Genomic DNA, 56,660 nt, shown 5'->3' with positions numbered 1-56,660 from the left:
AATATTTTTTTTCTTCCATTTCACTCATCTCACCAATCTCATTCTTAAACCTGGCAGTAAGTTTTGTACGTTGCCAACATAAACCGCCGCGTGTTGATTTTGCCCTGTGCGTAACGCGCGAAGCGCGTGTGTGAGCTGTTTTGCCGCTTGTTCTAATTGCTCGTCTAAGCGCATTTTTTCTTGCTCAGTCATCTTGCATATCTCCATTCACCTTTCGGCATTTTGTCTGTAATGTCAGCCTCTGCCCATTTTAAAAACTTGGTTATGCTGATTTTTGGATAGCGGCGTCCTCTTCTCACTGATGGGCTGTCATATTGCACACCATCAACAAACCCCTCTTTATTGTCATAAATAAGCCCAATCCACATTATTTGTCTATCCCCTAATAATGGTGGGAAACCGTGTTCTTTAGGACTTTTCGCGGAGTAAATATGCCCAACCCGTAAATCATCTTTTGTTAGCTCAGTCATACTTCCTCCACTTCAACCACATCGTCAATTTCTGTAATGGTGTGCGGCAGTTTATTTACATCGCATACATTTAGGTCGCACATATCTAAAACTTGTTCGTTGCTTTCTGCTTCAACAACGGCTTCTACTAAACAGTAAAAACGTGCTATATATTTCGCCATAATTTCCTCCTAGAAAGGTTTTCTAATTACTCGGTCACAAAATGCGCCACGCCATTTGCACCATTCTTTATTTTTTTGGCCGCTCGCATTTAGCTCTGCGATTGCCCATTGTTCCTTGGCGTCTTGTAAGTCGCCTTGGCGTTCACTTTTTGCCGCTTTTTCACTGTAATATTTGAAGCGGTTAAACTTGTGGATGTTTCCCATTTTTTGTTTCCTTTTATGGTTGGTTAAAACTTATTATGAACGCCCCTTAAATTAGGGTTTAAAGAGCGTTTAAATAGGCTTTATTCCTGGTCTAATAAGCCCACGATTAGGCTTAGAATTACCCCGGCAATCAAATATGACACCGGGTTCAATGCCCAGGCTGGCATTATTTCGCCTCCTGTTCAAAAGGGGTGATCACAAAATCTTCCACACCGGTTTTAATCGTTACACCAGCCACCGTTGCGGCTAAGTCAGGCTCATTTAACATGGCCTCTTTGTTGATTTCTTCCTTGGTGCGAATAAAACGAACCAGGCCTAACGTGTGCAAACTTTCAATCACGCTCTCTGTGCCGCGAATACCGACTGACGGTGGGCGTTGTCGCCATTGCACTTCACCGGTGTTGAAAGTGCCTGTTTTGGTTTTGCCGTTTAATGTCAATTCATCGCGGCGGCTTTCACACCAGGCTTGCACCGCATCTTGTTTTGGCGCGAGCTTTTCTTTGATTGCGTTCATTAAAGGCGCGTATTCTTCGGTGATTGCGGCCAAACGGTCGTTTTGTTCAATCGCTAGGCGTTCTAATTCGCGGTTTAAATCGCCGATCTCTTTAATTGCCACTTCCACTTCATCGCGCGTTTGATAACGCACTGCAAAGGTGTCGGTTTTAATTCGGGTTGGTTTTTTTGCCATTTTTTCCTCCTGGTTTTTAGTGTAAATAACTGCGCCAAATTACCTTGATGCCTTCGACCATCATTTGATATTCGGCAAAATGCACGCCATCGTTGCCTTGGATATAAGCAAGCGCCTGGCCTGTTTTCTCTAATTTCTTCGTTAATGCGTTCGGCTCAATGCGCACGCGAGGTTTGATTTTGTCAAACTCAATGCTTAATACATGCAAGCCCATTTTGTTTAACTCAAACACGCATTTTTGGGTTTGTGATAAGTAACCTAGGGCGATTTTGTTGCAGCCACCAAACACAGGGTGAGGTTTGGCTTGTTCGCTTAAAGTGCGGTTGATTTTTGCTGAATTTTCCATTAGTTCGCTCCTTTCATTTGTGCTTGGGCGGTTAAAATGAGGTCGAGTGTGATTACAGTGCCTTGTCCTTTCGCTGTCATGCCGGCTAGGCGTAAATATTGCGTTAAAGCGCGTAAGCCGCCCGCCTTGCCGCCGATGTCATAAAGGACGGTCATTAAATCCTTGTCGGCTATATCAAGCCCCCAGGCTTGCGCGATGGCTTTAATATCGCCTTTTGTGCTAGCTTTAACGCCGCAGTTGTTACCAATTCGTGACCAAAGACGCGCGTATTCATGCGCCTGGTTCACGCCGCCTTGGATGCGGGTGTAAACTTTATCGTTACCAATTAATGCAAAGCCTACTTCGGCTTCTTCTTGGATAATTCGGATCTCTTCTAACGCGTCATAAGGAAGGTGGTCGCTTTCATCAATGATGACCAAACCCTGTGTGCCTTTGAGTTTTTTAGTAATTAGGCGTGATAGGCGGTCTTTACGGCGTGGCGCATCGTTAATACCTAACTCAAGAGCTAACTCATACAAAATACTACTTAATGTTGCGCGCGCTGGGCTTGCCGTAATCATCCACACGTTTTGGTTGGCTTTTTTGTATTCTTGGCATGCTTTTGTTTTACCTACACCGCTCGCGCCGTAAACGGTCACCATGGTTGGCAAAATCTTGGCCATATCTAACGCTGAAAAAACTTTCTTGGCGGTCGGAATTTCGATAAAGTGCGGTGCTTCCACAAACACTTTTTCTTTTTTCTCGCGGGTTGAAAGCCAGTTTTTTAATGCGACTTCTACGTTTTCAACGTTCCCGGTGTAAGTGCCTTTTAAATATGCACTCAACGCCCCAGCTGAAATCCCAGCTTGCGCGGCAATTTCGCGCTGCGTGTGGACTTGGTTGTCTAAAAGTTGTTTGATTTGTTCAATTAAAGTCATGTTTAACGCTCCTTAAATGCGGCTTAAAGCCCTTTTTCTTCTTTCAGCATGGCTAATCCTTTACGCCAGCCTTGTTCAAAATCGTTGGTATCTTCATCGTCATCTAATACCGCTTCGTGTTTACGCACTGCGTTACCTTCTTGTCGGAATAGCTCGATGATTTTCGGTTCTAGCGGTTCTTCTTCCTCGAATTGAGGCTGATAACGCGCTGCTTCTTGTGCATTCATAGTGAGTGTGGCTTTCGCTTGGGCTTTCACCGCTTTCACCATTTGTTTGCGTGCTTTATCGTGTTCGCGGCCTTTCGTTTTATCACCAAACGCCACCGCATCTGTACATTTCGCTTCGGCTAAGAACACGCCATCCAAACCGTAAACCCACACTTTGTTGTGCAAGTCTTGCGGGTCGAATTTCACCACCACCTTGCGGTGCGCTGTGGCAATAAGCTCGCTCGCTAAATAGCGGTTTTTGCGATTATTGACCTTGCCACCAGCTTCTAACTCAAATGTGCCGTCTTTTCTCAATGTAACGGCTTCGCTCATTAACATTAAAAACCGCATTTGTTCTGCGCTTGCCTTGCGAATTTGCGCCTTGGCGTAATCGCGCTCAAACACTTGGCTGAAACTGTAAATGCCTTGGCATATTTCGGTTTGTCTGCCTTCGCGTTCGTTGAAAGTGCGGATGCCATCTTCTATGGCTAAAATAAATGTGTCGTAATCTACGCCGTCTTTCCCGCCGTTATAGTTATCAGGCTTGCTGTAAACATTTTCCCCGGCGTAAAAGCCCGCCAGGCTTGGGTGTTTATCAACTAACTCGCCTAAACCACCGTGTGAAAACGCACGTTCGATTGGTTTTGCTTGCCCGTGACCTTTGCCAAATTGCACCGATGTCCACAACAATTCGATGCCAAGCATCGGAATAATCCCGGTCACATCATCTTCTTTTACTTTGAAGCGGTAGCGGTTCTTAACGCCCCCGGTCATCCATTTATTTGCCGCTGCGCGGGTGTTATCAATGGTGCATTTTTTCGGGATGCCGTATTTCCAAATAAGATCCATCAAACTTAATCGGATGGTGTCGCTGTTTTCGCTTAAATCTACGCGGTAGGCGAGTATTTTGCGGGTGCGAATGTCTTGCCAAATCCAGGTTTTAGGGCGGACAATTTCGCCGTTATGCCAACGCACAAATACGTTGTGTTGATAACCGTCGCCGTTAATCCACTCAAGGGCTTCAATTTCAGCCACTGTGCGGCGCATTGATGGGTAATATTGCATGACTGCATGGTCACCTTCGCGTAATTGCACTTGCACTAATTTCGGCACTTCTCGCGCGATTTTGCGCTTAATGCTGCTCGCTGATGGAATTGACCAGCCGTTTTCTCGTGCGGCGCGTTTTAAACGCTCGTAACAACTGCCAAATTGCGGGCATTCAGGTCTAAAATAGTCGGCCTTAAATGTCTCCCAGGCTTCTTCTGTGAAGTCTGCTTCTTTGCCAGCTTTTTTGTTGCTGTGTTTATCCAACAATAAAGGTAACCAATCCGGGCGTTCAAAAGACCGCACTTTGTAATACCAACGTTTGAGTGATCCTTTCGCAATTTCATACTCGGTAGAAACCGCATCAAGTGCCATCATTAATGCCACGTTGTTTTTCACTAAATCGTCTAGCTTGTGCAGTGGGGCGAGTTTCGCTTTTGCTTCTTCCTTTTGTTTATCGGTCGCTTTTTCATAAGGCTTCCAAATAACTTCCGGTAGGTAGTTGAGTTCTTTTTTAGCTTTCGGCGCTTCTGCCATAACTGGAGTCGCGTTTTGCTTTAATAAGATCTCAGCTTGGGTTTCTTGCGGTAGTGAAGTAAAGGCATATTCATAGCCAACCCCACGAATACCTTGAACCTGTCTTTTTTCCCAATTTCCAGTACGCGCTTTTTTATTAACTCCTTGCGGAGAGCTTGGCATTGTTTCTAAAGTTGCTAGTTGTTGGGCTGAAATCCACATGCTCATAAATCCTCCTACTCGTAGCGAGTTGGCCATATTTCCTCGGGAGTTTTACCAATAAAATCAGCGATGATTTTCTCGCCCTTTGGATATTTTCGGTCGAGCGCGTTTCCTAATGTTCTAGGATGTAAACCAGCTTCAACTGATAACTGAGACAGAGTTTTTCCTTTCTCTTGTATCATTGCTATGATGTATGCTCGGTGCATATTTTTTTTGTTCTTTCTCATAATGTGTTATCCTTACTCTTTAGATTAATTCCCAGGTGTTATTCTTTGGAAACTATGGAAACTATACACCTGAGTTTTCAGAAACTCAAGTGGTTTCTGAAAAATAATCAAACATTTTTAAAGCGGCTTTTAAAGTCCTTTAATAATCAAATGTTTATGTTTTAGAAACTAAGCAGAAACCAAAGTTTCTGAAAGGTGCCATTATGAGAAACTCTAAAGAATGGTTTTCAGCAAATGAATTGAAAGACATTGCCGGATTGCCAAATTCACCACAGGGTATAAACAAAAGGGCAAGGACGCAGAATTGGAAAAGACGAGAAAGGGACGGGGTGCAAGGTGGTGCGCTAGAATACCATGTGTCATCGCTTCCACCCGCGGTACAAAGGGAGTTGGGCTTTTACCCAACTGAAATACAAGTCCCGAATATTGAAGAAACGGCGGGGCGTTACATTAAAGAAGCCTTAAATAAAGCCACTGAGCTTGTTAGCGTGCCTTTTTATAAGACGTTCGCTTCTGCCGGCTTTGGGGCGTTTAATGATGACGTGTATGAACCGGATGATTTTGTGGGGCTAAGCGCGCGCTGGTTGCAGCAACGCGGCCTTCAAAAGAATAAGCTGGCATTTATTCTAACCTCCGGCGATAGCATGACCCCGACAATACATCATGGTGATATGTTGCTAATCAACCGGGCTATGACTATGCCACGTGATGGGCAGATTTATGTAATTCGTTCAGGCGATCAGCTTTGGGTTAAACGCGTGCAGGGGATTCCTGGCGGCATTCGTTTGATTAGTGACAATAAGGAAATTTACGCCCCGATAGAGCTGATGTTTGAAGATAATTTAAACTTTGAAGTGTTGGGCCAGGTTGTTTTCATCGGCCACGACTTAATTTAAAGATTTAAACCTAAATTTAAAGCCATTTAAACCGCGTTTAACGTTTCCCATTTTTAGCGGTTAAACTGCCAATATTTAGAAAAATTTTCTCATTTCATTATTTCTATTTTTTAACTAATAAAAAAGGGGCTAGCACGCCGCCAAGCCCCGTTTTATCTATATCCATCCCACTTATTCCCGAAAATTCCCGCCCAATCCCTATTTGTTTTTATGTTTCTCATATTTAGTGGTTGGATACAAAACGCGTGATTTTTTAATGAGTTAGTATTATCATTAAGTGTATTTTTAGTTAGAAAAGATAATCAGGGGAAACTATGCAACATCTGAAAGATCTTGTTGAGAAAGCAAAATCAGCGATTGAACAAATCGAAAATAAAAGTTTAGCTACATTAGATGAAATTCGTGTGGAATATTTTGGTAAAAAAGGGCATTTCACCCAACTTATGCAAGAATTGCGTAATGTTGCTGCAGAAGAGCGTCCAGCAATGGGAGCTAAAATCAATGAAGCAAAACAAGCGGCATTAGATTTTTTAAATGCTAAAAAAGCAGAATGGGAGCAAGCAGAACTCAATGCGAAATTGGAAAAAGAGCGTATTGATGTGAGTCTTCCAGGTCGTAAAACAGAAACAGGTGGTTTACACCCAGTGACTATTACCATTAATCGCGTAACAAAATTCTTTTCAGAGTTAGGTTTTTCTGTGGAAACCGGTCCCGAAATTGAAAGTGATTATTATAATTTCGATGCATTAAATATCCCTAAACATCACCCAGCACGTGCTGATCATGATACTTTTTGGTTTAATCCTGAATTATTACTCCGTACACAAACCTCAGGTGTGCAAATTCGTACCATGGAAAAAATGCAGCCGCCTATTCGTATTATAGCGCCAGGTCGTGTATATCGTAACGACTACGATCAAACACACACACCAATGTTCCATCAAATTGAATTGCTTTATGTAGATAAAAAAGCAAACTTCACTGAGTTAAAAGGCTTATTACACGATTTCTTACGTGCATTTTTTGAAGAAGATTTACAAGTTCGTTTCCGTCCATCCTATTTCCCATTTACTGAGCCTTCTGCTGAAGTGGATGTAATGGGCAAAAACGGTAAATGGTTAGAAGTTTTAGGTTGTGGTATGGTGCATCCTAATGTGTTACGTAACGTAGGTATTGATCCAAATGAATATTCTGGCTTCGCAGTAGGCATGGGGGTTGAGCGTTTAACTATGTTACGCTACAACGTCACAGATTTGCGTTCATTCTTTGAAAACGACTTACGTTTTTTAAAACAATTTAAGTAATTAACCGTTTGGTTAAATTGACGATAATGATTAATTTAGAACGTAACACGTTCATCAATAAAGGATACAGAGATAATGAAATTTAGTGAAAATTGGGTGAGAGAATGGGTTAATCCATCAATTTCAACAGAGCAGTTATGTGATCAAATCACGATGCTTGGTTTAGAAGTTGATGGTGTTGAAAAAGTAGCTGGCGACTTTACAGGTGTTGTTGTAGGTGAAGTTGTTGAATGTGCGCAACACCCAGATGCAGATAAATTACGTGTCACTAAAGTAAATGTTGGTGGCAAGCGCTTATTAGATATCGTTTGTGGTGCACCAAATTGCCGTCAAGGTTTAAAAGTAGCATGTGCAACTGAAGGTGCGGTATTACCTGGTGATTTTAAAATTAAGAAGACTAAATTACGTGGCCAACCTTCAGAAGGGATGCTTTGCTCATTCTCTGAATTAGGCATTGATGTAGATGCAGATGGTATTATTGAATTACCGTTAGATGCACCAGTAGGCACAAATCTACGTGAATATTTAGATTTAGATGATAAAGCTATTGAAATTAGTTTAACGCCAAACCGTGCAGATTGTTTAAGCATTGCAGGTGTTGCACGTGAAGTTGGCGTGGTTAATAAACAAGTTGTTAATCAACCGCACTTTGATGCTGTACCGGCAACAATTTCAGATAAAGTTCAAATTGAATTAAATGCGCCAGAAGCATGTCCGCGTTATTTATTGCGCGTGGTGAAAAATGTGAATGTTAAAGCACAATCACCAATTTGGTTACAAGAAAAATTACGTCGTTGCGGTATTCGTTCTATCGACCCAATTGTAGATATTACTAACTATGTTTTACTTGAATTAGGTCAACCAATGCATGCTTTTGATGCATCAAAAGTAGCTCAACCTGTTCAAGTGCGTTTAGCCAATAACGGCGAAGAGCTTGTTTTATTAGATGGTACAACCGCAAAATTACAACCGAATACTTTAGTGATTGCAGATCAAACTGGTCCATTAGCAATGGCGGGTATCTTTGGTGGTCAAGCTAGCGGTGTTGATGCTGAAACAACAAAAGATGTGATTTTAGAAGCGGCATTCTTCGCACCATTAGCGATTGCGGGACGTGCAAGACAATATGGTTTACACACAGATTCCTCACACCGCTTTGAACGTGGTGTTGATTTTACGCTACAACGTCACGCAATGGAAAGAGCAACAGCATTGTTACTTGAAATTTGTGGCGGTGAAGCTGGCGAAATTTGTGAAGTCGTGAGCGAGCAATATTTACCAAAAGTCAATGAAGTGACTTTACATCGTGAAAAATTAGATAGCTTATTAGGTCATCATATCGAAACTGAAACCGTGACCGAGATTTTTGAGCGTTTAGGTTTTGCCGTGAAATATGCTAATGATGTTTGGACTGTGACTTCTGCAAGCTGGCGTTTTGATATTGAAATCGAAGAAGATTTAATTGAAGAAGTAGCGCGTATTTATGGTTATAACAGCATTCCAAATAATGCGCCATTAGCACATCTTCGTATGCGTGAGCATAAAGAAGCCGATTTAGAATTAAGCCGAATTAAGACCGCACTTGTTGATGCAGATTATCAAGAAGCGATTACGTATAGCTTCGTTGATCCAAAAGTACAGACTTTACTTCATCCAGAAATTGAAGCGCTTGTATTGCCAAACCCAATTTCAGTTGAAATGTCAGCAATGCGTGTTTCATTATTAAGTGGATTACTTGGTGCAGTACTATACAACCAAAACCGTCAACAAAACCGTGTACGTTTATTTGAAACAGGATTACGTTTTATTCCGGATGAAAATGCGGAATTTGGCATTCGCCAAGAGTTTGTTCTTGCTGGTGTAATTACAGGTACAGCTAAATCTGAATCTTGGACGGGTAAAGCAGAAAATGTAGATTTCTTTGATCTTAAAGGTGATTTAGAAAGCATTCTTTCTCTTACCGAAGTGGGTAATCGAGTTAAATTTGTGGCAAAAGCATACAGTGCCTTACACCCAGGGCAATCTGCTTCAATTGAATTAGATGGAAAAGAAATTGGTTTTATTGGAACTATTCATCCACTTATCGCTCAAAAATTAGGATTAAATGGCAAAGCAGTTGTTTTTGAAATTTTATGGGATGCCATTGCAAATCGTCGAGTGGTTCAAGCTAAAGAGATTTCAAAATTCCCAGCAAACCGTCGTGACTTAGCTTTAGTCGTTGCAGATAATGTACCAGCAGGCGATATTATCGATGCATGTAAGCAAGCCGGCGGAGAAAAATTAACACAAGTCAATTTATTCGACGTATATCAAGGCATTGGCGTTGCTAGCGGACATAAGAGCTTAGCAATCAGTTTAACTATTCAAGATAATGAAAAAACGCTTGAAGATGATGAGATTAATGCGGTAATCTCTGCTGTATTAAACGAAGTTAAACAACGCTTTAATGCGGAGCTTAGAGACTAAACAGGAGACTAACATGGCAACGATTACAAAAATTGATATTACTGAATACTTATTAGATAAGTATCAATTACAAAAAGCTGAAGCTAAAGCATTAGTGGAAGACTTTTTTGAGGAAATTCGTTTATCGTTAGAATCTGGTGGTGAAGTAAAATTATCAGGTTTTGGTAATTTTGAACTTCGTAATAAAGCTTCCCGTCCGGGGCGTAATCCAAAAACAGGTGAAAGCATTCCTGTTTCTGCTCGCCGAGTAGTGGCATTCAAGCCAGGGCAAAAATTACGTGCTCGTGTGGAAAACACCAAGCCAAAACAATAGTAAGAAAAGTGCGGTCGTTTTTGACCGCACTTTTGTCAGGATTGAACATGAATAAGATTAAATGTGCTTTTTTAGTCGCGGGAAGTTTTTTACTTTTTGCTTGTTCAAGTGGTATTCGTGAAGATTATGCAATGAACTATAAAGGTCAGATTGGTGATCCTATTATGGCCATTGCTATGTTAAGTGAACAACAATATGAATGGGCGGGTACACCATATGTTTTAGGCGGGCAATCTCGTGGTGGTATCGATTGTTCGGGTTTTGTGCAAAAGACCTTTATTGACCGTTTTAACATTCGCCTTCCTCGTACAACGAAAGATCAAGCGGGTTATGGAAAACTTGTTCGCAAAGAAGATATCCAAACGGGCGATTTAATTTTCTTTAAGACAGGGCGAGGACCAAATGGCTACCATGTTGGGATTTATGTAAAAGAAGATAAGTTTTTACATGCTTCAACCAAAGGTGGGGTGATTTATTCTTCGATGAATAGCCCTTATTGGAAAAAAGCTTTTTGGCAAGTTAGACGAGTATAGTGAAAGTAAAAAAGTGCGGTTAATTTTAACCGCACTTTTTCTTTTATGGATTTACTGTAGGTCGAATGCCTAATGTATGACAAATTGCATAAGTGAGTTCGCTACGATTTAACGTATAGAAATGGAAGTCATTCACGCCTTCACTAGAAAGAATTTTTACCATATCCATTGCGACGCTCGCGGCTACAAGATTACGAGTCGTTGGATCGTCATCTAATCCTTCATAAGCCTTAGCCAACCATGCTGGAATTTTTACATTCGTAAATGATGCCATTTTTTGAAGTTGTTTAAAGTTGGTGACAGGGAGAATACCTGGAACAATTTCAGCATCAATGCCAATGGAAGCACAGCGATCACGGAAGCGAAGGTAATTGTCAATATCAAAGAAGAATTGAGTAATGACATGATTAGCCCCCGCATCAATTTTACGTTTCAAATTGATTAAATCTGCTTGTGCCGATTTTGCTTCAGGGTGAACTTCAGGGTATGCCGCAACTGAAATATCAAAATCAGCCACGGAGCGGAGTAGTTCAACTAAGTCAGCTGCATAGAATGGTTTCTTCGCATAACCTTTTGGTTCATCACCACGCAATGCGACGATGTGACGAATTCCGCTATCCCAATAATCTTTTGCAATTTCTTTTAATTCTTCAGGTGTCGCATCAATACCCGTTAAATGTGGTGCGGCTTCTAAGCCTGTTTCTGCTTTAATGGCTTTTACGATGCTATGTGTACGATCACGTTCACCAGAATTTGCGCCGTAAGTCACGGAAACAAATTTAGGGTTTAACACTTTTAAGCGATGAATGGAATCCCAAAGCATACTTTCCATTTTTTCATTTTTAGGCGGAAAGAACTCAAAGGAGACATTAATTTTTTTGTTAATGTCGGCAAGATGTTGATTTAATGTGTTAATTTCTTTTGCGTAGCTCATAGCATACCTTTTTACGTTTTCATTAGAATGCACTTATCATAAGACAAGAACTAATATGCGTCAATTTCAATGATTTCATCAAAATGATGAATGAAATTAATGATTATTTATTACGCGTTGTATTTTAAAAGAAAATCAATTTATTTGCACAAAAAGTTAGCATTTTGGCTAAAAATAGGTATAATACGCCGACCCTGTAAATGCACGGATTCCCACCGTGCATTATTTTATCGAGATCACACTCGAAGGGGTGGAGATTAAGATTAATGGTTGTGTTTCAAATAATATGGAACACTGGGTATCAAACTTATATTTTGGTAATTAATTAATGAAAACTTTTGTAGCAAAACCGGAAACAGTAAAACGTGACTGGTATGTGGTAGATGCGACAGGTAAAACTTTAGGTCGTTTAGCTACTGAATTAGCACGCCGTCTTCGTGGTAAACACAAGGCTGAGTACACTCCACACGTAGATACTGGTGATTACATCATCGTTATCAACGCAGACAAAGTGGCAGTAACTGGTCGTAAAGAAACAGATAAACTTTACTACTGGCACACTGGCTATGTAGGTGGTATCAAACAAGCGACTTTCAAAGAAATGATCGCTCGCCGTCCTGAAGCGGTGATTGAAATTGCGGTTAAAGGTATGTTGCCAAAAGGTCCATTAGGCCGTGCAATGTTCCGTAAATTAAAAGTGTATGCGGGTGCAGAACACCAACATGCAGCACAACAACCACAAGTATTAGACATTTAATCACGAGGTTTAGGAAATGGCAGAGAATCAAAACTACGGCACTGGTCGCCGCAAAAGCTCTTCAGCTCGTGTATTTATCAAACCGGGCAGTGGTAAAATCACTATCAACCAACGTGAATTAGACGTATATTTCGGTCGCGAAACAGCTCGTATGATCGTACGTCAACCGTTAGAATTAGTGGAATTAACTGATAAATTAGACCTATATATCACTGTTAAAGGTGGTGGTATTTCTGGTCAAGCGGGTGCAATCCGTCACGGTATCACTCGTGCATTAATGGAATATGATGAGACTTTACGTCCTGCTCTTCGTGCAGCTGGCTTCGTTACTCGTGACGCACGTCGCGTTGAACGCAAAAAAGTTGGTTTACACAAAGCACGTCGTCGTCCACAATACTCCAAACGTTAATTTTTTATTATCGTTTCAAGAAAGCAGAGAGCAATCTCTGCTTTTTTTATATCTGTAAAAACAAATTAATTTAAAATTACCGCTCTTTGATTTCTTGTTTCTTATTTGTAATTGATTGATTTTAAAAAGAAAATAAGAAAATATTGGCAATTTAGCTCTCGGTTATGTTAAAATAATCGCCCACTTTTAGTAGAAGTATATAAATTATTTTGGATCTTCGGAGGAATAAATGTCCAATGCATCAAGTAAACGTTCAGTAATGACTCTTTTTTCAAATAAAAATGACATTTACTGCCATCAGGTAAAAATTGTCTTAGCTGAAAAAGGTGTTGCTTACGAAAACGAAGAAGTTGATTTGCAAGCATTATCAGAAGATTTAATGGAATTAAATCCTTACGGCACATTACCAACATTGGTGGATCGTGATTTAGTATTATTCAGCTCACGCATTATTATGGAATATCTTGATGAGCGTTTTCCACATCCTCCACTTATGCCAGTTTATCCCGTTTCTCGTGCGAAAAGCCGTCTTTTAATGTTACGTATCGAACAAGATTGGTATCCGACATTAGAAATTGCTGAAAAAGGCACGGAAGTTGAACGTGAAGAGGCGTTAAAACAGTTAAAAGAAGAATTGCTAGCGGTATCTGTTATCTTCCAACAAACCCCTTATTTTATGAGCGAAGAGTTTGGCTTGGTTGATTGCTATGTTGCACCGTTATTATGGAAACTACGTAATATGGGCGTTGAATTCAGCGGTACAGGAAGCAAAGCAATCAAAGGCTATATGGATCGTGTATTTAGCCGTGATTCATTCTTACAATCTGTAGGTGAAGCTGCACCTAAAAATTTAATGGATGATAAATAATGGCCCACACACCTTCTCCAAAACGCCCTTATTTACTAAGAGCCTATTATGATTGGCTAGTGGATAACGATTTCACCCCATATTTAGTGGTGGATGCTAATTATTATGGTACCAATGTGCCTGTGGAATATGTGAAAGATGGACAAATAGTTTTAAATCTTTCTGCTGGGGCGACTGGGAATTTACAATTAACGAATGACTTTATTCAGTTTAATGCACGTTTCCAAGGTGTGGCTCGTGAGTTATATATTCCAATGGGCGCCGCTTTAGCTATTTATGCGCGTGAAAATGGTGATGGCGTAATGTTTGAGCCAGAAGAAATTTACGATGAATTAAATCGTGAGCCAACATCAGAACAGCCATTAAGTTTTGCAGAAGCGGTAGATAAGCCTAAGGCTGAAAAGAAACCACAGAAATCAGCATCTCATTTACGAATTGTGGATTAATGAAAGAAAAATAAAAGTGCGGTTAATTTTAACCGCACTTTTTTTATTTATTATTTGGTTGCTGCTTTCATATTGCGAACAAACTCGGCGAGTTCAGACAAGCATTGAGCTTGATTGTCTAAGTTTCGCTCAATAATTTTTACGGTCGCGGATCCTGAAATTGCACCTGCTGCCCCTAGTTGAAGGGCTTCTTTCACTTGAGATGATTGAGCAATACCAAAACCTTGTAGAATTGGTGGCGCCTTATGGGCTTTAAGTTGTTCTACAAGTGTATCTAAGTTTGCAGCATGAGCTTGATTATCTGCACTTGTCACACCTGCACGAGAAACTAAATAGGTATAGCCTTCGCTGTTTTCAGCAACACCTTGTACGGTTTTTGCATCAGCATTTGGTGGGCAAATAAAGACAGGTTGAATGTCATGCTTTTTAGCAGCTTGAACATAGTCTTCTTTTGCCAATAGTGGAATATCTGCCACTAAAACCGCATCTACGCCGACTTCTGCACAGCGTTGATAGAAATTATCTAAGCCTTTCGCAAAAATTAAATTCGCACAAAGAAGTAAACTAATCGGAATCTCAGGATATTTTGACCGCACTTTAGCGAGTAATTTAAAGCTGTCTTCAGTGCTATGACCCGCATTGAGCGCACGGTTATTAGCCGCTTGAATAACAGGGCCGTCTAATAATGGATCAGAAAATGGAAAGCCTAATTCCAAAGCATCTGCGCCATTTTCGACTAACGTGCAAATAATCTCAAAAGAGCGATCAAATGTTGGATCGCATAATGTCACGAAAGGTACAAAAGCCCCTTCTTTTTTCGCTGCAAGTTCTGCAAATTTAGTTTCAAAACGGCTCATTATTGCATTCCTTTTTCTTTTAAAACTTTATCAACGGTGAAAATATCTTTATCACCACGACCAGAGAGATTCACCACTAAAATTTGTTCTTTATTCGGTTCTTGATGAATCATTTTTAGCGCATGTGCTAATGCATGAGAACTTTCCAATGCAGGAATAATTCCTTCATGTTTTGCTAATTCTTGGAAAGCGTTTAATGCTTCATCATCTGTAATACTTGGGTATTCTGCACGACCAATACTTTGCAAGTAAGCATGTTGAGGCCCAACAGAAGGGAAGTCTAATCCAGCAGAAATAGAGTAGGATTCTTCCACTTGACCATCTTCAGTTTGCATTAAAGGTGATTTCATACCGAAATAAATACCCACTTTTGCATGGCCTAATGGTGCACCATGTTCACCACTTTCGATACCATGACCAGCAGGTTCCACACCAATTAAGCGTACGCCTTTTTCATCAATAAAATCAGTAAACATACCAATCGCATTGGAACCACCACCAACTGCCGCGATGACAGCATCCGGTAAACGGCCTTCTTTTTCTAAAATTTGACGTTTAGTTTCTTCACCAATCATTTTTTGGAATTCACGTACAATGGTTGGGAATGGATGAGGGCCTGCAGCTGTACCCAATAAATAATGGGTGTTTTCATAGTTGGCTGACCAATCACGCATTGCTTCACAGCATGCATCTTTCAATGAGCAAGAACCTTTTTGTACAGGAATCACTTCTGCACCCATCAAACGCATACGGAATACGTTTGGTGATTGACGTTCTACGTCTTTTGCACCCATATAAACACGACAAGGCATATCTAACATTGCACAAGCAAGAGCTGTAGCTACGCCATGTTGGCCTGCACCGGTTTCGGCGATAATACGTGTTTTACCCATGCGTTTTGCTAATAAAATTTGACCTAACACTTGGTTGGTTTTATGGGCACCACCGTGAAGTAAATCTTCACGTTTTAAATAAATTTTTGCTTTTGTCCCTTTGGTTAAATTACGGCAAAGGGTAAGGGCGGTTGGTCTGCCTGCATAATTTTTAAGTAAATCTTGAAATTCACGTTGGAATTCAGGATCGTCTTTTGCTTCAACAAAGGCTTTTTCTAGCTGTTGTAGTACCGGTACGAGAATTTCCGGTACATACATTCCGCCAAATTCACCGAAATAAGGATTTAAAAGGGTTTCTGACATAATATTTCCTTGTTATTTTTGAATTCTTGCGACATTAAGTGGTGCAAAGGTTTGTGCGGTAGGCATCACTTCAATGCGATTAATATTGACATGTTCTGGTTGTTGATTGAGCCATAACACAATATTAGCAATATCTTGTGGACTGACATATTCCACATTTTCATAGAGTTTTTTTGCTCGGGCATCATCACCTTTAAAGCGGATATTAGAAAATTCAGTTCCACCACAAAGACCGGGTTCAATATTGGACACGCGAATTTGTGTACCAGCAAGATCGGCTCGAAGATTTAAACTAAATTGTTTTATAAAAGCTTTAGTGCCACCGTATACATTGCCACCTGGATAAGGATAAGTACCTGCAATTGAGCCTAAATTAATAATATGACCTGAATTGCGTTCAACCATTTGCGGTAACACAAGACGAGTGATGGTGACGAGACCTTTAATATTGGTATCAATCATTTGCATCCAATCGTCTAAACTCGCTTCATCTGCATTTTCTAAACCTAATCCTAAACCGGCATTATTCACCAATAAATCAATGGATTGCCAAGTAGCGGGAAGGGAATGGAAAGCATCTTCTGTTGCTTGGCGATCTGAAATATCAAAGGCAAGAAAGTGGAAGTTTTTACCTAATTCTTGTTGTAATTGTTCTAAACGAGCTACGCGGCGACCTGTGCCAATTACACGATAACCATTTTCAATGAGGGTGCGACAAATTGCCGCACCAAATCCGGCAGTTGCGCCGGTTACTAAAGCTGTTCTTTGCATAATGCTTCCCCTTAGCAATCAGATTAATTTGATAAAATCGTTTTAAAAACTGACCGCACTTTTTCGCTGTCTTTTACGCCTGCGGCAGTTTCTACACCAGAATTGAGATCAACCCCTAGGCAACCTTGCTTAATGGCTTGTTCAATATTGTCGGGTGAAATACCACCAGCCAAAATAATTTTGTGTTTCAAGTTTTCAGGAATGACGGACCAATTAAAGGTTTTTCCTGTGCCACCTTGCTGATTGGCGGATTGGCTATCGAAAATATAGCGAGCAATATTTAAATCATCAGTAAAATCAACCGCACTTTGTGCTTCAGTATCTATTGAAATGGCTTTCCAAATTTGAGTTTTCTCAGGCAGTTGGTGACGAAGTGCGGTAATAAATTCAGCAGTTTCTGAACCGTGTAGCTGAACCGCATAAAGCTGCAATTGTTTAGCGATTTTTACAATAAAATCAATTTCTTGATTCTGGAATACGCCCACAAAACGAAGTGGTGATGCTGTCACTAATTCTTGAGCTTGACGTAGGCTCACACAACGTTTTGAATGTTCGACGAAAATTAAGCCGCCGTATAATGCCCCGTTTGCGTAAACCTCTTTGACATCTTGCGTGCGAGTTAAACCGCATACTTTATTTTCGCCAAAAATCACTTCACGCACAGCATTATTTAAATCTGCACTTCCCATTAGGCTGCTGCCGATTAAAAAGCCATGTGCCACTTTTTGCAAATCACGAATTTGGCTGTGATTATAAATACCCGATTCGCTGATAATACGTGCATCAGCGGGGATACGCTCGGCATATTTTTGTGTGAGTTCTACCACGCGGTTTAAATCAACGGTGAGATCGTGAAGATTACGATTGTTGACGCCGATAATTTTTGCACCTAATGCAAGGGCACGCTCAAACTCTGCGTCATTGCTGGTTTCTGTCAATACGCCCATACCGAGAGAATGCGCCAGATCAGCCAATACGCGATAGGTTTCGTCATTTACTACCGAAAGCATTAATAAAATAGCATCAGCTTGATAGTAGCGTGCGAGATAAACCTGATATTCGCTAATCATAAAATCTTTGCACAATACAGGTTGTGAGACAACGTCACGTACTTGCGGCAAATAGTCAAATTTACCTTGGAAGTATTTCTCATCTGTTAGCACAGAAACAGCTGACGCATAATGTTTATACACATTGGCGATTTCGTCTAAATTAAATTCATCACGAATTAATCCTTTAGAAGGTGAAGCTTTCTTGCATTCTAAAATATAAGCCGGTTTTTGATAGAGGCTTTTAGCCAACGCATCATAAAAAGAGCGGTCAGATTTTTGAATGTTTTCTTTAAATTGTGAAAGCGGAAATTCAGCTTCCTTTGCCTTAACCCATTGTGCTTTGTCTAAGACGATTTTTTGCAGTACCGTCGCAGAGTCAATTGGTTTAGTGAAATCTTGCGTGATCATAATCTTTCTTCTTATTGTAGCTTATCAAATCAGCCTTTATCTTAATATTTTGTTAAATGTTGTAGTGTCTCAAACGCTTTGCCTGATGCAAGATGAGCCAATACATTTTGAACATTTTGTTTTAAGTCATCATGACCAAATAATTTCAGTAATAATGCCACATTTGCGGCTACCGCATTAGCATGTTCAGTTTTACCTTTACCTTGTAAAAGTGCGGTCAGATATTGGGCATTTTCTTGTGGTTCGCCACCACGTAAACTTTCTAAAGATTGTGTTTTTAAACCAAAATCTTCTGGTGTTAAGGTGAAGTAGTCAATTTTGCCGTTTTTAATTTCTGCCACTTGCGTTTCACCATGTACGGCGACTTCATCTAGACCCGCACCATGAACCACAAAAGTATGTTGATGACCTAATGCGACAGTGGTTTCAGCATAGGTTTTCACTAATTCAGGGGCATACACGCCAAGCAAATGATAAGTTGGTCGAGCAGGGTTAATTAATGGACCTAAAATATTAAAAAGCGTACGCGTTTTTAATGCCGCACGAACAGGGGCGACATGTTTAAATCCACTATGATATTGTTGAGCAAATAAGAAACATACGCCAATATCGTCAAGTGCTTGACGAGCTTGTTCTGGTGTAACATTCACATTTACACCGAGTGCGGTTAATACATCACTGGCACCAGATTTACTTGATACGCTACGGTTACCGTGTTTGGCTACTTTTGCACCCATAGAGGCTGCAACAATGGCGCTAGCAGTAGAAATATTAATGGTATTTTGACCATCGCCACCCGTTCCTACAATATCCGCAAAAGGGTAATCAGGACGAGGGAATGATTTAGCATTTTGCAAGGATGCCGATACCGCACCACTTAATTCATCGATAGTAGCACCACGTACTTTTAACGCAATCAGCATGGCAGCGATTTGTTCGTTATTCAGTTCGCCTTGCATAATCGCATTAAAAATGACCGCACTTTCTTCTTTATTAAGTGTTTTTCCGCTGTAAAGTTGTTCTAATAATTGAGCCGTTTGCATAATCTCATCCCTTATACGTAAATATCGTAATCTAAATCGCGTGCTTCATCACCAGTCATGCCACGGAAGCCCCAGCAGTGTGCAGGTTGTTCTTTAATCGTAATTTCAACGTTGTGAGATTTAATACCAATTTTGTATTCGAGTTCGCTGAAGAGCATTTTGATTAAACGTTTTTTCGTACCTTCCATACGACCTTGCATAAGGTTAATCTCAATAACGGTGTAATCATCGTTACGATCGATAGGATAAAGAAAATCCTCTTTATCTAAACATAAAAAACGAATCGCATGCTTTCCGCGAGGAATGTCTAAACCAAGGTTTAAACAGTTATAAATTACTTCAGCAATATCTTGACGACGAGGTGCAAGCACTTCTTTTAATCCATATACGGTAATCATTTTTCTTCCTTAATCTCTGTTTAATAACCATTCCACAGATTGTTGTAATAATTTGGAACCTTGCACAGTAAGGATACTTTCTGGGTGGAATTGGAAAGCACAAATTGGCAAGGTTTTATGACGAATTGCCATCACGATACCATTGTAATCGGCATTGACAATAAATTCGTCAGGCAGATTTTTACCCATTAAAGAGTGATAACGTGCCACAGGCATTGGGTTGGCAATATCTTTAAACATAGCTTGGTTATCGTGTTGAATGCGCGATACTTTACCATGTAATACTTCGCCTGCATGTACAACCTCTCCACCAAAGGCTTGAATAAGCGCTTGATGGCCTAAGCAAATACCAATAATTGGCACATCATTTTTTAAACGTTCAATGAGCGGGAGCAAGATACCTGCTTCAGCCGGAGTACCTGGTCCCGGTGAGAGCGCAAGAATCGTATCCGGTGTATTTGATGCCTCTTGTACCACTTGTTCTAAATTAGTGTCATTGCGATAAATTTTTACGTTATGCCCAAGCACACGGAATTGATCCACTAAGTTATAAGTGAATGAATCAAAATTATCTAAAAAGAGAATATTAGCCATAATTTATCGTCCTTATTTTGCTTGGGTATTGATTTGTTTGATTGCTTTAAGCACTGCAGCCGCTTTATGGCGAGTTTCATCCGCTTCCATTTGAGGATCAGAATCCAACACTTCACCACAACCCGCTTGAATATGGGCAATGCCATTTTGTACAAAAGCAGAACGAATCACGATACAGGTATCAAAATGACCATCAGAGGTGAGATAGCCGACAGCACCACCGTAGCTGTGACGTTTTTGCTGTTCAAATTGATAAATTAACTGCATCGCTTTGATTTTAGGCGCACCAGTTAACGTTCCCATATTCATGCAAGCTTGATAAGCATGTAAGGCATCAAGTTCAGGACGAAGTTTACCCACTACGCGAGAAACTAAATGCATAATATGAGAATAGCGATCCACTTGCATTAATTCGGCAACTTTACGTGTACCGCTTTGACACACGCGAGCAATGTCATTACGGGCTAAATCCACTAACATTAAATGTTCAGCTTGCTCTTTATGATCAAGACGTAATTCTAATTCCAAACGCGCATCCAATTCAGGGTCAATATTGCCATGCGCATCAAAACCACGCGGGCGAGAACCTGCAATTGGATAGATTTCTAATTGACGATTATCTGGCGCATATTTCAGCGCACTTTCTGGTGACGCACCGAATAAAATGAAATCCTCATCGTTCATGTAGAACATGTAAGGGCTTGGATTGTTATGTTTTAATTGCGCATAGCTCGCAAGGGTATTCGGGCATGCTAATGAAAAACGGCGAGATGGCACGATTTGGAACACATCACCAATATTAATATGATGTTTTAATGCTTTGACAATACCGATAAATTCAGGATCTTCAAAGTTGGTGCTGACCTCATCACTTGCTGCTTTAATGGAAAATACGCCATCAATATTTTTTAATTTTTGGGCAATAGAAAGTGCCGTTTTCGCGACTTCCACTTGTTCTTCTTGACTAAAACAAAAGCTTTTTAATGTGGCTTGTTGGCTTTGATGATCGATGGTGATTAAATTTTCTGCGAGATAAAAACTGTAATCCGGGCAGTTAATGCCATCATCTTTTAATTCAACACCTTGCATTGGAATAAAATTTGCTACCAAATCATAAGCAAATAAACCACCTAAAAAAACGGGTGTGCTGCTATGTTGATAATGGTTAGAAATTACACGAAGTCCATCAAAAATGGTTGCAGCTTGTAATTTACTGTCTTCATCTAATTGATTGTCGAGCGGCGCGAATTGTACAGAAAATTCATTCTCAAAATTAACCGCACTTACGGTACCGAGTTGGCTTAATACAGGATGAATTTCGTTTAATACTTGTTTTCCGTTCGCATTCAGTGCTCTAAAGGTCACCTGATTGCCTAAACAAGTAATTTTAACGGCAGCATTAATTAGAATAAGGCTCTGTAAGCTATTTTTACTGCCAATTTCGGCAGAGTCGAGGAGAAGAGAATTTGAGTTCTGTTTGCAAAGCGTATTAAAAATTGCGGTGGTGTCGGCGTGATAGGGAACCGGTTGAGAGGTCACCGCAATAAAAGGGGTATTTTTCATAATCAATCCTGTATTCTGAACTTTTGCACTATTAAACTAGTGCATGATACATAAGTCAAGAAAATAATCAAAAAATTGGCGTGATTTTACAATATTTTTTTAATTTTTAACCAAAGATATTAAAAATAGAGGACATTGATTAGAAAAAAGCCATTTCGAGGCATATCTCAAAATGGCTTAATAGAAGAAGTAGATCCAGTGATTAGAGAGAAGCAACGATCTCATCAATTTTATTTCTTGCTGAACGTTGTGCTTTTTCAATTGCCTCTGCACCTAATCCAATACCTTTTGCATAAGCAAACTGAACATCGGTAATACCAACAAAACCTAAAATGGCTTTTAAGTAATTTGTCACATTGTTGTTTTCATCATACATGCCACCAAAACTTGCTAATACAATCGCTTTTTTACCTTGAAGTAAACCTTCAGGGCCATTTGCTGTGTATTGGAAAGTCACGCGAGGGCGAGCGATAAAATCAAAATAAGATTTAAGTTGTGTTGGGATGCCTAAGTTATACATAGGTGCACCAATTACAATAATATCAGCGGCTTTTAATTCAGCCACTAACTCATCAGATAAGGCTAAAAGTGCATTTTCTTCTGCAGTTTTAGGTTCGCCACGTACCGCAGTTGCTGCCGTTGCATCAAAATGGGGAAGTTGTTGCGCCGCTAAATCACGTACCACAATGTTGTGTTCTTTTAATTTTTCAATGGTGTAATCGGCTAATTTATTACTTTGAGAGTGATCTGCAAGGATGCTTGATTTCAATACTAATACGTTCATAGAGTTTCCTTTAATTTGTGTTTGTCAAAAGTGCGGTCATTTTATCGGAAATTTTGAATAGATAAAGTAGCTATTAGGAAAATCATTGTTTACTCATTGGAAAGAATTCAGCGAGATATTAACAAGTGTGGTGGAAAGTGCTAAAATTCTCCGCCGCACTTGGTTTGCTCGATAGTGGGAGTGAATGAAAGTGCGGTTTGTTTTTAATCATTATTTGCATGTTGCCTTTCGTATGGGCGACCACTGTATAAGGAAAAATTATGCCTATTATTACTTTACCGGACGGTTCTAAACGTGAATTTGATCGTCCAGTTTCTGTGTTAGAAGTGGCTCAAGATATCGGAGCCGGTCTTGCCAAAGCAACCATTGCTGGCCGTGTAAACGGTGAACGTCGTGATGCCTGTGACATCATCAATGAAGATGCCAACCTTGAAATTATTACGGCAAAAGATGAAGACGGTTTAGAAATTATTCGTCACTCTTGCGCACACTTGCTAGGTCACGCAATCAAACAATTATTCCCAGATGTCAAAATGGCAATCGGTCCAACGATTGAAAATGGCTTCTATTATGACGTGGATTTAGACCGTTCTTTAACGCAAGAAGACATTGATGCTATCGAAAAACGTATGCTGGAATTGGCTAAAACCAATTATGACGTGATCAAAACTCCGGTAAGCTGGCAAGAAGCAAGAGATACTTTTGAAAAACGAGGCGAGCCATACAAAATGGCTATTTTAGATGAAAATATCGAACGTACCGCAACGCCTGCGCTTTATCATCACGAAGAATATATTGATATGTGTCGTGGGCCACATGTGCCAAATATGCGTTTCTGCCACAACTTTAAATTAATGAAGGTTGCAGGTGCGTACTGGCGTGGTGATAGCAAAAATAAAATGTTACAACGTATCTACGGTACGGCGTGGGCTGATAAAAAACAATTAGCGGAATACTTAACTCGCTTAGAAGAAGCGGCAAAACGTGACCACCGTAAAATCGGTAAAGCGTTAGATTTATATCATATGCAAGAAGAAGCACCGGGTATGGTGTTCTGGCATAACGATGGTTGGACAATTTTCCGTGAATTGGAAACCTTCGTTCGTACAAAATTAAAAGAATACGATTATCAAGAAGTGAAAGGTCCGTTAATGATGGACCGTGTGTTATGGGAAAAAACAGGTCACTGGCAAAACTACGGCGATTTGATGTTTACTACACAATCAGAAAACCGTGAATATGCGATTAAACCAATGAACTGCCCAGGACACGTTCAAATCTTTAACCAAGGTTTAAAATCTTATCGTGATTTACCAATCCGTATGGCGGAATTTGGTTCTTGTCACCGTAATGAACCATCGGGTTCTTTACACGGGTTAATGCGTGTACGTGGCTTTACTCAAGATGATGCACACATTTTCTGTACTGAAGACCAAATTGAAAGTGAAGTAACCAGCTGTATCAAAATGGTTTATGACATTTACAGCACGTTCGGTTTCCAAAATATTCAGGTGAAATTATCCACTCGTCCTGAGAAACGTATCGGTGCTGATGATATGTGGGATCGCGCAGAAGCAGGTCTTGCCGCAGCATTAGCACATAACGGTCTTGAATATGAAATTCAAGAGGGTGAAGGTGCGTTCTATGGTCCGAAAATTGAGTTTGCATTACGTGACTGCTTAGATCGTGAATGGCAATGCGGTACTATCCAATTAGACTTTGCATTACCAGGCCGTTTAAACGCATCTTATGTTGCAGAAGACAATGACCGTCGTACACCCGTTATGATTCACCGTGCGATTTTAGGTTCGATTGAACGTTTTATCGGTATCATTACTGAAGAATATGCGGGTTTCTTCCCTGCATGGTTAGCACCAGTTCAAGCGATTGTCATGAATATTACAGATAGCCAAGCGGATTACGTGCAAAAAGTAGTGAAACAACTTTCTGATGCGGGATTACGTGTTAAAGCAGATTTACGTAATGAAAAAGTTGGCTTCAAGATCCGCGAACATACCTTACGTCGCGTGCCTTATATGCTCGTTTGCGGTGATAAAGAAATCGCAGAAGGCAAAGTGGCAGTACGTACTCGTAAAGGTGCTGATTTAGGCACTTTCACGATTGAAGAATTTGCTGAAATCTTAAAATCCCAAGTAAGACAACGTGAGTTGAAATTATTGGGTGAAGAGTAATTAATTCTTTAAAATCTTAATTAAAAATGACCGCACTTTGATGTGCGGTTTTTTTATATTCACAGTATAAAAATAAACTCAAGTCTCTCTTTCTTCTATATAATAGCCTTATCACAAGGAGGCGAATATGACAGCACAAATTCAACAATTAACACCAGAATTAACTTTAGAACGTATCAATGAAATTCCTGTTTTAACTTTAAATCACCCAGTAGGAGCAGCTCGAATTGCACTACAAGGGGCACAGCTATTAAATTGGCAGCCTAAAGGGTCAGAGCAGGATGTCTTTTGGTTAAGTGAGATTGAACCTTTTACACGAGGTGTCGCGATTCGTGGTGGTGTACCGCTTTGTTACCCTTGGTTTGGTGGTGTAAAACAACCTTCACACGGCACAGCGCGTTTACGTTTGTGGCAATTAAGTGACTATGATCTGCAAGCGAATAAAGTGCGGTTAGAATTTTCGCTCTTTTCTGAATATGGTGTGATTGAAGCCAAAATGAAAATGGAATTTACCGATAAATGCACAATGACTTTAACGCATTTAGGGCAAGAACCTGCTCAAGCTGCATTACACAGTTATTTTAATATTGGTGATATTTCACAAATTGAAGTCCAAAATTTACCAAGTCGTTGTTATGACTCATTACAAGGTAAACATACAGAAGTACCTGCAACACGCAGAATTGAACAGGGCGTCGATTGTATTTATTCATTAGAAGAAAATAAAACATTGTTGGTGGATAAAGCATTTAATCGACGTATTCAAATTACCCATCATCATGCAGATTCAATTGTGCTATGGAATCCTTGGGAGAAAACGCCAAGTGCGATGCAGCCTGAAGGGTATAGAACAATGGTGTGTATTGAAACCGCAAGATTAGAAAAATTACTTCAATTTGGTGAAAGTATTTCTGCTGAAATAAGTGCTTTACCCGCTGATATTTAAAGGAATAGAAATCCTTGTTGCATAAACGAGGCAAATACTATAAAATTTTGCCCGTTTTTTGTTTGTTTTTATAGCAAATGATTGAAGAAATCTTCTGTTTTAAATGCAGTGGGTTTTATCTTAAATAAATAGAAGGAATAACATTATCAAAACCGTAAAAAAAGCTCCGGCAGCTAACCGCCCGAATCGCATTAACGATGAAATTCGAGTAAAAGAAGTTCGTTTGATTGACCAAGATGGTGAACAAGCGGGGATTGTATCAATCCAACAGGCCTTAGATATGGCAGAACAAGCAGCGCTTGATTTAGTTGAGATCAGTCCGAATGCCGAACCACCGGTTTGTCGTATTATGAACTACGGCAAATTCCTCTATGAAAAGAGCAAAACCGCAAAAGAACAGAAGAAAAAGCAAAAAGTTGTACAAGTGAAGGAAATTAAATTCCGTCCAGGTACTGACGAAGGTGACTACCAAGTTAAATTACGTAGCTTAATTCGTTTCTTAGAAGATGGCGATAAAGCGAAAATTACTGTACGTTTCCGTGGTCGTGAAATGGCTCACCAAGATATCGGTTTAGACGTATTAGAACGTGTTAAAAACGATTTGGCTGATATTTCAGTAGTGGAATCTGCACCGGGTAAATTAGAAGGTCGCCAAGCGGTAATGGTGTTAGCACCTAAGAAAAAATAATTTTTTATTTAGATTTGATCTAGATAATCGAATTTTCACTTCGGTGAGAATACAACTGCATATTGGGCAAACTACGCAGCCTAATTGCTTTTGGAGAAGGGCAATTCAATTTGCCATATTGGAATAATTAGTGCCTACAAGTAATCTTCGGATTCGCCTAATTATGTGTTTAACTTAAAATGCGGAGTTATTTTAACAATGCCTAAAATTAAAACAGTACGTGGTGCTGCTAAGCGTTTCAAAAAAACAGCTTCTGGCGGTTTCAAACGTAAACAATCTCACTTACGTCATATTTTGACTAAAAAGACAACTAAACGTAAACGTCATTTACGTCATAAATCAATGGTTGCGAAAGCAGACCAAGTTTTAGTAGTAGCTTGCTTACCATACGCATAAGCCGTTATTTAAGCAAAACGTACGATTAGTTAAATTAGTTAAAAATATTACATAGGAGATTAAATAATGGCTCGTGTAAAACGTGGTGTTATTGCAAGAGCACGCCATAAGAAAGTTCTTAAGGCTGCTAAAGGTTATTATGGTGCACGTTCACGCGTGTATCGCGTTGCTTTCCAAGCGGTGATCAAAGCTGGTCAATACGCATATCGTGACCGTCGTCAACGTAAACGTCAATTCCGTCAATTATGGATTGCACGTATCAACGCTGCGGCTCGTCAAAATGGTTTATCTTACAGCAAATTTATCAACGGCTTGAAAAAAGCGTCTGTTGAAATCGACCGTAAGATCCTTGCTGATATCGCTGTATTCGACAAAGTAGCGTTCGCTGCATTAGTTGAAAAAGCAAAATCTGCACTTTAATTTTTTAAAGTTTAGATTCAAAAATTAGGACGCTGAAAAGCGTCCTTTTTTTAATCATTTTTTTCCATTAATCTTTCTAGTTCTTTTTCTCTTTCGTAGTCACGTCCTTCTTCAAGTTCATAACCACAATCAAAACATACCCCTTCAATTACATCAAATGCACCACATTCTGGACATTCTATTTCTTCATCTGGCAATATGTTCTGTAATACTTCAAATAAATCATTTACTTGTCCACAACTTTTACAAATTAAATCAACATTTGGAAATTCACCAGAGACAATTTCTAATGAGTTGGCTTGGCAATTTGGGCATTGACTAAATGTGTTAAAAATATTTTCTGCTTCACTGCTTGGAAATTCAACTTTCATATTAATTATTCCTTTCTTACTTTATTTGTTACAGGATCATATTCAACTCTTGGGGCACAGTAATTTCCTTTCTTAACTATTGAAAATTGCATACCATCGAAAGTGCTATAAAAGCAACGAATATAGCGAGTTCCAGTAGGTTCTTGTTCTGTTAAGGTTGCTCTTTCCCAATCAGCAAAACAGGTAGAAGAGATGCTTATCATTGAGATAAAAACAAATAAACTTTTGAAATTTTTCATATAAAATCCTTACTTATAAATATAAAACAAACCTATTTTAGGTTCAAAAATGATTATATATTAAACCTAAAATAGGTTCAAATTAAACAGCACCTAAAATAGGTGCAATGAGAAATTTAAGATTATCTATTCATTCGTTAGAGCACACTTGGTTGAGAGAGTTATTTACTCAACAAAGAAATCAGCTTGGTTTATCTCAGCGCGCATTAGGTCAAAAAATGGGCGTGTTAGCATCCTTCATCGGAAAAGTAGAGACAGGAGATCGTCGTCTAGATATTTTTGAATTTATAGAGTACTGTAAAGGACTAGAATTAGATCCTATTCAAGTGCTACAAGAAATAGAAAAACGTTTTGGAACTAAAGCTATTTTTTAAATACAACCGTAAGGGTATTTAAGATATATACTTTTCTTGCCTATAAAAAAGAAAAAACCGCTACTCAAAACTTGAATAGCGGGGAGGTCTTAATTTATAAGAAACTTCAAAAAGATAACTGCAATATGCAGTGCACTAGCAATGTATCAGACTGTGTGTTTTTGAAATAGTTCGATATTTTTGAAAAAATATTTAAAAAATATCAAAATTAAACCAAAGTGAACGAATTTAGCCCTTTATAAAGGCAATAATTTGCTCTTCAATCCCTTTTTCATCTAATTTAATTTCAGCAAGCGCTTCTTGTTGTGTGCCTTGCGGAATAAAGATATCAGGTAAACCTAATTGTAAAAGTGCGGTTGTTTTTCCATGAGAATTTAGCACTTCTGAAACAGCAGAACCTGCACCACCTTGAATTGCATTTTCTTCTAATGTCACAATGACATCATGGGTATTTGCCACTTCTAGAATACGAGCTTCATCAATTGGTTTCACAAAGCGCATATCGACAACAGTCGCATTGAGTTTTTCTGCCACAGATAAAGCAGCTGGTAAGAGTGTACCAAAATTCAGAATAGCGATTTTTTCACCTTGACGAACCATTTTTGAACGACCAATTTCTAATTCAGCAAGTGGGGTTAATTCTACGCCGATTGCATTTCCACGCGGATAACGTACCGCAGCCGGTTTACCACATTTATAACCGGTATAAAGCATTTGGCGGCATTCATTTTCATCACTTGGTGTCATAATGATTATATTCGGAATGCAGCGCATAAAACTTAAATCAAAAGCACCTTGGTGAGTTTGACCATCGGCACCTACGATACCTGCACGATCGATTGCAAAGAGAACAGGTAAGTTTTGAATGGCGACATCATGAATAAGTTGATCGTAAGCACGTTGTAAGAAGGTAGAATAAATTGCCACAACAGGTTTATAACCGCCAATTGCAAGACCGGCTGCAAAGGTAACAGCATGTTGCTCAGCGATGGCTACATCAAAATATTGTTGTGGGAATCGTTCTGAAAATTCAACCATGCCAGAACCTTCACGCATTGCAGGTGTGATGCCCACTAATTTATCGTCTTGTTCTGCCATTTCACATAACCAATCGCCAAAGATTTTTGAATAGGTTGGTTTTGCATTTGATTTAGGAAGTTGGCCGCTTGTTGGGTCAAATTTGGGTACGCCATGGAAACCGATCGGGTCTTTTTCTGCAGGCTCGTAACCTTTTCCTTTTTTAGTTTTGATGTGTAAGAATTGCGGCCCTTTGAGATCGCGCATATTGCTTAAGGTGGCAATTAATTCATCAATATTATGCCCATCAATTGGTCCAATATAGTTAAAACCGAGCTCTTCAAAAAGCGTACTTTCTGGCGAGAACATTACGCCTTTCATGTGCTCTTCGGTTTTCTTCATAAAGTTTTTAACGGTCGGTACTTTATCTAAGATTTTTTTACTGCCATCACGAACCGTTGAATATAATGAACCAGAGAAAATGCGAGCAAGGTGATTATTCAATGCCCCCACATTTTCAGAAATAGACATTTCATTGTCATTTAAAATGACCAACATATCAGTATGCAAAGAACCCGCATGGTTTAAGGCTTCAAATGCCATCCCCGCAGTGATAGCACCGTCACCAATCACACAAACGGTTTTTCGACCTGCATTTTCACGTTCTGCCGCAACAGCAATACCTAGTCCTGCACTGATTGAAGTGGAAGAGTGTCCAACACTTAATACATCAAACTCACTTTCTTCACGCCAAGGGAAAGGATGAATACCGCCTTTTTGGCGAATGGTGGACATTTGATCACGACGCCCCGTCAAAATTTTGTGTGGGTAAGCTTGATGGCCCACATCCCAAATTAATTGATCAAAAGGGGTTTTAAAAATGTAGTGTAATGCAACAGTCAATTCAACGGTACCAAGACCAGATGCTAAATGACCACTGGTTTGACTAACGGATTCCAACAGATAACTCCGTAACTCCTGACAAAGTTGCGGAAGCTGATCTTTATTTAAAAGACGCAAATCTTCCGGCGAATTAATTAAGGATAAAAGAGGATAGTTGTTCATATATTCGTTAGTCCTAAAATGTGAAAAAAGTGACCGCACTTTGAAAAATCAAAGTCAGTGTTGTCACCATTAACTTTTACGATTGACAATAAATTCAGCTAATGCACGCAATGCAGTGGTATCAAAAGGTAAATTGTCTAATTCATGTAAGGCAGTTTGATAGAGTTCTTGGGCTTTTTGTTTCGCACCCTCTAATCCTAACAGCTTTGGATAAGTGCTTTTATCTAAATCTAAATCAGATCCCACCGGTTTACCGATTTCGGCACTATCACCTTCAATATCTAAAATGTCATCTTGTACTTGGAAAGCTAAACCAATAGCTTGTGAATAACGTTCTAGTTGTTGCTCTAATTCTTTGTTTTCAAAGTGAGGAGAGCAGATAAAACCCAGTTTTAATGCGGCCGTTAGCAACGCACCCGTTTTGTTGCGATGAATAAGTTCTAATTCGGCTAAATTAACTTGTTTGTGTTCTGAAATTAAATCTAAACTTTGCCCTAAACACATGCCTTGTACGCCAGATGCTTGAGCTAAGGCTTTCACTAATTGCAATTTTTGTTCTGCAGAAAGAGAAGGGGCTTCAGTAAGAATTTCAAAGGCAAAAGTTTGTAACGCATCGCCAGCTAAAATGGCAGTAGCTTCATCAAAAGCAATATGACAAGTTGGTTGACCACGACGAAGTTCATCGTTGTCCATGGCAGGCAAATCATCATGGATTAAAGAATAAGCATGGATAGCTTCAATGGCTGCTGCCGCGTAATCTAAAGCTGTTGTTTCTGCACCCAGCATTTTACCCGTTGCATAGACAAGGAAAGGGCGAACACGTTTGCCGCCTAGTAATAAGCCATATTTCATGGCATCACGCAAAGGGGCATTATAAGAGTCAATTTCTTCAAATTGATTGGCTAAAAACTGATTAATACGATCTTGAACTTGTTTGAGTTCAGTGCCGAATTGATAACTCATGGATTACTCGTCCCCTTGATAATCACTTAATGGGGCGGTTTCGCTTTTTTGTAACAAAATTTGAATACGTTGTTCTGCTTGTTGCAAGCGCTCTTGACCAAGTTGAGCCAATTTAATACCGTTCTCAAATTCTTTCAGCGCATCTTCCAATGGTAATTCACCGCTTTCAAGTTTTGTCACAATTGTTTCTAATTGTGCAAGTGTTGTTTCAAAATCAGGTTCAGCATTTGCTGGTTTACGCGCCATTAAATTATCCTTTTCAGATGAATAAATTGCTCCGTATTGTACTTGATTTTTATAGGGATGTTAAAAACTTATTTCAAAGTGCGGTCAGTTTTTCGTGAGAATTTGAACTTTGTGGGATCTGGAATTTAGCGTACAATACGGCCATTTTTTATTATTCACAGATTATTATGAAATTTATCGTTAAACTTTTTCCTGAAATTATGATTAAAAGCGAAACCGTGCGTAAGCGTTTCGCAAAAATTTTGACTTCAAATATCCGCAATATTTTACAGAAATATGATGAAGAAACAGCGGTTGTTCGTCATTGGGATTACATCGAAGTGCGGTCAAAAAATGAAGCCAATCGTGAAGAGTTGATTGCGCTTTTACAACGCATTCCAGGGATTCATCATTTTTTAGAAGTGGAAGAAAAACCGTTTACCGATTTACATCATATCTTTGAGTTGACCTTAGCGGATGTCGCTGCTCAACTAGAAAACAAAACCTTTTGTGTACGCGTAAAACGTAAAGGGAAACATGATTTTAGTTCCATTGAAGCAGAACGTTATATCGGTGGTGGTTTAAATCAGCATATTGAAAGTGCAAAAGTACGCTTAAAAAATCCTGATGTGACGGTGCGTATTGATATTGAAGATGACAAAATGATGCTGGTGAGAGCTCGTCATGTTGGTCTTGGTGGTTATCCAATTGGGACACAAGAAGATGTGCTTTCATTGATTTCAGGTGGATTTGATTCAGGTGTATCTAGTTATATGCTTATTCGCCGTGGTTCACGTGTGCATTATTGTTTCTTCAATTTAGGTGGTGCTGCCCATGAAATTGGCGTGAAACAAATGGCTTACCATATTTGGAATCGTTATAGTTCATCACATAAAGTCCGTTTTATTGCCATTCCTTTTGAAGGTGTAGTGGGCGAGATTTTAGAGAAAGTCGATAACGGACAAATGGGCGTAGTATTAAAACGAATGATGGTGCGAGCTGCAAGTAAAGTTGCACAACGTTTTGATATTCAAGCGATCGTTACTGGTGAGGCGCTCGGACAAGTTTCGAGCCAAACTTTAACCAATTTACGTTTAATTGATGAAGCATCTGATGCGTTAGTATTACGTCCACTCATTACTCATGATAAAGAACAGATTATCGCGATGGCGAAAGAGATCGGCACAGATGATATTGCTAAGTCCATGCCGGAATTCTGTGGAGTGATTTCTAAAAATCCAACGATTAAAGCGGTACGTGAAAAAATTCTTGAAGAAGAAAATCACTTTGATTTTGGCGTGTTGGAAAGTGCGGTTGAAAATGCACAATATTTAGATATCCGCCAAATTGCAGAAGAAACAGAAAAAGAAGTAGTGGAAGTAGATACCATTTCGGTGCTTGGCGAAAATGATATTATTTTAGATATTCGTAGCCCAGAAGAGACAGATGAAAATCCATTTGAATCAGACGAGCACCAAGTAATGCAATTGCCGTTTTACAAATTATCTTCACAATTCGGTTCATTAGATCAAAGTAAAAATTATGTGCTTTATTGTGAACGAGGCGTGATGAGTAAACTTCAAGCGCTTTATTTAAAAGAAAATGGTTTTACGAATGTAAGAGTATTCGGGAAAAAATAAGCAAAAAATGACCGCACTTTAACGTGCGGTTTTTTTATTCGTAATCTAATTCACCCACTAATTCATCGATAGCTTGGGCAAGTAATGTCCGATCATGACGATAGCTGATATCATCTGCATTCAAGCGTTTAGCCAAGATTTTAACGGAAGAAATGGCAGACAAATCGACTGCACTTTGTTCACGATAAGGGATTATAGCACCATCAATAACGGATTCGCCGACGATTTCATTAATTTTCTGAATACGATCGGCCAGTGAAAGCTGAGAGGCCGCGCCAATTTCTACCCCTAAATTATCAATAAAAATCACTTTCGCTTTGCTATTACGCAGGGCAGTAGCTAATTCAGGTAATAATAATGGTGGCATAATGCTCGTCATGAAACTACCTGGACCAAGTAAAATGACTTCCGCTTGCTCTAATGCTTGGATAGCTTCTTGTGCGGCTTTAACCATAGGCACTAAGAAAAGTGATTGAGGTAATTGGGTTAAATTATCAATGCTCACTTCACCCACAATACTGGAGCCTGAACCTAAACTCGCGGCAAGATGAACAGGTTCTTCTGACATGGGAATTATGTGAGATTTTACTTTGAGTAATTCACGAATTAAGTTAATGGCTTCAATGGGGCGAATATGCATATCTTCTAAGGCTTTGAGCATTAAATTGCCTAAATTATGTCCAGAAAGTTCACCTTCGCCAGTAAAGCGGTATTCAAATAATGCAGATGCCGTGCTTGGCTCAATGATGATTTGGTTTAAGCAATTACGTAGATCACCCCACGCAATACCACCTTGTTCTTGGCGAATTCGGCCAGTTGAACCGCCGTTATCTGTGGTGGTGACAATACCGGTTAAACGCTCTTTCATAAAACTAAGCGCCGATAATACACGCCCTAATCCATGGCCACCACCAATGGCAACAATATGTTTGATTTCGTCTAAATGTTCATGACGGCTGTGACGAGATAAATCAGACATTTTTCTTCCTTTTTTACCTATAAATAATTATAAAAAATAATGTTATATATTTTTTTATATAAGTTAATGCTGTTATTTTTATCAATATAGTCGGGTTATTCTACCAAATTATTGCTATTAACCGCTTGCTTTTATTACAATACCAACACAATTTATTTTTAACGCATAACTCCGAGCTTGTTTAGCCTAAGTTTCAGAAGAAATACGGCGGCAAGCCAATAACGCGGTATGTTATTCAGGGATACGCTGGAAACGGTTTATCCTCTCCATATTTAGAAAGGTGTAAAATGCAATCCATTCCTATTAAAAACGTGGGAGAGTCTCGCTTGGTCGATCCTTTCCAACGTCAATATTACTATCTACGACTGTCGATTACCGACCAGTGTAATTTTCGTTGTACTTATTGTTTGCCGGATGGCTATCAACCCGAAGCTAACAAGCCAAGTTTCTTAACATTAAAAGAAATTACCCATCTTGCTCAAGCATTTGCTGAAATGGGCACTGAAAAAATCCGTTTAACGGGTGGCGAACCGACTTTACGCAAAGATTTTATTTCTATTGCTGAAAGCATCGCTAACATTGATGGTATTCGTCAATTAGCCGTTACGACAAATGGCTATCGCATGGCAAAAGATGTGGCTGATTGGAAGAAAGCAGGAATTACATCTATTAACGTCAGTGTTGATAGCTTAGATCCAAAAATGTTCCATCAAATTACGGGTATCAATAAATTTGATGACGTGATGCGTGGTATCGATCGTGCATTTGAAGTGGGCTACAACAAAGTTAAAGTCAATTCAGTTTTAATGAAAAATTTGAATGACAAAGAGTTTGAGCAATTCCTTGTTTGGGTAAAAGATCGCCCAATTCAAATGCGTTTTATCGAGCTGATGCAAACCGGTGAAATGGATAGTTTCTTTAAAAAACACCATCTTTCAGGACAAGTATTGGCGGAGAAATTGCTACAAAATGGTTGGCAATTACAACATAAATCCCATACTGATGGTCCAGCTAAAGTATTCACACATCCTGATTATGCAGGTGAAATTGGTTTAATCATGCCTTACGAGAAGAATTTCTGCGCAAGCTGCAATCGTCTCAGAGTGTCAGCGAAGGGCAAACTTCATCTTTGCTTGTTCGGCGAAGAAGGCATTGAATTACGTGATTTATTGCAATCCCATGAACAGCAAGATATTTTGCAAGCCCGTATTTTTGCCGCACTTCAAGGTAAACGTGAACATCATTATTTACATATCGGTGATAGTGGCGTAAGAAACCATTTAGCTTCTATCGGTGGCTAAAAGTAAATAAGTGAATAAACGATTCACTTATTTTGCTTTTGTCACATATGTAAAACATTCAATATTTTAACCGCACTTTATTTTATTATGACTACATTTACGCATATTAATTCTCAAGGCGAAGCCAATATGGTGGATGTTTCTGCAAAGGCAGAAACTGTTCGTGAAGCTCGAGCTGAAGCCATTGTGACTATGTCAAAAGAAACGCTTTCCATGATCGTGGAAGGCAAACATCACAAAGGCGATGTATTTGCTACTGCTCGTATTGCTGGCATTCAGGCCGCGAAACGTACTTGGGAACTTATCCCGCTTTGTCATCCCTTATTACTTTCTAAAGTGGAAGTGAATTTAGAACCGTTACTTGAAACCAATCAAGTTCGTATTCAATCCCTTTGTAAATTAACCGGAAAAACCGGCGTAGAAATGGAAGCATTAACCGCTGCAAGTGTGGCAGCTTTAACCATTTACGATATGTGTAAAGCCGTACAAAAAGACATGGTGATTGAGCATGTTCGCCTGTTAGAAAAGCGTGGTGGAAAATCTGGTCATTTTATTGCGGAGGAAAAATAAGATGTTAAATATTTTATTTTTTGCTCAAACTCGCGAATTAATTGGGGAAGATTCTATTCAGCTTGAAGGCGATTTTGCGACAGCGGAAGCGGTGCGTGAACATCTTGCTCAAAAAGGTGATAGATGGGCGTTAGCGTTAGAAAAAGGGAAGCTTTTAGTCGCTATCAATCAAACTTTGATGCCATTAGAAAGTGCGGTCAAAAATGGCGATGAAATTGCGTTTTTCCCACCGGTAACAGGGGGCTAAATGACGGATATTCAAATTTCAGTACAAGAACAGCCCTTCGATCAAAATGCCGTTTACCAATGGCTTTCTGAGCAACATTCGGTTGGCGCAACAGTTATTTTTGTGGGTAAAGTACGCGATCTTAATTTAGGTGATGAGGTATCCAGCTTATATTTAGAACATTATCCCGCCATGACAGAAAAAGCCTTACGTGAAATTGTAGAACAGGCGAAAGCCCGTTGGGATATCCAACGAGTGTCTGTGATTCATCGCGTGGGCCTTTTGCATACCGGCGATGAAATTGTTTTGGTTGGTATTAGTTCCGCTCACCGAGGCGATGCTTACCACGCTAATGAATTCATTATGGACTTCTTAAAATCCAAAGCACCGTTCTGGAAAAAAGAACAGACCAATCAAGGGGAACGTTGGATTGAAGCAAGAGAGAGCGATAAAGAAGCGTTAGAGAAGTGGTAATAAAAAAGTGCGGTCAAATTTAACCGCACTTTTTGTTTTTATTGATTAAAGCACTTTTACAATGCTTTCACACAAATAACGAATATTGTCTTCAGTGATACCAGCCACATTGATACGACCAGAACGAACGGCATAAATCGCAAATTCTTCTTTTAAGCGATCAACTTGTTCAGGTGATAAGCCGCTGAAAGAGAACATACCGTTTTGTTCCATGATAAAGCTGAAATCTTGTTCTGCACCATATTCTTTTAATAACTGAACGAATAAATGACGCATTTTTTTGATGCGTTCACGCATTTCAGTCAATTCATTTTCCCATTCTTGACGAAGTTGCGGGTCATTTAACACCGTTGCTACGGTCGCCCCGCCGTGAGATGCAGGGTTAGAGTAGAGTGTACGAATAATTGATTTCACCTGTGTTAAAGCGGTGGAAGCAATTTCTGCATTTTCAGCCACAAGGGTAAAGGCACCTACGCGCTCATTGTATAAACCAAAGTTTTTTGAGAATGAACTCGCCACTAATAATTCTTTATGATTTGCAGCAAAAGCACGTAAACCATAAGCATCTTGGTCTAAGCCATTTGCTAAACCTTGATAAGCAAAGTCAAAGAGTGGTAACCAGCCATTTTTTGCTGAAAGCGCAGCTAATTCTTGCCATTGTTCAGGGGTTGGGTCAATACCGGTTGGGTTATGGCAGCAACCGTGTAACAGCACCACATCACCTTCGCTTGCTTGGCTTAAATCTTCAAGTAAATGTTCCCAGTCAAGGGCTTTGCGTTCAGCATCATAATAACGATATTCACGAATTGTCATACCTACCGCATTGAAAATGGCATTGTGGTTTGGCCATGTTGGCGTACTAATCCACACATTTTGAGCTTTGGTTTGGCGTTTGATGAATTCCGCAGCAATACGTAATGCACCTGTACCACCTAAGCTTTGTACCGTTCTTGCTCGATTCGCTTTAATGACCTCTGAATCTTTACCGAAAAGGAGTTCTTTTGTGCGTTCGTTATAATCGGCAATACCATCGATAGTCAGGTAGTTTTTCGTTTTTTCGTGATCAAATAAGCGTTTTTCGGCTTCTTTTACCGCACGCATAATTGGCGTTGTACCTTGTGCATCTTTATAAACGCCAATACCTAAGTTGATTTTATTTTCACGTGTTTCAGATTTGAATGCTTCGCCTAAGCCTAAGATAGGATCGGCCGGAGCCGCTTTGATATGTTCAAACATAGCTTTTCCTTATGTATGTGTTGTGAGATAAATAATCTTATACTTCAGTCGATAGATTTTATCAAGAAGAACCTAATAAAAATCAACCGCACTTTGATGTTTTTAGATATTCATCAAAAAGTGCGGTTGTTTTTTTAATTATTTTAATTTTTCAATCGCCCAATTTAAACCAGATTGATAGTCTTCAGGGAGTTCGTGACGAAGTTTTTCAAGCTGTTGAATAATGACCGTTTTATCAGGATGCGTAATATTGATATGACCCAACTTTCTACCTGGACGAACTTCTTTACCATACCAATGTAACTGAGAGAACGGCGTGTTCAACCATTGTGGATTATGTTCTGTACCAATCAAATTGACCATGACACTTGGTGCAATGGGCTGTAATGACGGTGTAGGTAAATCCAACAAGGCTCGTAGATGCAATTCAAATTGACTGATAGCACAACCTAATTGTGTCCAATGTCCACTGTTATGCACACGAGGGGCAAGTTCATTAATTAATAATTTATCACCCACCACAAAGCATTCCATTGCCATTACGCCGATATATTCAAGCTTATCCATGATTTTTCCAAGCATAGATTCTGCCTGAGTTTGTTGGCTTTGTTGTTGAGGGAATGAAATATCTGTCACACTGTAACGTAAAATGCCATTTTGCTGTAGGTTATGTGTCACTGGGTAGAAGCGTTTTTCACCATTTTTAAATCTTGCGCCTACAATAGACACTTCGTAATCAAAAGGAATGAACTTTTCTGCGATAACTTCACCGAATAAATCGTCCGTAATGTCGCTTTGATTATTTTCAGTGATAATCCATTGACCACGGCCGTCATAACCACCGGTACGACGTTTTACCACGACTTTTTCGCCCACGTTTTTAAATACTTCAGGCCATTGCGTTTTATCTTTTAATAAACACCATGGTGAGGTAGAGAGATTAAGTTCATCCAGTAAAGATTTTTGGGTAAAACGATCAGCCAATAAGCCAAAAACATTCTGATTAACGAAATTCTTATGATAGCCCAGTAATTCAGTTAAAGGTGTTTTTTCCCAACGTTCAATTTCCGCGGTGATGATGGCATCTTTGGGTAAATCAAATACGGGCGCATTAAACTCAAGCGGTTGAACATGAATGTCTAATGGTGCGCCGGCGTAACGTAACATTCTGCCGAGTTGACCATTACCAAGCACATAAACGGTAGGATAGAGGGTAGAGTTTTGCATAAAATTTCTCATCAAATCTAGCTAAAAAAACAACCGCACTTTAAAAAGTGCGGTCAAAATGAAAGGTGTTTTATTTACGTGGATCAGGATTATCCAATACCACATTAGTTTGATTTTCGCGGAATGCTTGTAGGCGAGCGAATAACGCATCATCCCAACCAGCAAGAATTTGTGCGGCAAGCAATCCCGCATTCGCTGCACCAGCAGGGCCAATTGCCAACGTACCGACAGGAATGCCTTTCGGCATTTGCACGATAGAATAGAGGCTATCAACACCGCTTAACATAGAGCTTTTAACAGGGACACCCAATACAGGCACAAGCGTTTTAGCCGCAATCATACCGGGTAAATGAGCTGCACCACCTGCACCCGCAATAATCACTTTGTAACCATTTTTTTGTGCATTTTCGGCAAATTCAAACAGCTTGTCGGGGGTTCGATGTGCGGAAACGACTTCAACATGATATGCCACATTGAGTCCATCTAAAATTTGAGTGGCTTCTTGCATGGTTGCCCAATCGCTTTTTGAGCCCATAACAATAGCAATTTGTGCGGTATTTGACATATTTTTAAAAATTTATCTGATAAAAAACGATGCGTAGAATAGCATACTTGCCTACTTTTAAGCAAACGTTTGCCATGTGGTAAAAACTGAAAATTCCATTGCAAGTTTTGTCATAAAATCTTATCCTAATATGAGTTTTTTTCTTAGAAATAGAGCAGATTATGTTAGCTAAAGCGAAATATAGAAAAGATTACAAACAACCTGATTTTACAGTTACGGATATTTTCCTTGATTTTCAATTAGATCCTAACCATACCGTTGTCACTGCAAAAACAACCTTCCAACGTTTAAACGACGAAGCAACACACCTACGATTAGATGGTCATGGTTTCCAATTTGCTTCCATCAAATTTAATGGCGAAGATTTTAAACATTATCATCAAGACCACGAAAGTTTAACGTTAGATTTAACCAATCAAAGTGCGGTCAATTTTGAACTTGAAATTGTGACGAATTTAGAGCCTGCACAAAACACCTCTTTACAAGGGCTTTATCAATCAGGTGAAGGCATTTGTACTCAATGCGAAGCAGAAGGTTTCCGTCAAATTACCTATATGCTTGATCGTCCTGATGTATTAGCTCGCTATACAACCAAAATTACCGCTGATAAAACTAAATATCCTTACTTGCTTTCTAATGGTAACCGCATTGCAAGTGGTGAATTAGAGGATGGTCGTCATTGGGTTGAGTGGAATGACCCATTCCCGAAACCAAGCTATTTATTCGCTTTAGTGGCTGGTGATTTTGATTTATTACAAGATACCTTTACGACAAAAAGTGGTCGTGAAGTAGCCTTAGAGCTTTATGTAGACCGTGGCAATCTTGATCGTGCTTCTTGGGCAATGGAAAGTCTGAAAAAAGCGATGAAATGGGATGAAGAGCGTTTCAATTTAGAATACGACTTAGATATTTACATGATTGTTGCTGTGGACTTCTTCAATATGGGCGCCATGGAAAATAAAGGGTTGAATATTTTTAACTCTAAATTTGTGTTGGCAAACCCACAAACAGCAACCGATGATGATTATCTCGCTATTGAAAGCGTGATTGCACACGAATATTTCCATAACTGGACAGGAAACCGTGTAACCTGTCGTGATTGGTTCCAACTAAGTTTGAAAGAAGGTTTAACGGTTTTCCGTGATCAAGAGTTTTCATCTGACACAGGTTCTCGTGCTGTTAATCGCATTAATAACGTGAAATTCTTGCGTACGGTGCAATTTGCCGAAGATGCAAGCCCAATGTCACACCCAATTCGCCCTGAAAAAGTCATTGAAATGAATAACTTCTATACAGTGACTGTATATGAAAAAGGGGCAGAAGTGATTCGTATGTTGCACACCTTATTAGGTGAACAAGGTTTCCAAAAAGGGATGCAACTCTATATTGCTGAAAACGATGGTAAAGCGGCAACCTGTGAAGATTTTGTTTCTGCAATGGAACGTGCAAATGACGTTGATTTAGCACAATTCCGTCGTTGGTATAGTCAATCAGGTACACCAGAATTATTGATTAGCGATGCCTATGATGAACAAACTCATACTTATCGTTTAACGGTTTCGCAATCTACGCCACCAACAGCGGACCAAATGGAAAAAGTAAACTTACATATTCCATTGAAAATTGCGCTTTATGATGCCAAAGGCACGAAACAAATGTTACAGCATAACGGTGAGTTGCTAAGCGATGTGTTAAATGTGACAGAAAAAGATCAAGTCTTTGAATTCCATGGCATTTATGGTCGCCCAATTCCTGCGTTATTATGTGATTTCTCTGCACCGGTGAAACTGGATTATGATTACACCACAGAGCAGTTATTAGGTTTGCTTAAATTTGCAGATAACCAATTTGCTCGTTGGGATGCAGCACAAATGTTGTTTACTCAAGAATTACGTCGTAATGTGGCGCATTTCCAACAAGGTGAAGCCTTTGACATTTCACCTGATGTTTTGACCGCACTTGCGCATGTATTGGAAAATTACGAACAGGATATCGAATTAGCGACATTAATTCTAACCTTGCCAAAAGACATTGAGTTTGCAGAAAGCTTTAAAACGATTGATCCAGATGGCATTGCAGCCGCAAGAGAATTTATGTTGGTGCAAATTGCAGAATACTTGAAAGAAGATTTATTGCGTATTTACACCCATATTCGTCTTGAAGATTATCGAGTGACTCAAGAAGATATTGCTTTACGAGCAATGCGTAATCTTTGTTTAAGTTATTTGGCTTACACCAATTTAGGCAATAATGTGGTGCAAAAACATTACAATAATGCCAATAATATGACAGATACGTTGGCCGCATTAAATATGGCAACTAAAGCGGCATTACCTTGTCGTGATGCCTTGTTAGCGGATTTTGAACAAAAATGGCAACATGATGGCTTAGTCATGGATAAATGGTTTGCTTTACAAGCCACTCGCCCAGATGAAAACGTATTGGAAATTGTACAAGTATTAATGGATCACCCAAGTTTTAACTTCAACAATCCAAACCGTTTACGTTCATTAGTGGGTAGTTTTGCAAATCACAACTTAAAAGCATTCCATCATATCAGTGGTTCTGGCTATCGTTTCTTAACAGACGTCTTAATTCGTTTAAATGAAACAAATCCACAAGTGGCTGCACGTTTGATTGAGCCATTAATTCGTTTCTCACGTTTTGATGCACAACGTCAAACGTTAATGAAACGTGCTTTAGAGCGCTTAAGTGCTGTTGAAGATCTCTCAAAAGATTTATTTGAGAAGATTGAAAAAGCCTTGCAATAAAATAAAAAGTGCGGTTAATTTTGACCGCACTTTCCATTTACAGTGAACTATCCTGAGAGATAAACGAGTATGTATTCTTTGATCCGTAAAGCCATCTTTTCCCTTGATCCTGAAACCGCTCATGATTTAGTGATTAAATCATTGCACGTAGCGGGTAAATCACCTTGCCAATTTTTATTAAAGCAGCTTTTGGCTTGTCCACAAGGTTCGCCTAAGCAAGTAATGGGCATTACGTTTAAAAATCCTATTGGGTTAGCAGCGGGCTCAGATAAAAATGCCGAAGCGATTGATGGCTTTGGTGCGATGGGATTTGGTTTTATTGAAGTCGGTACGGTTACGCCTTTGGCACAAGAGGGAAATGCTAAACCTCGTCAATTCCGTTTAGTGGAAGCGGAAGGGATTATTAACCGTAATGGATTCAATAATTATGGCATTGATTACGTGGTCGAGAATGTTAAAAAAGCAAAATTTGATGGTGTAATTGGGATTAATATTGGCAAAAATAAAGTCACGCCACTTGAAAAGGGGAAAGATGATTACTTATTTTGCTTAAATAAAGCCTATAACTATGCAGATTATATTACGGTAAATATTTCATCACCGAACACTCCAGATTTGCGCCAATTGCAGTATGGTGATTATTTTGATGATTTACTGCAAAGTGTAAAACAGCGCCAAAAAGTATTAGCTGAGCAATATAATAAATATGTGCCGATTGCAGTAAAAATTGCACCTGATTTATCCGAGACTGAGCTCGTTCAAATTGCTGATACGTTACTTCGTCATCAAATGGATGGGGTAATTGCCACTAATACAACGATTTCACGCGACAACGTCACAGGTTTGAAAAATGCGGAACAACAAGGCGGCTTAAGTGGAAAACCGTTACAGCAAAAAAGTACAGAAATTATTCGAAGATTGCATCAAGAGCTGAAAGGGCAAATTCCGATTATTGGGAGTGGTGGCATTGATGGTGTACAAAATGCACAAGAGAAGATTGAAGCAGGTGCAGAGTTGTTACAAGTTTATTCTGGCTTGATTTACCACGGCCCAAGCTTAGTTAAAGGCTTGGTTCAGGCGATTAAGTAAGAGAGAAATAATATGAAAACATTATTTCTAGCCTCTTATTTTGCAGCCGTAGAAAATCTTTTCAAACGATTTTTAAAACAGCATTTTTTATTGCATAAAGTGCTGTTTATACCTACTGCAGGTAATGTCGAAAGCTATGTTGAATACATTGATGAGGCAAAAAATATTTTTCATAAATTAGGTTTTGAAGTCGATGTTTTGGATATAGCCCAAGAAACAGAAGAGGTTATTAAAGAGAAATTAAATCATACACCGATCCTTTACATTTCTGGTGGTAATACGTTTTATCTATTACAAGAGTTGAAAAGAAAGCACTTATTACCACATATAAAAAAACGAATTGATGAAGGTATGCTTTATCTTGGTGAATCTGCCGGAGCTATTATTACCGCCAGCGACATCGAGTATAATCAAATTATGGATGACAAAAATATAGCTATCGATTTGACCAATTATTCAGCTTTAAATTTAGTCGATTTTGCAATTGTTCCACATTATGGTGAGTTTCCTTTTGAAGAGAGCTCACAGAAAACTGTTCAGATCTATCAATCCAAATTGAATTTACTCCCTTTAACAAATAGCCAAGCTGTAATTGTTGATGAAGATAATTACACTATTCAAACTAATTTATAGGAAAGCCGATGATCAAATATGATTTACATTGCCATAGTACGGCTTCAGATGGTGTTTTAACACCTACAGAGCTTGTGCAACGAGCTCATGAACAAGATGTCAATGTGCTCGCTTTATGTGATCACGACACGGTAATGGGCATTGATGAAGCTAAAATTGAAGCAGATAAATTAGGTATTGAGCTAATTAATGGCGTGGAAATTTCAACGAATTGGGAAGGTCGTGGTATCCATATTGTTGGATTAAATTTTGATAAAACACATCCTAAAATGACCGCACTTTTAGCCGAACAAAAATCACTGAGAGAAAAAAGAGCGGTCGAAATTGGTCATAAATTAGAAAAAGCAGGCGTTCCCAATGCCTATGAAGGCGCAAAAGCGTTAGCCAATGGGGAAGTAACTCGTGCTCATTATGCGCGTTATTTGGTGCAAATTGGAAAGGTTTCAAATGATGGGCAAGCCTTTAAGCGTTATCTAGGCAGTGGTAAATCTTGTTTTGTCAAAGCTGAATGGGTGGATATTCCAACGGCGATTGATACTCTTCATGCAGCTGGTGGTGCCGCAGTTATTGCTCATCCTATGCGTTATAACATGACAGGAAAATGGATTCGTCGATTAATTGTTGATTTCAAACAATGGGGTGGTGATGGCATGGAAGTAGCGGATAGTGGACAAACTAAAGATCAGCGTCAATATCTTGCGCGATTAGCCAATGAATATGACTTAGCCGCCTCTTTAGGTTCAGACTTTCATTTTCCTTGCGGATGGATTGAATTAGGAAAAAATTTGTTTTTACCTGAAGAGGTAAAACCGATTTGGACATTATTTGAATAATAAAGGGCGGTTAAATCCGCCCTTATTTTTTATATTTGACTGTTCTCACACAAACCGAGACTGGCGAGAAATTCAATAAATGCACGAACTTTTGCAGGCAAATGACGACGGTTTGGATAAACCACATAAATATCTAAAGGTTTTTGTTTATATTCAGACAAAATTTCAACTAATTCACCTGAAGCAAGCGCATCTTTGACAAAGAAGCTCGGTGAATTACTGATACCCAAGCCTGCTTTTGTCATTTCTAACAATGCCATACCATTATTAGAAACCACTTTAGATTGAATTTTATAACGTTGAATTTGATTGGCTTTTGTTGATTGCCAATGCACTTGATTTAACGATGATTTATAAAGTAAACCTTGGTGATATTCTAAATCATCAGGTGTAAGCGGTGTGCCTCGCGACTCTAAATAACTTGGCGAAGCAACAAAATGCATAGGGGAGCTGCTAATTTTACGCGCAACAAGTGAGCTGTCTTGCATATAGCCGATACGTAATGCTAAGTCATAGCCTTCCGCAACGAGATCAACACGCTTGTCTTCAAATTCAATTTCTACGTGTAAATTGGGATGAAGCTCAATAAATTTAGGCAAGTTAGGTGAAATATAAAGTAAGCCAAAATCACGCGGCACAGAGATTAATAAATTACCTTGTAAGCTCGTTGCCATATTACTGATGCTAGAGTCAGCCTCGCTTAAATCTAATAGAATGGCTTGGCAACGTTGGTAATAAAGCATGCCGGCTTCAGTTGGCACAATTTTTCGTGTTGTACGTTGTAATAATCGCGTTTTTAAATGTTCTTCTAATTGTGAAACTAATTTACTCGCCATCGCCACAGAAATATTCTGTTGGTTTGCGGCTTGTGTAAAACTTTGCGTTTCGATCACTTTACAGAAAACCGAAATTGCATTGAGTTTATCCATTTATAAATCCTTTTTGAAAAAAAGCTTGATTTTATCGGCGTAAGTTTGCAGTATATCGCCAATTTTACAGAATTCTAGTTATATTTTAGGTAAGCAAATGAGCAAATCTTTAGTGATTGTGGAGTCGCCAGCCAAAGCGAAAACCATCAATAAATATTTAGGTAGCCAGTATGTGGTGAAATCCAGCGTAGGGCATATTTGTGATTTGCCTACTGCAGGGAGTAGCACCGGCGAGAAGGCTAAACCCGTTTCCACTAAAGGATTAAGTGCGGAAGAAAAAAACAAAATTAAAGCAGAAAAAGACCGTGCGGCCTTAGTGAAACGTATGGGAATTGACCCTTATCATGATTGGAAAGCCAATTACCAAATTCTACCAGGCAAAGAGAAAGTAGTAGCCGAATTAAAGTCTCTCGCTAAAAAATCTGACCATGTTTATCTCGCAACCGACTTGGATAGAGAAGGAGAGGCTATCGCGTGGCATTTACGTGAAGTCATTGGTGGCGATGATAGTCGTTTTAGCCGAGTTGTATTTAATGAGATTACGAAGAAAGCAATCGAAAAAGCATTCCAGCATCCTGCTCACATTAATATGGACCAGGTTAATGCTCAGCAAACCCGTCGTTTCTTAGACCGCGTGGTAGGCTTTATGGTGTCGCCATTATTATGGAAGAAAGTGGCGCGAGGTCTATCAGCTGGACGTGTGCAATCTGTCGCCGTGAAATTGGTGGTAGAGCGTGAACGTGAAATCAAAGCATTCCAACCAGAAGAGTTCTGGGAAATTGAAGCGCTAACCCAAACGAGCAAGAAAGAAGACTTACGTTTGGATGTGGTGCAATATAAAGGCAAGAAATTTGAGCCGAAAACTGAAAAAGAAGCACAAAGTGCGGTCGATTTCTTAAATAAGTCACATTACGTTGTCACAGATTTAGAAACAAAACCAACAGGTTCTAAACCAAGAGCCCCATTTATTACTTCAACCTTACAACAAACAGCAAGCACGCGTTTAGGTTTTGGAGTGAAGAAAACCATGATGTTGGCACAACGTTTATACGAAGCTGGTTACATCACTTATATGCGTACTGACTCTACCAACTTGAGTCAAGATGCATTAAATATGGCACGCTCTTATATCGAAAGCCATTTCGGCAAAGATTATTTGCCAGCTAAACCGAATTTCTATTCGAGCAAAGAAAATGCGCAAGAAGCACACGAAGCGATTCGTCCTTCTGATGTGAAAATGCTCGCGGATCATTTAAGTGGTATGGATAAAGATGCCGTGCGCTTGTATGATTTAATCTGGCGTCAATTTGTAGCCTGCCAAATGCCGGCTGCACAATATGACAGCACAACCGTCACTGTAATGGCTGGTGATTATGAATTGAAAGCCAAAGGCCGTATTTTACGCTTTGATGGTTGGACAAAAGTCTTGCCACAATTAGGTAAAAATCCAGAAGACCAAATTTTACCGGCTGTGAGTTTAAACGAAACATTAGCACTAAAAACAGTTTCGCCAAGCCAACACTTCACTAAACCGCCCGCTCGTTTTACTGAAGCTGCCTTGGTTAAAGAATTGGAGAAACGTGGTATTGGTCGACCTTCGACTTATGCGGCGATTATTTCAACTATTCAAGAACGTGGTTATGTACGCATTGAAAATCGCCGTTTCTATGCCGAGAAAATGGGTGAAATCGTTACTGATCGCTTAAATCAATCTTTTACTGATTTGATGAGCTATGATTTCACTGCCAACATGGAAAACGTACTAGACCAAATTGCATCTGGTGAGAAAAATTGGAAGGCTGAGTTAAATCAATTCTTCAAAGATTTTTCTACCCAACTTTCTACGGCTGAATTAGATGAGTTAGAAGGTGGAATGAAGCCGAATAGCCTTGTGCTCACCGATATTGATTGCCCAACTTGTGGCCGCAAAATGGCGATTCGTACAGCAAGTACAGGTGTATTCCTTGGTTGTTCTGGTTATGCTTTACCGCCGAAAGAGCGTTGTAAAACGACGATTAATCTCATTCCAGAAGCAGAATTACTCAATGTATTGGATGAGGCTTCTGAGACCAAAGCCTTAATGGATCGTAAACGTTGTCCGAAATGTGACACGGCGATGGATAGCTATATCATCGACCCACATCGTAAATTACATATTTGTGGTAACAATCCGAATTGTGATGGTTATTTGGTTGAACAAGGTCAATTCAAAATTAAAGGCTATGATGGTCCGATTGTAGAATGTGATAAGTGCGGTTCAGATATGCATTTAAAACTCGGTCGTTTTGGTAAATATATGGGCTGTACCAGCTGTGATAACACCCGTAAGATTTTGAAAAACGGCGAGGTTGCACCGCCAAAAGAAGAACCGGTTCATTTCCCTGAATTGAAATGTGAAAAATCTGATGCGTATTTTGTATTACGAGATGGGGCAAGTGGCGTGTTCATGTCAGCACATAACTTCCCGAAATCACGTGAAACTCGACCGGCAAAAGTGGCTGAATTAGCGCTTTATCGTGATCGTTTACCAGAAAAATTACGTTATTTAGCCGATGCGCCACAAAAAGACCCTGAGGGTAATGAAGCCATTATCCGCTTTAGCCGTAAAGAAAAACATCAATACGTGACTTCTGAAAAGAATGGCAAAGCCACAAAATGGATTGTGGATTATATTGATGGAAAATGGGTAGAACGGAAAAAGTAGGATGAACATCACTGTTTATTGCGGTGCCAGTTTAGGTAATGATTCTGCCTATCAGGCTGCCGCAAAAAAATTAGGAAAATGGATTGCTGATGGTCAACATACTTTAGTCTATGGTGGCGGAAAATTGGGATTAATGGGCGTGATTGCAGATACTGTACTTGCTCATCAAGGCAAGGTAATTGGCATTATTCCTCAATTTTTACAAGACAGAGAAGTTGCACATCCTAATTTGACCAAGACCGTGATTGTTGAAAACATGTCTGAGCGAAAAAATAAAATGATTGAGCTTGGCGATGCTTATATTGCTTTGCCTGGTGGACCTGGCACTTTAGAAGAGATTGCTGAAGTGATTTCTTGGGCGCGAATTGGAAAAAATAACAATCCTTGTATTCTATTTAATGAAAAGGGGTATTTTGATTCATTAAAGTCCTTTTTTAGCCATATGGTGAAAGAGGGCTTCTTTACTCAAGGTGATTTTGAGAAAATTTTATTCTCGAATAATCTTCAAGAAATCGAAACCTTTATTGAACATTACCAACCTCCAGCGTTAAGAACATATTAAAAAAGTGCGGTTAAATTTGACCGCACTTTTTTATGATTAATGATGATGTTCTGGTTTTGGTGGGAGTTTAGCTCTAGCTTTACCAACAGGGAGAATTAACGTCGCATAATTCGCTGAATGTTGACAAACTTTTTGATCTTCAAATGGTTCTTTATGAATCACTTTAAGTTTCCAAACACCTTCAATTAATGGAATAAAGTTAACTTTACCTTCTTTGTCTGTTTTACCAGAAAAGGCTTGCGGCTCACGGTGAGATGTCGCCGCTTCCATATCTTTCACAACAAATGTATCAGAGGTTGCGATAATTGTTTCGCCTGCAAGTGGTTGGTCTTTATAGAAAATCTGAACAGGGAAAGCTTCACCTGCTTTAATTGTTTTCGGATCTTTAAGTGGCACGATTTCAAGTGGTAAGCCGAGGCGTGTCATTGCCATATCTGCATTTAATGGTTTTTTGCCCACTACAGTAAAGGCTTTACCAAACATTTGAGTTTGTTCGCAATAGAATGCATTTGGTGTGCCTTGTAAGTTATCCATTTTCCAACCTTCATTATTTTGTGACCAGAAAGTTGGTTTATAAGTAGCTGTTACCCAATATGAACCGTCTTTTAACGGTTTTTCTGATTGATATTGGTAGTTTTCACCTTTTTGTACTAATGTTTGTATTTCACCATCTTGATTGATGAGTTCCATCGGTGGAAAAATCGCGAGACGTTTTTCAGGAATTTTTTCAACGTAGGGGTAGTCACCATAAGCTAAATCAGCTTTTAAAACGCTATTAGAAGCAAGTTGTGCTGGTGTTGCAACCCAAACTTCATGTGCTTGCGCAAGCGCAGAGAAGCCAAGTAGTGCTGCAATTAATGTTTTTTTCATTGTCTTTCCTTTTTAATAATAAATCAATTTATAGAAAGTCTTCGATAGGGCGGACGAGTATAACGAAAAAGAAATGATGAGACGAATGAAAAAAGTTGATTTCGTGAGGAACTTCACATTTTTTTAACAAAAAAGTGCAGTCAATAAAACGATTGTTTTTCTGACCGCACTTGTTTTAAATAAAAAGCTAAATAGGCTTATTTTTTAGATGGTTTAATAGCTAATAAATTGCAGCTTAATTTACTAATTACATGTTCAGCCGTATTACCTAATAACGCTGCAGATAAACCCGTTCTTCCCACTGTACCTAAAATCACTAATTCAGCTTCAATTTCTTTCGCCACTTCAGGAATCACCTCTTCAGGGAAACCTTCGCGTACATGGGTATGATCTTCATCAATACCAAATTTTTGACGTAAGGCTTTCATATTGATAAGGTGTTGACCACGAATACCATTTTCATAACCTGAAGTATTAAATTCAGGCAAATCAATCGCCATATTAATTGGCGCAACAGGGTAGGCTGCGACTAAATGTACGTTACCACGGTTTAAGTTTTCCGCTAAATTCATGCCTGTTGAAACTAATTCTTGATTGAATTCATCTTGATATTCTTGCTCACCGGATACATTAACAGCGACTAAAATACGGCGTTGGTGTTTCCAGTCGCCATCACGTACCATTAATACCGGGATTGGACATTTACGTAACAATTGCCAATCTACTGGTGTGAAAATCAATGAAGTGAAACTTTCTTCATCTTTAGTGTATTTCACCACGAGGTCGTATTGATTTTTTTCAACTTCTTCACGAATTGCATCTGCTTCATTGCTGCTCCATACAATGTGTGATTCAAATTCAATTTCTGGATCTGCATATTTATCTAAATAAAATTGTACGGCTTGACGCTGTTGTTCAACGGCTGTTTTATGCATTTCGCTGCGTTCTTCAGAAGAAAGAAGCGCTGACATCTCATACGATAAGTCATAAACACTCAAAAGGGTGGTGATTTTTACCTTTGTTTCATTTTGCTGTTCTTTAACAAGACGAACGGCACGAGCTAGAGCATATTGTTTTTCGTTATCAGGGTTGAGTACAACAAGAATATTATTAAATTTCATAAAGCCTCCAAGATATGAGATATCAATAGGATAGAAAAGATTTTAAGTTATGACAAGAACCGATTATCAAAAAAGTGATCTCGTGCAAGTTTTTTTGTTTCAAATGTTAAAAAAGCGTGAAAACTCACGCTTTTAATTTATTCTGCTAATTGGATTTTGGTTTTATGTACACCGGTTAAATCAATCAATGCATTAATATCATTAATAGTAATGTATTTACCTTGAACAGAGAGTACACCCAGTTTTTGGAAACGGCCAAGTAAACGACTGATGGTTTCAACGGTTAAACCAAGATAGTTGCCAATATCGCTACGGGTCATGGTTAAGCGGAATTCTTTCGCAGAGAAACCACGAGCAGAATAACGTTTTGAGAGATTGTGAATAAATGCCGCTAAACGTTCTTCAGCGTTCATTTTAGAAAGTAATAAAATCATTTCTTGATCGCTTTTGATTTCACTACTCATCAAACGCATAATTTGCTGACGAAGCTTAGGCATTTTGCCAGATAAGTCATCTAAGATATCAAATGGAATTTCACATACCATGGCGGTTTCCAAAGCCTGTGCAAAACTTGGATGTTGCATATTTGTGATCGCATCAAAGCCCACTAAATCGCCTGGTAAGTGGAAAGAGGTAATTTGTTCTTCACCGGCTTCACTAATGGTATAAGTTTTGATGGTGCCAGAGCGAATCGCATAAATAGAATTCAGTGTATCTCCGGCTTTAAAAAGGACTTGAGATTTTTGGATAGGCTTTTTACGCTCAATGATATTATCAAGCTGATCGAGTTCATATTCGTTCAATGTGAAAGGGATACAAAGTTGACTAATACTGCAATCCTGACAATGAATTGCACAACCACCTGATTGAACTCTGCGTCCTGATTTGGTTTCTGAAACGAAATTCTTCATTTATTCCTCAAATCGATAAATATAGTGTAAAATTGATCTAACGCAATTATTCTACCACTAAATAGTCAATTTCAGAAGTTATCAAAGAGCAAATCAATATGGCTGCAGAAAAATTAACCAAAAAACGTTTAATACAAATTATTATCATGCTAATTATTTTAGTTAGCGCATTCGTTTGGCGATATCTATTGTAATAAGTGCGGTCAAATTTTTGATAGTTTTTAGAAGAAAGAGCCACAAGTTTGTGGCTCTTTGTTTTGAAGATAACGTCTATTTATAATCTGTTTATATCGCAGATTAGCCACATATAATCTTGAAAGATAAAAAGTTCGTTCAATTTGCAAGAAGATTTCAAGAACGATAAAAAATCCTGTATAATCTCAGAAATTTTTTGTTCAATTTTAAGCTTTTGTAACCGAATGATCGAAACCTCACAAACTATTCCTGAACTCGTCTCATGGGCGAAAGAGCGGGAATTTTCGTTAAATCTGCCGACAGAGCGCTTGGTGTTTTTGCTGGCAATCGCCATCTATAACAACGAACGTTTGGACGGTGAGATGCTAGAAGCCGATTTAGTGGATATTTTCCGCCATACATCCAATGCTTTTGACCAATCAACGGATGCGATTGCCACCCGTGCCAATAATGCTATCAATGAATTGGTGAAACAGCGTTTTCTTAACCGTTTCAGCAGTGAATTTACTGAAGGCCTTTCCATTTATCGTCTCACCCCACTAGGTGTTGGCGTATCAGATTATTATATTCGTCAGCGTGAATTTTCTGCATTACGTCTTTCTGTACAACTCTCTATTGTGGCTGATGAAATTCAGCGTGCATCTGATGCTGCAGAGGAAGGGACTGCAAAAGGAGAGAATGAGCACTTTTGGCGTCGGAATGTTTTCGCTCCGTTAAAATATTCTGTAGCAGAGATTTTCGATAGTATCGATTTATCACAACGCGTGATGGATGAAAATCAGCAAAGCATTAAAGAAGAAATTGCCAATTTGCTTACCAAAGACTGGCAGGCTGCAATTTCTAGCTGTGAACGTTTATTAGATGAAACCTCAGGCAATTTACGTGAGTTACAAGACACCTTAAATGCAGCGGGTGATAAGTTACAGGCTCAATTATTACGTATTCAAGATTGTGTAATTGGCCATGATGAGCTGTATTTTATTGAACAATTAATTACCGATTTACAATCCAAACTTGACCGCATTATTAGCTGGGGACAACAAGCCATCGATTTATGGATTGGTTATGACCGTCACGTGCATAAATTTATCCGTACCGCCATTGATATGGATAAAAACCGTGTATTCTCACAACGCTTGCGTAACTCTATCCACAGCTATTTCGATCATCCTTGGTTCTTGTGGACCGCTCAAGCGGAACGTTTGATCGATCTGCGAGATGAGGAAATGGTATTACGTGAAGATGATGCATTGGGTGAATTACCTGAAGAGTTGCAATATGAATCTTTGGCTGATTTACATGATCAAATCGTCGAGCATATGCAAGGCTTACTCATTCAATACCGTGAAAATAATCGTCCGATTGATTTAAGTTTAGTCTTAAAAGAACAATTAGAGGCTTATCCGCTTTCACGTCATTTTGATGTGGCACGTATTATTGTGGATCAAGCAGTGCGTTTAGGTATGGCAAATGATGATTTAGCCGGTCTTTATCCGCAATGGCAGGAAATTAACGATTACGGCGCAGAAGTACAAGCGCATGTGATTGATAAATATTAATTTCGTGGCTTACCCAAAAACGAATTCATAAAATGAGAAATTAACCATGACAGATATTCAAGATGTAATTTCCCCGAAATTGGCAAATGCCATTGCAAATCCTATTTTCCCGACAGTGGACAGCTTATTGCGTTCAGGTCGCCATATCAGCACAGATCAATTAGATAATCATGCTTTTTTGATGGATTTCCAAAATGAGTTGGATGGTTTTTATCGTCGTTACAATGTGGAATTGATTCGTGCTCCTGAAGGCTTTTTCTATTTACGTCCGAAAGCGACGACGTTAATTGCCCGTTCAGTGCTTTCTGAATTAGAGATGTTGGTAGGAAAAGTACTTTGCTATTTGTATTTAAGCCCAGAACGTTTGGCACAGCAAGGCATCTTTAGTACACAAGAAGTTTATGATGAATTACTGAATTTAGCGGACGAAGGTAAATTATTGAAAGCCGTCAATCAACGTTCCAGCGGTTCGGATTTGGATAAACAAAAACTAGCAGAAAAAGTCCGTGCGGCGATCGGTCGTTTACGCCGTTTAGGTATGATTCATACCGTGGGTGAACAACATAGCGGTAAATTTACGATTTCAGAATCAGTTTTCCGTTTTGGGGCTGAAGTGCGTTCCGGGGATGACCCGTTAGAAGCACAAGCACGCTTAATTCGTGATGGGGAAGCGGCAACACCGCAATCTCTCGAATTGGAAAAACAAGCAAAAGCGGCAAGTCATGCTGATGATATCGATGATGAAGAAAGTGCGGTTGAAATTGATGAAGAATTTGATGATGCAGGAGAACAAGAGTAATGTCTGATGTATTAGAACTTGAAAACGAAATCTATCAAGACGAGCCTGAGCAATCAACCGAACAGGTTGAAGAAGAATTTATTGCTCCTGTATTAAACCAACATAATGGGGTAGAACGAGGTAAATTCCGTTCACTGACCTTAATTAACTGGAATGGTTTCTTTGCCCGTACTTTTGATTTAGATGAATTAGTAACTACACTTTCCGGTGGTAACGGTGCTGGTAAATCCACAACCATGGCTGGTTTTGTGACAGCGTTGATTCCAGACTTAACCTTATTACATTTCCGTAATACCACAGAAGCCGGCTCGACAGGCGGTTCGCGTGATAAAGGGTTACACGGTAAATTGCGTCCAGGTGTGTGTTATGCGGTATTGGATACCATCAATTCTCGTCACCAACGAATTCTCGTGGGGGTGCGTCTGCAACAAATTGCGGGTCGTGATAAGAAAGTGGATTTAAAAACCTTCTCGATTCAAGGGGTAGAATTATCCTTAAATCCGACCGCACTTTTCACCGAAGCTGTCGGTGAACGTCAAGCGCGCGTACTCAATTTAAATGAATTAAAAGACAAAATTGAAAATCTTGGTGCGCAATTCAAGCAATATCATTCCATCACCGATTATCACGGTATGATGTTTGATTTGGGTATTATTCCAAAACGCTTACGTAGTGCCTCAGACCGTAGCAAATTCTATAAATTAATCGAAGCTTCTTTATACGGTGGTATTTCCAGCGCCATTACCCGTTCTTTACGTGATTACTTATTGCCAGAAAATCTTGGTGTGCGTAAAGCCTTCCAAGATATGGAAAGTGCGTTACGTGAAAACCGTATGACCCTTGAAGCAATTAAAGTTACCCAATCTGACCGTGATTTATTCAAACATTTAATCACCGAAACCACGAATTATGTGGCATCAGATTATATGCGTAATGCCAATGAACGCCGCGGCAATATCGAAGCCGCTCTAGGTTTCCGCCGTGATTGGTATAAAGCAAAAGCTGAGCAAGAATTATCACAACATCGCTTAATTGACTTAAGCCGTGAAGCTGCAGAGTTGGCAGAAAATGAACGTACTTTAGAAGTAGATCACCAAAGTGCGGCTGACCACTTAAACTTGGTATTAAATGCATTACGTCATCAAGAAAAGGTATCGCGTTACCAAGAAGATGTGGCTGAGCTTACAGAAAAATTAGAAGAACAAAAAATGGTTGTAGAAACTGCAACCGAACAGCTTGAAGAAAGCCAAGCACAATTTGAGCAAACGGAACTTGAAATTGACCAAGTACGTGCGCAACTTGCGGATTATCAACAAGCATTAGATGCTCAACAAACCCGTGCATTGCAATATCAACAAGCGATTGCTGCGCTTGAAAAAGCGAAAACCTTATGTGGTTTAGCGGATTTAAGCGTGAAAAATGCGGAAGATTACCATGCGGAATTTGCGGCCCATGCAGAAAGTCTTACCGAGCAAGTGCTTGAGTTAGAGCATAAGATGTCAATTTCTGAAGCGGCTAAATCACAATTTGATAAAGCCTATCAGTTGGTGTGCAAAATTGCTGGCGATATGCCACGTTCAAGTGCTTGGGAAAGCGCTAAAGAATTATTGCGTGAATATCCAACACAAAAAATTCAAGCACAACAAACCCCACAATTACGCGCGAAATTACATGAGTTAGAGCAGCGCTATGCTCAACAACAAAGTGCGGTTAAATTATTGGCTGATTTTAATCAACGTGCTGATTTATCTTTAGAAACCGCTGATGAACTCGAAGCATACCACGCTGAACAAGAAGAACTCATTGAAAGTTTAAATGAAGAACTTGCTGAGCAAGTAGAAAACCGTTCAACCTTGCGTCAAAAACGTGAAAGTTTGACCGCACTTTACGAAGAAAATGCTCGTAAAGCACCTGCTTGGTTAACTGCTCAAGCCGCTTTAGAACGCTTACAAGAGCAAAGTGGTGAAACCTTCGAGC

The 56,660-nt window shown here is 39.3% G+C and carries 62 protein-coding genes and 1 riboswitch (2 of these 63 running past the window's edge); of the genes, 29 read left to right on the top strand and 33 right to left on the bottom strand.

The genetic code is table 11. From position 1 onward, the window contains the following. The 10 genes from DPV85_RS04865 to DPV85_RS04830 form a co-directional block, all read right to left on the bottom strand. Positions 1–28: the beginning of a hypothetical protein gene (locus tag DPV85_RS04865; RefSeq protein WP_243584645.1), read on the bottom strand. It extends 356 nt beyond the left edge of the window; the window shows 28 of its 384 coding nt (coding positions 1–28); the start codon lies at positions 26–28; its stop codon lies off the left edge, out of view. Then, positions 25–192 carry a hypothetical protein gene (locus DPV85_RS09930; RefSeq protein ID WP_165816478.1) on the bottom strand — a complete coding sequence of 56 codons (168 nt, stop codon included), beginning with the start codon at positions 190–192 and terminating at the stop codon, positions 25–27. Before DPV85_RS09930 ends, DPV85_RS04865 begins: the two co-directional genes overlap by 4 nt. Further along, positions 189–470 (bottom strand): hypothetical protein, encoded by a 282-nt coding sequence (locus DPV85_RS04860; protein WP_111327256.1) that lies wholly within the window; start codon positions 468–470, stop codon positions 189–191. Before DPV85_RS04860 ends, DPV85_RS09930 begins: the two co-directional genes overlap by 4 nt. Beyond that, positions 467–631, bottom strand: coding sequence for a hypothetical protein (locus tag DPV85_RS09925; RefSeq protein ID WP_162836983.1), 165 nt, complete (start codon positions 629–631; stop codon positions 467–469). The genes DPV85_RS04860 and DPV85_RS09925 overlap by 4 nt, the downstream gene beginning before the upstream one ends. A 9-nt stretch (positions 632–640) precedes the next feature. Then, complete coding sequence (locus DPV85_RS04855; RefSeq protein WP_111327255.1) at positions 641–835, bottom strand: ANR family transcriptional regulator; 195 nt, start codon at positions 833–835, stop codon at positions 641–643. Between the two features lie 166 nt (positions 836–1,001). Beyond that, positions 1,002–1,523: a host-nuclease inhibitor Gam family protein gene (locus tag DPV85_RS04850; protein ID WP_111327254.1), complete on the bottom strand. Its 522-nt coding sequence runs from the start codon at positions 1,521–1,523 to the stop codon at positions 1,002–1,004. 16 nt (positions 1,524–1,539) lie between these two features. Next, positions 1,540–1,869: an HI_1482 family protein gene (locus DPV85_RS04845; protein ID WP_111327253.1), complete on the bottom strand. Its 330-nt coding sequence runs from the start codon at positions 1,867–1,869 to the stop codon at positions 1,540–1,542. Next, entirely contained in the window at positions 1,869–2,786 is a 918-nt protein-coding gene (locus DPV85_RS04840) for an AAA family ATPase (RefSeq protein ID WP_049370728.1), read from the bottom strand. Before DPV85_RS04840 ends, DPV85_RS04845 begins: the two co-directional genes overlap by 1 nt. Before the next feature lie 23 nt (positions 2,787–2,809). After that, the gene (locus tag DPV85_RS04835; protein ID WP_165816477.1) at positions 2,810–4,780 is read right to left on the bottom strand and encodes a transposase domain-containing protein; all 1,971 of its coding nucleotides are present in this window, start codon (positions 4,778–4,780) and stop codon (positions 2,810–2,812) included. Between the two features lie 8 nt (positions 4,781–4,788). Continuing rightward, a complete protein-coding gene (locus DPV85_RS04830; protein ID WP_111327251.1) occupies positions 4,789–5,001 on the bottom strand; it encodes a helix-turn-helix domain-containing protein in 213 nt (70 codons plus the stop codon). Positions 5,002–5,204: 203 nt separating this feature from the next. Between DPV85_RS04830 and DPV85_RS04825 the strand changes: the two genes are divergently transcribed. The 5 genes from DPV85_RS04825 to DPV85_RS04805 all read left to right on the top strand — a co-directional run bounded on the left by DPV85_RS04825 (position 5,205) and on the right by DPV85_RS04805 (position 10,513). Further along, complete coding sequence (locus tag DPV85_RS04825) at positions 5,205–5,897, top strand: helix-turn-helix domain-containing protein (RefSeq protein ID WP_111327250.1); 693 nt, start codon at positions 5,205–5,207, stop codon at positions 5,895–5,897. A 314-nt stretch (positions 5,898–6,211) separates the two neighbouring features. Beyond that, entirely contained in the window at positions 6,212–7,201 is a 990-nt protein-coding gene (pheS, locus tag DPV85_RS04820) for a phenylalanine--tRNA ligase subunit alpha (RefSeq protein ID WP_111327249.1), read from the top strand. A 75-nt stretch (positions 7,202–7,276) separates the two neighbouring features. Next, positions 7,277–9,667 carry a phenylalanine--tRNA ligase subunit beta gene (gene pheT / locus DPV85_RS04815; protein ID WP_111327248.1) on the top strand — a complete coding sequence of 797 codons (2,391 nt, stop codon included), beginning with the start codon at positions 7,277–7,279 and terminating at the stop codon, positions 9,665–9,667. Positions 9,668–9,680: 13 nt separating this feature from the next. After that, a complete protein-coding gene (locus tag DPV85_RS04810; RefSeq protein ID WP_005697518.1) occupies positions 9,681–9,980 on the top strand; it encodes an integration host factor subunit alpha in 300 nt (99 codons plus the stop codon). Between the two features lie 47 nt (positions 9,981–10,027). Continuing rightward, positions 10,028–10,513, top strand: coding sequence for a C40 family peptidase (locus DPV85_RS04805; protein ID WP_111327247.1), 486 nt, complete (start codon positions 10,028–10,030; stop codon positions 10,511–10,513). A 43-nt stretch (positions 10,514–10,556) separates the two neighbouring features. On the opposite strand, the gene metF is transcribed toward DPV85_RS04805, so the two are convergent. Next, complete coding sequence (metF, locus tag DPV85_RS04800; protein ID WP_111327246.1) at positions 10,557–11,447, bottom strand: methylenetetrahydrofolate reductase; 891 nt, start codon at positions 11,445–11,447, stop codon at positions 10,557–10,559. 328 nt (positions 11,448–11,775) lie between these two features. Here metF and rplM point away from each other — a divergent pair, with 328 nt between their 5' ends. From rplM to DPV85_RS04780, 4 genes are all read left to right on the top strand, one after another. Next, positions 11,776–12,204, top strand: a complete 429-nt coding sequence (rplM, locus tag DPV85_RS04795; protein ID WP_005628896.1) for a 50S ribosomal protein L13 — start codon at positions 11,776–11,778, stop codon at positions 12,202–12,204. A gap of 16 nt (positions 12,205–12,220) precedes the next feature. After that, complete coding sequence (rpsI, locus tag DPV85_RS04790) at positions 12,221–12,613, top strand: 30S ribosomal protein S9 (RefSeq protein WP_005696173.1); 393 nt, start codon at positions 12,221–12,223, stop codon at positions 12,611–12,613. Positions 12,614–12,842: 229 nt separating this feature from the next. Beyond that, positions 12,843–13,481: a stringent starvation protein SspA gene (gene sspA / locus DPV85_RS04785; RefSeq protein ID WP_005696172.1), complete on the top strand. Its 639-nt coding sequence runs from the start codon at positions 12,843–12,845 to the stop codon at positions 13,479–13,481. Next, positions 13,481–13,927, top strand: coding sequence for a ClpXP protease specificity-enhancing factor (locus tag DPV85_RS04780; RefSeq protein ID WP_065243297.1), 447 nt, complete (start codon positions 13,481–13,483; stop codon positions 13,925–13,927). The genes sspA and DPV85_RS04780 overlap by 1 nt, the downstream gene beginning before the upstream one ends. Before the next feature lie 50 nt (positions 13,928–13,977). Here DPV85_RS04780 and trpA read toward each other — a convergent pair whose 3' ends face one another. The 9 genes from trpA to DPV85_RS04735 form a co-directional block, all read right to left on the bottom strand. Beyond that, entirely contained in the window at positions 13,978–14,784 is an 807-nt protein-coding gene (trpA, locus tag DPV85_RS04775; protein WP_111327245.1) for a tryptophan synthase subunit alpha, read from the bottom strand. Beyond that, positions 14,784–15,980: a tryptophan synthase subunit beta gene (gene trpB, locus DPV85_RS04770; protein WP_065285232.1), complete on the bottom strand. Its 1,197-nt coding sequence runs from the start codon at positions 15,978–15,980 to the stop codon at positions 14,784–14,786. The genes trpA and trpB overlap by 1 nt, the downstream gene beginning before the upstream one ends. A 12-nt stretch (positions 15,981–15,992) precedes the next feature. After that, the gene (locus DPV85_RS04765) at positions 15,993–16,751 is read right to left on the bottom strand and encodes an SDR family oxidoreductase (protein ID WP_111327244.1); all 759 of its coding nucleotides are present in this window, start codon (positions 16,749–16,751) and stop codon (positions 15,993–15,995) included. Between the two features lie 23 nt (positions 16,752–16,774). Beyond that, on the bottom strand, positions 16,775–18,211 hold the full coding sequence (trpCF, locus tag DPV85_RS04760; RefSeq protein WP_165816476.1) for a bifunctional indole-3-glycerol-phosphate synthase TrpC/phosphoribosylanthranilate isomerase TrpF: 1,437 nt from the start codon (positions 18,209–18,211) through the stop codon (positions 16,775–16,777). Positions 18,212–18,252: 41 nt separating this feature from the next. Continuing rightward, positions 18,253–19,254, bottom strand: coding sequence for an anthranilate phosphoribosyltransferase (gene trpD, locus DPV85_RS04755; protein ID WP_111327242.1), 1,002 nt, complete (start codon positions 19,252–19,254; stop codon positions 18,253–18,255). 11 nt (positions 19,255–19,265) lie between these two features. Next, on the bottom strand, positions 19,266–19,652 hold the full coding sequence (locus DPV85_RS04750; protein ID WP_005629316.1) for a tautomerase family protein: 387 nt from the start codon (positions 19,650–19,652) through the stop codon (positions 19,266–19,268). 9 nt (positions 19,653–19,661) lie between these two features. Next, complete coding sequence (locus DPV85_RS04745; protein ID WP_111327241.1) at positions 19,662–20,246, bottom strand: aminodeoxychorismate/anthranilate synthase component II; 585 nt, start codon at positions 20,244–20,246, stop codon at positions 19,662–19,664. 12 nt (positions 20,247–20,258) lie between these two features. After that, on the bottom strand, positions 20,259–21,809 hold the full coding sequence (gene trpE / locus DPV85_RS04740; RefSeq protein ID WP_111327240.1) for an anthranilate synthase component I: 1,551 nt from the start codon (positions 21,807–21,809) through the stop codon (positions 20,259–20,261). A 202-nt stretch (positions 21,810–22,011) separates the two neighbouring features. Next, positions 22,012–22,593 carry an FMN-dependent NADH-azoreductase gene (locus tag DPV85_RS04735; protein WP_111327239.1) on the bottom strand — a complete coding sequence of 194 codons (582 nt, stop codon included), beginning with the start codon at positions 22,591–22,593 and terminating at the stop codon, positions 22,012–22,014. 260 nt (positions 22,594–22,853) lie between these two features. Here DPV85_RS04735 and thrS point away from each other — a divergent pair, with 260 nt between their 5' ends. From thrS to rplT, 5 genes are all read left to right on the top strand, one after another. Then, positions 22,854–24,785 (top strand): threonine--tRNA ligase, encoded by a 1,932-nt coding sequence (thrS, locus tag DPV85_RS04730; protein ID WP_111327238.1) that lies wholly within the window; start codon positions 22,854–22,856, stop codon positions 24,783–24,785. Positions 24,786–24,912: 127 nt separating this feature from the next. Next, the gene (locus DPV85_RS04725) at positions 24,913–25,731 is read left to right on the top strand and encodes a D-hexose-6-phosphate mutarotase (protein ID WP_111327237.1); all 819 of its coding nucleotides are present in this window, start codon (positions 24,913–24,915) and stop codon (positions 25,729–25,731) included. A gap of 124 nt (positions 25,732–25,855) precedes the next feature. Beyond that, positions 25,856–26,419 carry a translation initiation factor IF-3 gene (gene infC, locus DPV85_RS04720; protein WP_425306929.1) on the top strand — a complete coding sequence of 188 codons (564 nt, stop codon included), beginning with the start codon at positions 25,856–25,858 and terminating at the stop codon, positions 26,417–26,419. 198 nt (positions 26,420–26,617) lie between these two features. After that, entirely contained in the window at positions 26,618–26,815 is a 198-nt protein-coding gene (rpmI, locus tag DPV85_RS04715) for a 50S ribosomal protein L35 (protein WP_005596065.1), read from the top strand. 66 nt (positions 26,816–26,881) lie between these two features. Further along, the gene (gene rplT, locus DPV85_RS04710) at positions 26,882–27,235 is read left to right on the top strand and encodes a 50S ribosomal protein L20 (protein ID WP_005596075.1); all 354 of its coding nucleotides are present in this window, start codon (positions 26,882–26,884) and stop codon (positions 27,233–27,235) included. 50 nt (positions 27,236–27,285) lie between these two features. Here the strand turns inward: rplT and DPV85_RS04705 are convergent, their stop codons facing one another. Both DPV85_RS04705 and DPV85_RS04700 read right to left on the bottom strand, forming a co-directional pair. After that, positions 27,286–27,606, bottom strand: a complete 321-nt coding sequence (locus DPV85_RS04705) for a hypothetical protein (protein ID WP_111327236.1) — start codon at positions 27,604–27,606, stop codon at positions 27,286–27,288. 5 nt (positions 27,607–27,611) lie between these two features. Then, entirely contained in the window at positions 27,612–27,845 is a 234-nt protein-coding gene (locus DPV85_RS04700) for a hypothetical protein (protein WP_111327235.1), read from the bottom strand. A gap of 107 nt (positions 27,846–27,952) precedes the next feature. On the opposite strand from DPV85_RS04700, the gene DPV85_RS04695 reads away from it, so the two are divergent. Next, the gene (locus DPV85_RS04695; RefSeq protein ID WP_111327234.1) at positions 27,953–28,219 is read left to right on the top strand and encodes a helix-turn-helix domain-containing protein; all 267 of its coding nucleotides are present in this window, start codon (positions 27,953–27,955) and stop codon (positions 28,217–28,219) included. A 228-nt stretch (positions 28,220–28,447) separates the two neighbouring features. Here DPV85_RS04695 and dxs read toward each other — a convergent pair whose 3' ends face one another. The 3 genes from dxs to xseB all read right to left on the bottom strand — a co-directional run bounded on the left by dxs (position 28,448) and on the right by xseB (position 31,510). Beyond that, positions 28,448–30,301 carry a 1-deoxy-D-xylulose-5-phosphate synthase gene (gene dxs / locus DPV85_RS04690; RefSeq protein WP_111327233.1) on the bottom strand — a complete coding sequence of 618 codons (1,854 nt, stop codon included), beginning with the start codon at positions 30,299–30,301 and terminating at the stop codon, positions 28,448–28,450. Positions 30,302–30,370: 69 nt separating this feature from the next. Beyond that, a complete protein-coding gene (gene ispA / locus DPV85_RS04685; protein ID WP_111327232.1) occupies positions 30,371–31,264 on the bottom strand; it encodes a (2E,6E)-farnesyl diphosphate synthase in 894 nt (297 codons plus the stop codon). 3 nt (positions 31,265–31,267) lie between these two features. Then, positions 31,268–31,510 (bottom strand): exodeoxyribonuclease VII small subunit, encoded by a 243-nt coding sequence (gene xseB / locus DPV85_RS04680; protein WP_005696153.1) that lies wholly within the window; start codon positions 31,508–31,510, stop codon positions 31,268–31,270. Between the two features lie 167 nt (positions 31,511–31,677). On the opposite strand from xseB, the gene thiI reads away from it, so the two are divergent. Then, positions 31,678–33,129 carry a tRNA uracil 4-sulfurtransferase ThiI gene (gene thiI / locus DPV85_RS04675; protein ID WP_111327231.1) on the top strand — a complete coding sequence of 484 codons (1,452 nt, stop codon included), beginning with the start codon at positions 31,678–31,680 and terminating at the stop codon, positions 33,127–33,129. 34 nt (positions 33,130–33,163) lie between these two features. Here the strand turns inward: thiI and DPV85_RS04670 are convergent, their stop codons facing one another. Continuing rightward, entirely contained in the window at positions 33,164–34,108 is a 945-nt protein-coding gene (locus tag DPV85_RS04670) for a gluconeogenesis factor YvcK family protein (RefSeq protein WP_111327230.1), read from the bottom strand. Positions 34,109–34,265: 157 nt separating this feature from the next. After that, positions 34,266–34,407, top strand: a riboswitch (molybdenum cofactor riboswitch). On the opposite strand from DPV85_RS04670, the gene moaA reads away from it, so the two are divergent. The 4 genes from moaA (at position 34,396) to moaE (ending at position 36,679) form a co-directional block, all read left to right on the top strand. Further along, positions 34,396–35,409: a GTP 3',8-cyclase MoaA gene (moaA, locus tag DPV85_RS04665; RefSeq protein ID WP_111327229.1), complete on the top strand. Its 1,014-nt coding sequence runs from the start codon at positions 34,396–34,398 to the stop codon at positions 35,407–35,409. It overlaps the preceding riboswitch by 12 nt. 87 nt (positions 35,410–35,496) lie before the next feature. Next, positions 35,497–35,979 carry a cyclic pyranopterin monophosphate synthase MoaC gene (gene moaC, locus DPV85_RS04660; protein ID WP_070592470.1) on the top strand — a complete coding sequence of 161 codons (483 nt, stop codon included), beginning with the start codon at positions 35,497–35,499 and terminating at the stop codon, positions 35,977–35,979. A 1-nt stretch (position 35,980) separates the two neighbouring features. Then, entirely contained in the window at positions 35,981–36,226 is a 246-nt protein-coding gene (gene moaD, locus DPV85_RS04655; protein ID WP_005697530.1) for a molybdopterin synthase sulfur carrier subunit, read from the top strand. After that, positions 36,227–36,679 carry a molybdopterin synthase catalytic subunit MoaE gene (gene moaE, locus DPV85_RS04650; protein WP_005631888.1) on the top strand — a complete coding sequence of 151 codons (453 nt, stop codon included), beginning with the start codon at positions 36,227–36,229 and terminating at the stop codon, positions 36,677–36,679. It abuts the gene before it with no gap. 45 nt (positions 36,680–36,724) lie between these two features. On the opposite strand, the gene DPV85_RS04645 is transcribed toward moaE, so the two are convergent. From DPV85_RS04645 to purE, 3 genes are all read right to left on the bottom strand, one after another. Further along, entirely contained in the window at positions 36,725–37,915 is a 1,191-nt protein-coding gene (locus DPV85_RS04645) for an amino acid aminotransferase (protein WP_111327228.1), read from the bottom strand. Positions 37,916–38,053: 138 nt separating this feature from the next. Then, positions 38,054–39,142 carry a 5-(carboxyamino)imidazole ribonucleotide synthase gene (purK, locus tag DPV85_RS04640; protein WP_111327227.1) on the bottom strand — a complete coding sequence of 363 codons (1,089 nt, stop codon included), beginning with the start codon at positions 39,140–39,142 and terminating at the stop codon, positions 38,054–38,056. 70 nt (positions 39,143–39,212) lie between these two features. Then, positions 39,213–39,707, bottom strand: a complete 495-nt coding sequence (gene purE / locus DPV85_RS04635) for a 5-(carboxyamino)imidazole ribonucleotide mutase (RefSeq protein ID WP_111327226.1) — start codon at positions 39,705–39,707, stop codon at positions 39,213–39,215. A 161-nt stretch (positions 39,708–39,868) separates the two neighbouring features. Between purE and pepN the strand changes: the two genes are divergently transcribed. The 4 genes from pepN to rnm all read left to right on the top strand — a co-directional run bounded on the left by pepN (position 39,869) and on the right by rnm (position 45,033). After that, on the top strand, positions 39,869–42,478 hold the full coding sequence (pepN, locus tag DPV85_RS04630; RefSeq protein ID WP_111327225.1) for an aminopeptidase N: 2,610 nt from the start codon (positions 39,869–39,871) through the stop codon (positions 42,476–42,478). 69 nt (positions 42,479–42,547) lie between these two features. Next, positions 42,548–43,567 (top strand): quinone-dependent dihydroorotate dehydrogenase, encoded by a 1,020-nt coding sequence (gene pyrD, locus DPV85_RS04625; RefSeq protein WP_111327224.1) that lies wholly within the window; start codon positions 42,548–42,550, stop codon positions 43,565–43,567. 12 nt (positions 43,568–43,579) lie between these two features. Next, positions 43,580–44,200, top strand: a complete 621-nt coding sequence (locus DPV85_RS04620) for a Type 1 glutamine amidotransferase-like domain-containing protein (protein WP_111327223.1) — start codon at positions 43,580–43,582, stop codon at positions 44,198–44,200. Between the two features lie 8 nt (positions 44,201–44,208). After that, positions 44,209–45,033, top strand: coding sequence for an RNase RNM (gene rnm / locus DPV85_RS04615; RefSeq protein ID WP_111327222.1), 825 nt, complete (start codon positions 44,209–44,211; stop codon positions 45,031–45,033). Between the two features lie 29 nt (positions 45,034–45,062). Here the strand turns inward: rnm and DPV85_RS04610 are convergent, their stop codons facing one another. After that, complete coding sequence (locus tag DPV85_RS04610) at positions 45,063–45,962, bottom strand: LysR family transcriptional regulator (RefSeq protein WP_111327221.1); 900 nt, start codon at positions 45,960–45,962, stop codon at positions 45,063–45,065. A gap of 97 nt (positions 45,963–46,059) precedes the next feature. Here DPV85_RS04610 and topA point away from each other — a divergent pair, with 97 nt between their 5' ends. Together topA and DPV85_RS04600 are read left to right on the top strand one after the other, a co-directional pair. After that, positions 46,060–48,666 (top strand): type I DNA topoisomerase, encoded by a 2,607-nt coding sequence (gene topA / locus DPV85_RS04605; protein ID WP_111327220.1) that lies wholly within the window; start codon positions 46,060–46,062, stop codon positions 48,664–48,666. Between the two features lies 1 nt (position 48,667). After that, positions 48,668–49,228, top strand: a complete 561-nt coding sequence (locus DPV85_RS04600) for an LOG family protein (protein ID WP_111327219.1) — start codon at positions 48,668–48,670, stop codon at positions 49,226–49,228. A 36-nt stretch (positions 49,229–49,264) separates the two neighbouring features. Here the strand turns inward: DPV85_RS04600 and DPV85_RS04595 are convergent, their stop codons facing one another. The 3 genes from DPV85_RS04595 to fnr form a co-directional block, all read right to left on the bottom strand. Further along, positions 49,265–50,098, bottom strand: coding sequence for a DUF4198 domain-containing protein (locus DPV85_RS04595; RefSeq protein WP_111327218.1), 834 nt, complete (start codon positions 50,096–50,098; stop codon positions 49,265–49,267). A gap of 197 nt (positions 50,099–50,295) precedes the next feature. Next, positions 50,296–51,219 carry a universal stress protein UspE gene (gene uspE, locus DPV85_RS04590; RefSeq protein ID WP_070775884.1) on the bottom strand — a complete coding sequence of 308 codons (924 nt, stop codon included), beginning with the start codon at positions 51,217–51,219 and terminating at the stop codon, positions 50,296–50,298. Between the two features lie 137 nt (positions 51,220–51,356). Further along, entirely contained in the window at positions 51,357–52,130 is a 774-nt protein-coding gene (gene fnr / locus DPV85_RS04585; protein WP_111327217.1) for a fumarate/nitrate reduction transcriptional regulator Fnr, read from the bottom strand. A 419-nt stretch (positions 52,131–52,549) separates the two neighbouring features. On the opposite strand from fnr, the gene mukF reads away from it, so the two are divergent. The 3 genes in view from mukF to mukB are tightly spaced (at most 46 nt apart) and all read left to right on the top strand, a layout consistent with a single transcriptional unit that may run on beyond the window. After that, positions 52,550–53,884: a chromosome partition protein MukF gene (gene mukF, locus DPV85_RS04580; protein ID WP_111327216.1), complete on the top strand. Its 1,335-nt coding sequence runs from the start codon at positions 52,550–52,552 to the stop codon at positions 53,882–53,884. Positions 53,885–53,930: 46 nt separating this feature from the next. Beyond that, positions 53,931–54,683, top strand: a complete 753-nt coding sequence (gene mukE, locus DPV85_RS04575) for a chromosome partition protein MukE (protein WP_049373440.1) — start codon at positions 53,931–53,933, stop codon at positions 54,681–54,683. Further along, on the top strand, positions 54,683–56,660 hold the start of the coding sequence (gene mukB, locus DPV85_RS04570; RefSeq protein WP_111327215.1) for a chromosome partition protein MukB. The gene runs 2,540 nt beyond the window's last position; the window shows 1,978 of its 4,518 coding nt (coding positions 1–1,978); its start codon is at positions 54,683–54,685; its stop codon lies off the right edge, out of view. Before mukE ends, mukB begins: the two co-directional genes overlap by 1 nt.

Source organism: Haemophilus parainfluenzae (genome assembly GCF_003252725.1).
In the GTDB taxonomy this organism is placed as follows: domain Bacteria; phylum Pseudomonadota; class Gammaproteobacteria; order Enterobacterales; family Pasteurellaceae; genus Haemophilus_D; species Haemophilus_D parainfluenzae_L.
Note: the sequence above shows the minus strand (reverse complement) of the source record. Positions and strands in the feature narration are given on the sequence as shown.

What these genes read in the sequence shown, in the direction of transcription:
- DPV85_RS04855 (WP_111327255.1), bottom strand. Translation starts at nt 835, where the DNA reads ATGGGAAACATCCACAAGTTTAACCGCTTCAAATATTACAGTGAAAAA.
- metF (WP_111327246.1), bottom strand. Translation starts at nt 11,447, where the DNA reads ATGAGCTACGCAAAAGAAATTAACACATTAAATCAACATCTTGCCGAC.
- DPV85_RS04805 (WP_111327247.1), top strand. Translation starts at nt 10,028, where the DNA reads ATGAATAAGATTAAATGTGCTTTTTTAGTCGCGGGAAGTTTTTTACTT.
- DPV85_RS04600 (WP_111327219.1), top strand. Translation starts at nt 48,668, where the DNA reads ATGAACATCACTGTTTATTGCGGTGCCAGTTTAGGTAATGATTCTGCC.
- DPV85_RS04810 (WP_005697518.1), top strand. Translation starts at nt 9,681, where the DNA reads ATGGCAACGATTACAAAAATTGATATTACTGAATACTTATTAGATAAG.
- DPV85_RS04645 (WP_111327228.1), bottom strand. Translation starts at nt 37,915, where the DNA reads ATGTTTGAACATATCAAAGCGGCTCCGGCCGATCCTATCTTAGGCTTA.
- pyrD (WP_111327224.1), top strand. Translation starts at nt 42,548, where the DNA reads ATGTATTCTTTGATCCGTAAAGCCATCTTTTCCCTTGATCCTGAAACC.
- pepN (WP_111327225.1), top strand. Translation starts at nt 39,869, where the DNA reads ATGTTAGCTAAAGCGAAATATAGAAAAGATTACAAACAACCTGATTTT.
- DPV85_RS04850 (WP_111327254.1), bottom strand. Translation starts at nt 1,523, where the DNA reads ATGGCAAAAAAACCAACCCGAATTAAAACCGACACCTTTGCAGTGCGT.
- purE (WP_111327226.1), bottom strand. Translation starts at nt 39,707, where the DNA reads ATGTCAAATACCGCACAAATTGCTATTGTTATGGGCTCAAAAAGCGAT.
- DPV85_RS04780 (WP_065243297.1), top strand. Translation starts at nt 13,481, where the DNA reads ATGGCCCACACACCTTCTCCAAAACGCCCTTATTTACTAAGAGCCTAT.
- trpA (WP_111327245.1), bottom strand. Translation starts at nt 14,784, where the DNA reads ATGAGCCGTTTTGAAACTAAATTTGCAGAACTTGCAGCGAAAAAAGAA.
- sspA (WP_005696172.1), top strand. Translation starts at nt 12,843, where the DNA reads ATGTCCAATGCATCAAGTAAACGTTCAGTAATGACTCTTTTTTCAAAT.
- moaD (WP_005697530.1), top strand. Translation starts at nt 35,981, where the DNA reads ATGTTAAATATTTTATTTTTTGCTCAAACTCGCGAATTAATTGGGGAA.
- uspE (WP_070775884.1), bottom strand. Translation starts at nt 51,219, where the DNA reads ATGAAATTTAATAATATTCTTGTTGTACTCAACCCTGATAACGAAAAA.
- DPV85_RS04845 (WP_111327253.1), bottom strand. Translation starts at nt 1,869, where the DNA reads ATGGAAAATTCAGCAAAAATCAACCGCACTTTAAGCGAACAAGCCAAA.
- DPV85_RS04610 (WP_111327221.1), bottom strand. Translation starts at nt 45,962, where the DNA reads ATGGATAAACTCAATGCAATTTCGGTTTTCTGTAAAGTGATCGAAACG.
- DPV85_RS04695 (WP_111327234.1), top strand. Translation starts at nt 27,953, where the DNA reads ATGAGAAATTTAAGATTATCTATTCATTCGTTAGAGCACACTTGGTTG.
- DPV85_RS04670 (WP_111327230.1), bottom strand. Translation starts at nt 34,108, where the DNA reads ATGTCTGATTTATCTCGTCACAGCCGTCATGAACATTTAGACGAAATC.
- trpD (WP_111327242.1), bottom strand. Translation starts at nt 19,254, where the DNA reads ATGCAAACGGCTCAATTATTAGAACAACTTTACAGCGGAAAAACACTT.
- DPV85_RS09930 (WP_165816478.1), bottom strand. Translation starts at nt 192, where the DNA reads ATGACTGAGCAAGAAAAAATGCGCTTAGACGAGCAATTAGAACAAGCG.
- topA (WP_111327220.1), top strand. Translation starts at nt 46,060, where the DNA reads ATGAGCAAATCTTTAGTGATTGTGGAGTCGCCAGCCAAAGCGAAAACC.
- DPV85_RS04620 (WP_111327223.1), top strand. Translation starts at nt 43,580, where the DNA reads ATGAAAACATTATTTCTAGCCTCTTATTTTGCAGCCGTAGAAAATCTT.
- DPV85_RS04840 (WP_049370728.1), bottom strand. Translation starts at nt 2,786, where the DNA reads ATGACTTTAATTGAACAAATCAAACAACTTTTAGACAACCAAGTCCAC.
- DPV85_RS04735 (WP_111327239.1), bottom strand. Translation starts at nt 22,593, where the DNA reads ATGAACGTATTAGTATTGAAATCAAGCATCCTTGCAGATCACTCTCAA.
- DPV85_RS04700 (WP_111327235.1), bottom strand. Translation starts at nt 27,845, where the DNA reads ATGAAAAATTTCAAAAGTTTATTTGTTTTTATCTCAATGATAAGCATC.
- rplM (WP_005628896.1), top strand. Translation starts at nt 11,776, where the DNA reads ATGAAAACTTTTGTAGCAAAACCGGAAACAGTAAAACGTGACTGGTAT.
- xseB (WP_005696153.1), bottom strand. Translation starts at nt 31,510, where the DNA reads ATGGCGCGTAAACCAGCAAATGCTGAACCTGATTTTGAAACAACACTT.
- DPV85_RS04825 (WP_111327250.1), top strand. Translation starts at nt 5,205, where the DNA reads ATGAGAAACTCTAAAGAATGGTTTTCAGCAAATGAATTGAAAGACATT.
- DPV85_RS09925 (WP_162836983.1), bottom strand. Translation starts at nt 631, where the DNA reads ATGGCGAAATATATAGCACGTTTTTACTGTTTAGTAGAAGCCGTTGTT.
- rpsI (WP_005696173.1), top strand. Translation starts at nt 12,221, where the DNA reads ATGGCAGAGAATCAAAACTACGGCACTGGTCGCCGCAAAAGCTCTTCA.
- trpCF (WP_165816476.1), bottom strand. Translation starts at nt 18,211, where the DNA reads ATGATCACGCAAGATTTCACTAAACCAATTGACTCTGCGACGGTACTG.
- trpE (WP_111327240.1), bottom strand. Translation starts at nt 21,809, where the DNA reads ATGAAAAATACCCCTTTTATTGCGGTGACCTCTCAACCGGTTCCCTAT.
- DPV85_RS04595 (WP_111327218.1), bottom strand. Translation starts at nt 50,098, where the DNA reads ATGAAAAAAACATTAATTGCAGCACTACTTGGCTTCTCTGCGCTTGCG.
- purK (WP_111327227.1), bottom strand. Translation starts at nt 39,142, where the DNA reads ATGCAAAACTCTACCCTCTATCCTACCGTTTATGTGCTTGGTAATGGT.
- fnr (WP_111327217.1), bottom strand. Translation starts at nt 52,130, where the DNA reads ATGAAGAATTTCGTTTCAGAAACCAAATCAGGACGCAGAGTTCAATCA.
- ispA (WP_111327232.1), bottom strand. Translation starts at nt 31,264, where the DNA reads ATGAGTTATCAATTCGGCACTGAACTCAAACAAGTTCAAGATCGTATT.
- mukE (WP_049373440.1), top strand. Translation starts at nt 53,931, where the DNA reads ATGACAGATATTCAAGATGTAATTTCCCCGAAATTGGCAAATGCCATT.
- thiI (WP_111327231.1), top strand. Translation starts at nt 31,678, where the DNA reads ATGAAATTTATCGTTAAACTTTTTCCTGAAATTATGATTAAAAGCGAA.
- DPV85_RS04765 (WP_111327244.1), bottom strand. Translation starts at nt 16,751, where the DNA reads ATGCAAAGAACAGCTTTAGTAACCGGCGCAACTGCCGGATTTGGTGCG.
- mukF (WP_111327216.1), top strand. Translation starts at nt 52,550, where the DNA reads ATGATCGAAACCTCACAAACTATTCCTGAACTCGTCTCATGGGCGAAA.
- DPV85_RS04745 (WP_111327241.1), bottom strand. Translation starts at nt 20,246, where the DNA reads ATGGCTAATATTCTCTTTTTAGATAATTTTGATTCATTCACTTATAAC.
- DPV85_RS04725 (WP_111327237.1), top strand. Translation starts at nt 24,913, where the DNA reads ATGACAGCACAAATTCAACAATTAACACCAGAATTAACTTTAGAACGT.
- rplT (WP_005596075.1), top strand. Translation starts at nt 26,882, where the DNA reads ATGGCTCGTGTAAAACGTGGTGTTATTGCAAGAGCACGCCATAAGAAA.
- rpmI (WP_005596065.1), top strand. Translation starts at nt 26,618, where the DNA reads ATGCCTAAAATTAAAACAGTACGTGGTGCTGCTAAGCGTTTCAAAAAA.
- DPV85_RS04705 (WP_111327236.1), bottom strand. Translation starts at nt 27,606, where the DNA reads ATGAAAGTTGAATTTCCAAGCAGTGAAGCAGAAAATATTTTTAACACA.
- rnm (WP_111327222.1), top strand. Translation starts at nt 44,209, where the DNA reads ATGATCAAATATGATTTACATTGCCATAGTACGGCTTCAGATGGTGTT.
- DPV85_RS04835 (WP_165816477.1), bottom strand. Translation starts at nt 4,780, where the DNA reads ATGAGCATGTGGATTTCAGCCCAACAACTAGCAACTTTAGAAACAATG.
- DPV85_RS04750 (WP_005629316.1), bottom strand. Translation starts at nt 19,652, where the DNA reads ATGATTACCGTATATGGATTAAAAGAAGTGCTTGCACCTCGTCGTCAA.
- moaC (WP_070592470.1), top strand. Translation starts at nt 35,497, where the DNA reads ATGACTACATTTACGCATATTAATTCTCAAGGCGAAGCCAATATGGTG.
- pheT (WP_111327248.1), top strand. Translation starts at nt 7,277, where the DNA reads ATGAAATTTAGTGAAAATTGGGTGAGAGAATGGGTTAATCCATCAATT.
- pheS (WP_111327249.1), top strand. Translation starts at nt 6,212, where the DNA reads ATGCAACATCTGAAAGATCTTGTTGAGAAAGCAAAATCAGCGATTGAA.
- moaA (WP_111327229.1), top strand. Translation starts at nt 34,396, where the DNA reads ATGCAATCCATTCCTATTAAAAACGTGGGAGAGTCTCGCTTGGTCGAT.
- DPV85_RS04860 (WP_111327256.1), bottom strand. Translation starts at nt 470, where the DNA reads ATGACTGAGCTAACAAAAGATGATTTACGGGTTGGGCATATTTACTCC.
- moaE (WP_005631888.1), top strand. Translation starts at nt 36,227, where the DNA reads ATGACGGATATTCAAATTTCAGTACAAGAACAGCCCTTCGATCAAAAT.
- thrS (WP_111327238.1), top strand. Translation starts at nt 22,854, where the DNA reads ATGCCTATTATTACTTTACCGGACGGTTCTAAACGTGAATTTGATCGT.
- DPV85_RS04830 (WP_111327251.1), bottom strand. Translation starts at nt 5,001, where the DNA reads ATGAGAAAGAACAAAAAAAATATGCACCGAGCATACATCATAGCAATG.
- trpB (WP_065285232.1), bottom strand. Translation starts at nt 15,980, where the DNA reads ATGTCAGAAACCCTTTTAAATCCTTATTTCGGTGAATTTGGCGGAATG.
- dxs (WP_111327233.1), bottom strand. Translation starts at nt 30,301, where the DNA reads ATGAACAACTATCCTCTTTTATCCTTAATTAATTCGCCGGAAGATTTG.